We start from the raw sequence: 57,671 nt of genomic DNA, 5'->3' as shown, positions 1-57,671 counted from the left end.
GACGGCCATGCCACAGATCAGGAAATGATCCGCATCATGATGGAAGCACAGGAGACGTTGGCCTCAACTCTCGCGGGCTGCGGAGCCTTGGCCGCTGATCATGGGGACACACTGACCGAGGATCTTTGCATCGCGCGCGGTCAAACACATGAGAAATTCGCCTGGTTTCTGCGCTCGCATCTTGCGGGCTAAGCTACCAGCCTGGCAATACGAAGCCTCACCAGATCAGGTGTGGCGACACAGGATAGATCGCGGTCAGAGGATTTCCTCGGCCGCGATTTTTCGTTTCCCCAGCTTTTTGCGGTAGGCGATATCCCAATGGGTGTATTTGCCCAACTGCCCCTGCTGCGAGGTCAGCATGGTGACAAAGGCCCGCCGATGGCTGTCCTTCTTCAAGCCCTTGAAGAGTGACTTTTGCGCTTTGGTCATCGAACAGCCGATGCAGTGACCCTCACGTTTGAATTTGCAGACATCAATACAGGGGCTGGGCGTCTTGGGCATATCAGACCTTATGCGTTACCGGGCATCTCGGCCCACACATGGGATGACTCCGATGCCGCTGCAACCATAAAGACGAGTGTTTTTGTCGATTTTAAGAAATTCTGCTCCCAACCGTAGCGCAATTGGTCAGACGGCCAACGTAATCGCCTTGCTTCTGGTATAGGCATCCAGACCTTCCAGCCCCTTCTCTCGCCCGAACCCCGATTTACGGTTGCCGCCAAACGGCAGCTCAATCCCGCCTGCCCAATAGTCATTGACGGTCACCTGCCCGGCATCAACCCGCCGCGCCATACGCAGCGCGGTTGCGATATCCTTGGTATAGATACCCGCCGCCAGCGCAAATTCGGTGCCATTGGCCAATGCCAGCGCTTCAGCCTCGTCGTCAAAAACCTGGATTGCCAATACAGGGCCAAAAATCTCCTGCAGGACGGCATCATCAGTGGCCGCAAGGTTATCCAGGATGGTCGGCGCATAGAACCAGCCCGCGCCACTCTCAACATCGGAGAGAACCTCACCACCGGTGACAATCTCGACGCCGCGAGTCCGGGCGCGGCTGACATGATCGGCTATCTGCGCCAAATGCCGGGCGGAATTTACCGCACCGATATCCGGCCCGCGCAACCCATGGCCCATCCGCAACATCTGCGCCCGCGCCACCAGTTTGTCACGCACCTCGGCATGAAGACTGCGCTGGATCACCAACCGCGACCCAGCGGAACAGATCTGCCCCGCGTTTGAGAAAATTGCCCAGAGCGCGCCCTCAACCACGGCATCCACCTCCGCGTCACCAAAGGCAACAAGAGGGGACTTACCTCCCAGCTCCAATGTCAGCCCGGTCACATTGGGGGCGACGCTCTGCATCACACCAACGCCGGTGGCCACCGATCCAGTGAAGGTAACATGCCGCACACGCGGATCCCGAACCAGTGGCGCGCCTGCAGCAATTCCGGTGCCCGTCACCACATTGACCACGCCCGCAGGCAGCCCCGCGCGGATCAGCAGATCGGCAATCATCAGGGCCGTGAACGGCGTTGTCTCCGCCGGTTTAACAACCGCGGAACACCCCGCCGCCAGCGCCGGCGCAATACCACGAACCAAGGTTGAGGTCGGATAGTTCCATGGCACGATATGGGCGGTCACACCCACCGGTTCGCGCAGGGTGAACGCAGCATTGTCATTGCCAAGGTTCACGCTGCGCCCGTCCAATTTGTCCGCAGCGACGGCGTAATACTCCAGCAGCCGGGCAGACCCCGCGATATCACCACGTGCCTCTGCTAGGGTCTTGCCGCTATCGACGCATTCAACAACGGCAAAACGCTCCGCCTCCTGCCGCATCAGCCGGGCCGCTTCGTTCAGGATGGCGCATCGCTGCGCAGGCGGTGTGGCACTCCAGACCTCAAACCCGGCTACGGCGCTGGTGACCGCATGATCAACATCCGCCGCATCGCCCGCAGCAAAATCAGCAAAGGCCATGCCCCGCCCGGGGTCAAAACTCTCCATCCGCCCCCCAGCCTCAGATGCAACAGCGCGCCCATCAATGAAATGATCACGCGGCAGATCGGGCAGCGTCCCGGTCTCGAAATAGGCCGCACTCAACTGATCAGCGCTCATCGGGTATCCTCACTACAGGTGTATGTCGACGTGGCCAGCCACTCAGGATTGATCTCGACACCCCATCCGGGCTCATCGCGGACCACGGCCTGCCCATCACTGATCACAAACGGGTCGGTGACAAAGAGATCGCGCTGCCAAGGGTAGTAATCCGCGCCCTCAATTGAAAACTCCAGATAACGCCCGGGCAGATCAACGGCGCGCAGCATATGCATCGTGAACAGCGTCACCATCGACAGGTTTGCGCAATGGGGCGTGCATGGAAGCCCGGCCGCAGCGCCAAGCCGGGCCACCTCCATGCTCCGCGTCATCCCCCCGAGATAGAGAATATCAGGCTGAATGATATCGACCGCGCGCATCTCGATCATGCGGTGCCAGGTCTGCAAATCCCAATCCTGCTCACCGCCTGCCACATCTAAATCCAGCGCACGGGTCACCTCTGCGGTCTGCTCCAGCATCCAATAGGGGCAGGGTTCCTCAAAATGCTCATATCCGTGATCCTGCAGCAGCTGCCCCACCTCAATCGCGCGGTTGGGCGAGAACCCGGAGTTGCCATCAACCAAGAGCGCCACCCCGTCCCCCAGTGCGGCGCGGATCTGGGGAATAATTGCCTCTGTCCGCCCCGGCCATTCGTCGCGGTCTTCGCCGCATTCGGCGCCAACCCGCACCTTGAAGGCATCAAGCCCGAGATCATCGCGTAGCGCTTTCAGCCGCTCCGCCTCATCTTCAGGCGTGATGTCGCGACGCATCGACGACGCATAGGCACGGATTGGACCAGCTGATCCACCCAGCAATTCCGCAACAGGCTTCTGCGCCACCCGGCCCCGCCAATCCCAGACCGCGGTATCAAGCCCCGCCATTGCGCGCCGCAAATAGGTGCCGGGATATTTGTGCTCTCGCAGCGGGATCTCCGCGATCACCGCTTCCATCGCATCCATGCCCCGGCCCAACGCCCAGGGCGCCACTTGCCGATGGAGGATCTCACAGGTCAGATCGCTGTTGTAGGTCGAAACCTGCCCCCAGCCCTGCTGCCCGTTCTCAGATGTCACTCGGACAAAGCCGACAAGCGGGCTGCAGAAGGTTTCAATACGACGTATCCGGGGGCCGCTGTCGTCTTTGCCACGACCGGCCCCAACGGGGACGGCGCCAGATGCTGAATAGGGCGTGCTCATGCGGCCTCCAGAATAAGATCAGCGGCCCGATGGGCCAGCATCATGGTTGGGGCATTGGTATTGCCCGATGTGATATTGGGAAAGACTGAGGCGTCCACCACCCGAACACCATCAAACCCATGTAGTTTCAACTTCGGACAGACAACGCTTGTGCCGGCATCTGTGCCCATGCGGCAGGTGCCGATGGGATGAAACACCGTGCCACAGCGTTCGCGGAAATCAGCCAGGATATCCGCATCCTTCATCTGTCGCAGATCCGCCCCCATCGCCGCCTCGATCAGCCCGTCCAGCGCCGCGGTCGTGGCCAGCCGTTGACAGAGCCGCCCACCGGCAATGACCTGCGCGCGATCTTCCTCGGTTGCGAGCGAATTGGGCCGGATCAGCGGTGCTGCGGAAATATCAGCGCTACAAATATCGATCCGCCCCCGGCTTGTGGGACGGCTTGGCTGGAAGCCGAGAATAAACCCGGCAAAGGGATCGGGACGGATCACTTCGCGCTTGCCCTCCGGTGTCGTCGTATAGGTCACCGGGTTGAAGTAGAGTTGCTGATCAGGCCGCGTCAGCGATTGCCCACTGCGGAAATAGCCGCCACATTGGTTTACCGACAGTGACAGCGGCCCGCGTCGCCACATGGCATAGTGCAACGCCGCGCGGATCTTGCCCGTCAGCGGTGACAGAACATTGTTCAATGTTGGCTCAGTGGCGCGGAAATAGTAGTTGATCCCCAGATGGTCCTGCAGATTGCCACCGACCTGCGGCTGGTCATCAACGATCTCAATTCCATGCCGACGCAACAACTCTGCAGGGCCAATGCCGGATCTCTGCAACAGCCCGGGCGAGGCAACCGCCCCGGCAGAGAGAATAATCTCCCGCCCCGCCGTTATCGACATGGACCTCCCCCGCCGGCGCAGCTGAACCGAAACAGCGCGGCGCCCGTCAAAGGTGATCCGTTCGACCAGTGCGTCAGTCATCAAGGTGACGTTTTTGCGCTTCAACGCGGGGGTCAGAAACGCCCGCGCGGAATGCATGCGCCGTCCACCACTGGTATTGATCCGATAGGTCGTCGCGCCTTCACCGCTTGCATCATTGATATTATCGGTGCTGGGCAGGCCCAGTTCAGCCGCCGCCGCAAAGAAATGCCGGTTCGCCGGGTGGATCTGATCAGACACATCCTGCACATGCAGCGGGCCGGTTCCGTGACGTTGCCCATCCGGCGCCACTTGGGTTTCCATCGCCTCATAGCTCTGCTGGACGGACGTCCAGCCCCAGCCTGTGGCGCCAGCGGCCTCCCAATCGTCAAAATCCTGGGGCACTCCCCGCGCATAGACCAGCGCATTGATCGCACCGGAGCCGCCAACACCCTTGCCACGCGGCCAATACCCCGCGCGCCCGGCCAGCGCTTCCTCGCGCTCGCTCTCATATTTCCAGTTCACCGCCGGATCGAAGAACGTCTTGCCATACCCCAGCGGCAGGGCGATCCAGGGGGAACGTCCGCGCCCACCGGCCTCCAGGATCAGCACCTTATGCCGCCCGGATCGGCTCAGCCGATCCGCCAGCACACACCCCGCAGATCCCGCACCAACAATAATGTAATCAAATCCCGTCACTTGTCTGATCGCCCGCATATCTCCTGCCGTCAGATCGTTACAAAGCACGTGACAAATTCAGAAACGAAAAATAATTCGTCAGCACCTTAAAAAAATTCGCAGCAAAGGTATTCTGGCCGCATGTATCGCGATCTCCCCCCGATGACCTGGCTTCGCGCCTTTGATGCCAGCGCCCGCCACAGCAGTTTCACACAGGCTGCGGAGGAGCTGGGCCTCACCCCCTCTGCGGTCAGCTATCAGGTGCGCGGGCTGGAGGCGCAGTTGGGACACAAGCTGTTTCACCGCGACCATAAACTGCTCAACCTCACCCGTCTGGGACATGCCTATCTGCCAATCGTGGCCAAGGCATTTGCGGATATCGACGCCACCACCTGGAATCTCTTTGGCAATGGGGTCCAGCAGGAGGTGACGCTCCGCTGTTTGACCTCGCTGAACCTTTTGTGGCTGATGCCACTGCTTGAGGATTACAAAACACGTTATCCCGATAGTCGGCTGCGGGTGCTGTCCTCCTCGTGGAGCGAATTGTCCCAAGGGGAAGCCATCGATATCGACATTCGTTATGGCGATGGCAGCTGGCGCGATGGAGCCGTCCTACCCTTGATGCAGAACAAGGTGATCGCAGTTGCCGCACCCAGCCTGCTTGGCAGCGCACCCTATCCCGATCTGCACAAGCTGCCGCTGATCGAAATGACCGGTGTCGTCGACACTTGGCGTCATTTCTTTGCGCGCCACACCCCGGAGGCCGCAATTCCCGAACCCGCCTACAAGGTCGATCAGTCGCTGATCGCCCTTGAACTTGCCGATCGGGGTCTGGGGGTTGCGCTGGTCGCTGATGTGTTTGCCCGCCCCTATCTGGAGCGTGGCACGCTGCTGCGCGCCAGCCTAACGGAACTTTCGACCCAACATGGCCACCATCTGATCCTGCCATCTGATCGCAACAGCCACCGCCCGGAGGTCCGAACACTTGTTGGCTGGCTGCAATCTCAGGCCCGCATCAGTGCCGAGCTGGTCCGCGCCGCGATTGCCTCTGCCCCGGCGGGCAGCTAGGGTCAGCGACGAGCGGGCCAGATAGGCAAACCGACTCATATCCTGACAATAACGCACCTTGGGTCGGCATGCTCTCTGTTCTCGCAAATCGAACCTACCGCCATCTTCTCGCGGCCCAGATCATCGCGCTGCTGGGAACCGGGCTGGCAACAGTCGCGCTTGGCCTGCTGGCCTGGCAGATTGCGGGAGAGCAGGCAGGCGTCGTCCTTGGCACAGCCCTTGCGATCAAGATGCTGGCCTATGTCGGGTTGGCGCCTATCGCCTCCGCCCTCGCAGATCAGCTGCCGCGGCGCGTCATGTTGGTCATGCTTGATCTCATCCGCGCGGCTGTTGCGCTTGCCCTGCCCTTCGTCACCGAGATTTGGCAAATTTATAGCCTGATCTTTCTCATGCAGGCGGCCTCGGCCGGGTTCACGCCGACCTTTCAAGCCACCATTCCAGATGTGCTGCCTGACGAAGCCGAATATACCAGGGCGCTCTCGCTGTCGCGGCTGGCCTATGATCTGGAAAGCCTGCTGTCGCCGATGCTCGCAGCAGCGCTTCTCACCATCGTCAGTTTCCAGGTGCTGTTTGCCGGGACCGTGATCGGGTTTCTTGCCTCCGCGCTTCTGGTGGTTTCCGTGCCGATCCCGTCGCCGCAACCCAGCGCACCACGCAGCATCTGGACCCGGACAACACGCGGTATCCAGCTCTATTTCGCCACCCCAAGACTGCGCGGTCTCTTGGCATTGAACCTGGTGGTCGCAGCGGCCTCGGCGATGGTCATCGTCAACACCGTCGTGCTGGTGAAAGGTCGCTTTGCTCTCAATGAACCCCAAGTTGCCATCGCGCTGGCGGCCTTTGGCGGCGGCTCGATGGTGGCCGCGCTGCTGCTGCCGCGGATGCTGGACCATATGCCGGATCGCCCGCCGATGCTGGCAGGTGGCGCACTGTTGACCATTGGTCTGTGGATCGGCCCATGGGCCGACAGCTTCAGCCTTCTGGTGGCGCTTTGGGCCCTGCTCGGCTTTGGATTCAGCCTGGCCCAGACCCCAACCGGCCGATTGCTGCGCCGGTCCGCCCTGCCCGAAGATCGCCCCGCCCTGTTCGCGGCCCAATTTGCGCTTAGCCACGCTTGCTGGCTGCTGACCTACCCGCTCGCCGGACAGATTGGCGCACGCGCCGGGTTCGATGCCACGTTTCTGCTGCTGGGAACCCTTGCTGGCGGCGGGTTGCTGCTGGCCGCACGGCTCTGGCGCGGCGATGCCGGTCTCGCCCATCAGACTGAGGCGGCGACGCATGATCACCCCGACCTGCCCGCCGACCACCCACATCTGGCGGCCTATGGCCATGGGCCGCACCACCGGCACCCAGTCGTAGTTGACGATCTGCACCCTCGCACGTGACGGTGCTGGCCCGTCACCCCGCCGCGCAGGCGCTGGGGTCTGGACCCTAGATATCCAACGGCAGCTCCTGTGTGCTTTTCTCAGTCGACACCACAATTGAGGTGCGGAATTTGCGCACATTGCTGTCGGCAAAGAAAAACCGGTGGGTAAAAGATTCGTAGCCCGCAATGTCCGGGGCCACCACAACCATCACAAAATCGGCGTCACCCGCGATGCAGTAAAAATGCAGCACCTGCGGATCAATCCGTGCCTTTCGCTTGAACGCGTCAATCTGCTCAAGCCGGTCCCGTTCCAGCTCCACCGAAACAATCGCGGTAACGCCTAACCCCACCTTTTTCTGATCAACCAGCGCAACTTCCTTTTGCAGAACACCCGCTTCGCGCAACCGCCGCAGGCGGCGCTGCACTGAGGCGGTGGACAGACCGCCTTTCTCCGCCATCTGCTGCACCGTCGTGCGCGCGTCCCGCTGCAGCTGCGTCAACAGCATACGGTCCGCGGCATCTACCTGACTTTCCTGCGTCATATTTCCCACCAATGTGATCAAACACGATCACTATTCACAAAAATGGGCGATAGGGAACATCACGCACCGCTGATAGAACAATGTGATGACACATAACACACCACACATACCGACCGCAGCACTGGCCCAAGGCGCGCTGGCAATTCTGCCCTTGGCACTGGGCGCATCGCTTTATGGCTTTGCCTTTGGCGTTTTAGCAGCCCAGATCGGTTTCCCGTGGTGGGGGATCGCCACGATGAGCGGTCTGGTGCATGCCGGCTCCTCGCAGATTGTTGCGGTTGAACAATTCTCCAGCGGCTCGGCTCTTCTCGGCGCGGTGCTGGCCGGTGCCGCACTGAACCTGCGCTACATCGGGATCGTGGCCTCGCTGATACCGCTTTTGCACGGGCTGCCACTCTGGACAAAGCTGCTGACGATCCACATGACTGGTGATGAAAACTGGGCGCTTACAATGACGGAAAGGGCCAAAGATCCCCAGATCGGCGCCGGTTTCCTGATCGGATCCGGCTGCGTGATGATTTCGGTCTGGACCCTATCAACGGCCCTCGGCGCGCTGGTCGGGTCAAGTTTCGGCGATTTGGAGCGCTTTGGTCTCGGCTTTGCCTTTACGGCTGCCTTCATCGCGATGGCCCGAGGTCTGTGGAATGGCACCGGCGATCTCGCGCCTTGGACGGCAAGCTTCGTTGCAAGTTTCGCCTTGGTCACCGCACAGATGCCGACGGCCTACGCCATTTTACTCGGTACGCTGACCGGCGTTGCAGTCCTTGTCCTTAATCCACGCAGAAAGGTACCGGCGCAATGACATTGAATGAATGGGGATTGATCCTGAGCCTCGCAGCGATGGCGTTCGGGATCCGGGTTCTTGGGCTGGTCGCAGGCAATCGGGTGCAGCAATCCCGCTTTGCCCCCTTGCTGGGCCGCCTGCCGGGTCTGATCGTGATCTCGCTGGTTGCGACGTCCTTGGCAAACCAACCGCCCCAGACTTGGATCGCGGCGGCCGTTGCTCTGGGAACTGCCGCACTAACAAACAACGTCATCTGGACCATGATAGTAGGCGTCACAGCCTATGCGGCCCTCTCCCACGCTGCGCTGTTATGATGTGGACCGCCTCCGTTCAACAGCAAACACCCGCAGCGATATCAGCCGCTGCGGGTGTCAAAAGACCGAACAGGCTGACGATCAAGATCGTCACCCGGTCATCTGCCAGGCGTCGGGATCCTCATCCCATCCATCCTGCTGAGTCTCCACAGCAGCAGCCGAAGCATTGCCATCTGCCACGGTGAAGTTTGACACCAGCTCCGCCAGCTTGGTCGCATCACCGCGCAGCATATGGCTGGCCGCTGTCGACTCCTCAACCATCGCCGCGTTCTGCTGGGTCACCTGATCCAGCTGCGACATACCGATATTGATCTCATGCAGACCGGTGGACTGAGAGGCAGCACCATCGGCAATCTCCGAGACCTGCTGCGAAATTTGCCCGACCTGGGCCACGATATCACTCAGCGCAGTGCCGGCCTTGCCCACCAGTTCGACACCGTAATCGACCTTTTTCGAGCTTTCGCTGATCAGCGTCTTGATCTCCATCGCAGCCTCGGAGGTGCGTTGCGACAGCCCCCGCACTTCGGAGGCCACAACCGCAAAGCCGCGGCCGGCATCGCCGGCACGTGCCGCCTCAACCCCCGCGTTCAGCGCCAGAAGATTGGTCTGGAACGCGATATCGTCAATCACGCCGATGATCTGCGCGATATGTTTGGAGCTCTCCTCGATATCTGTCATGGCAGAAACCGCGCTGTTGACGACGCTGCCGTTCTTTACGGCTTCGCTCTTTGCATCTTGGGTTGTGGCCTCAACAGACCGCGCACCATCGGCCGCAGATTTCACGCTGGCGGTCAACTCATCCAAGGCGGCGGCGGTTTCTTCCAACGTTGCAGCCTGGCTTTCCGTGCGCCGCGACAGGTCATCAGAAGCCTGACTGATCTCATCCGCACCATTACGTATGGACGAAGCCACATCCACCATATCCACCACGGTGCTGCTCAGTGTTTCGACCGTCAGGTTGAAATCCGTCTGCAGCTGCGCATAGCCTTCTGTCAGCTCTTCGGTGATCCGGGCAGAGAGATCGCCCTGCGCCAGCCGCGCCAGACCGTTGCCGATAGCCGTGACGGCAGCGGTCTGCTGGGCCTGGTGAGCGGCCCGCTCCTCTTCTGTGGCTTTGGACAGCGCCTCTTTTTCAACCAGACCATCGCGAAACACCGTGAGAGCCTGTGCAATCCGGAAGATTTCATCACTGGTACGATCAAATCCATTGATCGGGCTCAGATCACCATCGGCGAGCCGTTCAGTGGTTCGGCTGATCGCATTCAGGGGGCGTTGAACCAGCCAATGGGTCAGCAGCAATGCCATCACCAACAAACCTGCGACCATTATCAGCAAACGTTCGATATTGGCGTGGGCCTCATCGACCGTGGTCGCAATATCCGCCGCCATATAAGCAATCTCGCCCCGGCTGCCTGACCCCAAAAGGGACGCACGGCTCGCAATTTGCAAGACTGCATTCGCGGTTGCATTGGCCTCCTTGGTGGCATCCGCATCCGCCGTGAGCGACGCAATACGGAAAATCGCCAACCCCTGATCCGGCTCCGCCATCGTGATGATCTCGTCGAGCTGGGTTGCAAGCCGCCCATTGTCAAACGTTCTATACTCGGCCAGAGCCGCCGCCGCTTGTTCCATGGGTTCCGCTGCCGCCCGGGTCTGCGCGATGCTCCGCGCAGTCACCACATCCAGTGCGGCGACCTGAAAATTACTGATCCAAGTGTTGATCTCCAGCAGAGTATTGAGGAAGCCAACTTCATTGGTCAGCAACCCCTGAATAGCCTTCTTGCTGTCGTCGCTGGCATCTTCAGCTGCCAATGTCACCTCAAACACCATATCATCGACCGCCGTCGACAATTCCGTATCACTGGACAGGCGCGCGCTCAGCACCTCCTGGCGGAGGGCATTGGACTGAAGGCGCCCACGCGACACCGCCTTCTGCAATACAGCGGCGGCATCCCGAATGGCAAAGATCGGCACCACACCGGGCGCTTCTACCTCCAGCGTATCGATGACATCGTTCAGGCGCCCATCCGATGCCTTCGCCAAATCCGTCAGGATCGACTGCATCGCGCGATCCTCGGTTTCGCCAATCGCCAGCGCAATCCCGGAGATCAGGTTGATCTCTGCCCGTGCCTGCAACAGGGATTGCAGAGTGGCGAATTTGACTTCGACCAGATCAACCAATGTTGCGTCCACCGCTGACATCGTCTGTTCGCCGCCTTTTGAGAGGTTCGAATAGGCGTCATCCGCCATCTCAGCGAGCGTGACCTGCATTGCGCTGCTTAGGCCCTGAAGCTGTTCCATCATAGCGATCACCGCTGCGGCATTCTTGAACGCGACGGTGCGCGCCGTAATCGAGGCTTCCAGCGCCTCTTCAACCATGACCACATCGGGTTTGAATTCATCGCGCAGCACCTGCGGCAGCTGCTCCACCACGCCATCCAGCGCGCGAACCGCTGCGGTAACATCGCTTTTTGCGAAGTCAAGCGCGCCCGGCGTGTCCGCCAGCATAACCGCGACCATTGCGTCTTTTGTCCGGGCAGCAGCTGCGGTCATCTGACCGCTAAGTTCCAGTTCCGGAAGCTTGTCCTCGGTCAGGACATGAACATCCGCAGACACGTGCTCAAACGCCTGTGTCACGGCATATCCAATCGCTGCCGAAGTGCCTGCCATAGCCAGCAGGATAAGAAACATCTTGGCGCGAATACTAGACAACGGGTTCCACCGCCGTGTCGCGCGTTTACGTGTCTGCGTTGTCATGGTTAATTCCGTAAGTCATTAAAACTACTAGGCTCTGTCCGAGAAATCGGACAGGTGCCGGGTAGTCGAGACACCAAGTGTGCCTCGACCAATTGCTGCGTTAGGATTCACCACCCGCGACGACGGGCTGAAACCCACCCTCTTTGGTGATATGGGTCAGGAACACATCGTCCATGCCCTGATTGTCATCCGGGCCAAAGCGCATGGTAACACCGCCAAAATCCACATCGCGCAGTCCCGCCATGGCTGAGAGATAGCTGCCACGGGTCAGATCCACGCCAGCGTCTTCCAAAGCACGGATCGCCAGACGGCCGGTCAGATATCCCTCCAGCGTCACAAACCCCGGCTCAGCGTCAGAATCGACCGCATTCAGCGCTGCCTGGTATTGCGCCACTACAGGCAACGAATGATCCCATGGGAACGGCACAACCTGGCTGATGATGACACCCTCGCCCGCATCCCCCAATTCTCTGGCTAAGGCATCGGAGCCGACGAAAGAAATGTTCACAAAGGTCGGGTTGAACTTCAGCTTGCGCGATAACTTGATGAACTCCGCAACCGGTTTGTAGGCCCCGACCATCACAACCGCGTCGGGTTTCGCCTTACGAATGGTCAGCAGCGCCTTTTTCACGGCGGTGGTGTTGCGCGTATAGGTCCCCTCGGCCACCAGCGCCATGCCGCGCTTTTCCAGGGCGGCGGTCACGCCGGCCAGACCAACACGGCCAAACCCATCATCCTGATAAAGGAGCGCGATTGATTTCATGTTCCGCTCATCAACAAGATGGGCAATCCAAGCCTCGGTTTCCGCCGCATATGTGGCCCGCACATTGAGGATATTCCCATGGCTGGCATCGCGCAGGAAACCGGCGCCGGTGAAGGGTCCGATGAAGGGTAGTCCCGCCTCGGTCGCAATCGGCTGTGTCGCCGAAGCGGTCGGCGTGCCGACAGCGCCAATCAGGCCGATATGCTGATCACCCTCAATCACCTGTTTGACCAGCGCCACAGATTTGTCCGGTTCGTAGCTGTCGTCCATGCTCTCCAAAACGATGCTGCGCCCGTGGATACCGCCTGCGGCATTTGCTTCGGCAAAAGCCGCCTTCAGCCCCAGCTGCATTCCCTGGCCCAGTGCTGCAGCCGGCCCATCAAGCGCGGCAACCTGCGCAAAGCGCACCTCGGTCGAAGAGACACCCTGCTCAGCCAGTCCAAGCGTCGGGACCGCCAGAGCCAGAACAGCCGCGGTTGTTAGTTTTCTTAGCAACATCGTTTACTCCACCTTCCAATACATCGCAGCAGCCTGTCGCCAAGCCGTTAACAAAGCGTCCCGCCGCCAGAAGAAAGCCCAAGACAATACGCCGCGCATTTTAACAATCTCTCAGAAGCAGCGGCCCCCTCGCCGCGCGCATAAACCGTCGACGTCGCCTGAGACCGCTGCTAGTTTGATTGCGCTTTACTCTCGGTTAGAACGCAGGACCCGCCATCGTGAAAATTCCTTTGTTTTTTGATGGCTACGACCTTAAGGCCTATGATTTTCCGGGCGGGCAGAACCTGTCGCAGCTGCGCGAACGTCTGCGCTATGGTTATCGCCTGATGAAGGGCGCGCAGCCCCGCACAGGGTTTTATGTTGCCTTCACGAACCTCGTCAAAAGCTTGCAAATGCTGGGCCACGACGTGGTCATAAATGACTTTGGCTTTGCGCGCAGGCACCCGGATCACCCCATAGGGTTGAGCGGCTACCTGCCGCCACTGGCTCGATTTGGACTACAAAACCCCGCTATTTACGGCCCCGGGCGTGTTCCCGACCCAAAGGAGCTTGCCGCGATTCGCAGCCAGCTGAACTTGAAGGTGGTGACCTATCCATCAAGCTGGCCCATCCAGCTCAATCCGATTGAGACCCGCGCCCAGTTTGCGCCGATGTTCGTCGGGATCGATACAGATGCCTGGCCCGATATGTCCGGCGCGACCAAATCCATTGATGTGCTGTTTTACAACAAGGTGCGCTGGCACCGGAAAACGGCGCGTGAAACCGATCTGATCCAGCCATTGCGCGATATTCTAAGCGCCCGCGGCCTCAGCTGGCGGGAGCTGGACTACGGAAACCACACCCCCGCGCAATACCGCGACCTGGTCGGTCGCAGCCGTGCGCTGTTGTTTTGCACCGAACATGAGACGCAGGGGTTGGCCTATCAGGAGGCTATGTCGGCCAATCTGCCGGTTTTTGCCTGGGATCAGGGAGAGCTGGTCGATCCCTCTCAGCGCGCGCTCGTACAGGGTGATGTGACCCCAAGTTCGGTGCCCTATTTCGACGACCGCTGCGGGCGGCGGTTTCAGATCAACAATATCGAAGAACAATTCGACCGTTTCTGGACCGCTCTGCCAGACTACCGGCCCCGCGACTATGTGCTCGACACCCTGTCCCTGCGCTGCGGCGGCGAGCGGTTCATGTCGCTTTATGCGCCGCTTTTCGACGGCGGCGCACCGGCGCTGCATGGCTCTACCCCCGCCGAGGCCAAAAGCGCCACCACATCTGCCGGGGTTTGACGGAACACTTTCTCCGGCAGCTCCCCAATCCGTTGGCGAACGGCGGCAATCTTCGGCGGGGTCAGATCCTGTAACAGCCCGATCAGCGCCTGTGCATTCGCGGTCCGCAGAGTCCAGCCCTGCCCACTCTCCTCAATCTTGCGGCCAGTTTCTGTCCCCGAAACCGCGATGACCGGGCAACCATGCCAGCCCGCCTCATAGATCCGGTTGGGCAGCAGCAAATCGGAATTGCCGCTCCGCGAGGGGTCGCCCATCTGCCAGAGATCTTGCGCCCAGACGACATCACAAGTGTCATAACAGGCGGCGAGACCATGGGGGTAGGCATAGGCCCCGTGGAACATCACATTGCCAAGGCCAGCGATCCGGGCGTGAAAATCCGGAAGCACATGGTCGTGGATCTTGCCGTGAATATGCACCTCAATTGCAGGACCCATCTGTTTTGCCACGCGCAGCAGCAGCTCAAAACTCGGGCGACAGCGGATGGCACCGATCCAGCCCAACCGCAGCGCCTCACCGCTGCGCACCCGGTTGGTTGGCACAGGGCGCGGCATGTCGTCGGGCACAACCACTTTGTTTTCGACCAGATGCCAGGGGCCCGCATAGCCCTGAACAGGCGCAAAATACCCGGTGTGAAATCCGGGCGATGACAGCCACAGAACCTCCGCCCCTGCCAACAGGCGCCGCTCGCCCCAGCGGGCTACTCGGGATTTGAGGCGCGCGCCCTCAAACAGCGAATGGATATCCAGCACCTCATAGGCGATGGGTGCGGTAGCGCCGCTGCGCAGCCGCAGGGCGGCGGCCAGCGCCAGCATATCGACATTGCGCGCCACCAGCAGATCGGCCTGCCGCACCAGTGGTGACAGCCGTGGATCGCGCAGTGCCGTGGACAGCGCCAGCCGTCCGCGTCGCAACAGCCCATGCTGGCCAATTTCGCCCAGATCAATATTTTGCCAATTCACCTCCGGCAAGGGTCCCTTGCGCGACGCGACCGAGATCACCTCATGCCCCAGCGCCTGAAATGACGCCAGCCGCCGCAGCTGGGCCACATCGGTCAAATCAGAGGCAAAGCAGACCAGTCGTGCCATGGCTCAGCCCTGCACCCGCTCGGACGCAGCATCATGATCCGCGCGGGCGCCGTAGATCTTGGGTTGTGGCAGGGCCAGGCATCCCGCAAGCACCCCCAGATGCAGCAATCCGCGCAACAGCCAGAAATTGCGGCGTGCTTCAGATGGCAAGGCTGGCAACGCGGCACCGGTGCAATAGACCACCTTCGCCAGCGCAACACCTGCCAGCCGTATCCGCGCCAGTGATCCGGGCGCGACGCTCGCATAGCTCTGCCCCATGCGAAACCGCCGTTTGGTCAGCCACCCCAGACGCAACCGCTCTGGTGCCACCTCTTCAAAAACCGGGGCCTCAGCGCAGACCGCAAACCGGGCGCCCATATGCGACAACGCAAAGAAATAGGCTGTATCTTCGCCGCCGCTTGTCCCGCGATCCAGATCGAACACCTGCCCCTCCCAGGGCTGACCTGCAAATCGCATCAGCGCATTGCAGCTATGGGCGGTCTGCGGTTGCTCTGCTCCGGTCTGCTTGGGGCTGCGCAGCTCTGGCCAATTGCTGTGCCAGTCCTGATCCACCATCCAATCCGGCGCATCCGCAGGGTAGCGCGCGATTGCCGGGCCTGAGATCACATCTGCACCGGTGTCCGCCGCCCGGCGCATCAGCTGTTCGATCCAATCGGCAGGTACCACCTCATCGTCATCGACAAAGGCAATCCACTCAGATTGCCGTTTGCGCGCCGCCGCCAGACATGCGTTGCGCGCAACCGAGATATTGCGCGCAGGCGCGTGGAGATAACTGACCGGCCAGGAGGAAGTCGTCCCCCGCACCCAATGTTCCGAGGAGGGGGCCTCGTCATTATCGGCAACGATAATATCAATCATGTATCCCGTCGGAGCGCGCAGCGCGGCCAGGCTCTCCAGCGTCGCCACAACGCTGCGGCGCCGATATGTACACAGCAGGACTGAGATCCGCTTGGTCATTCGCTCATCCTCCATCCCGCTGCATCCGGCGCATCCGACTAAAGGCAGATCGAAGGCCAAACCCAATCATCCTCCGCAACAGCCCAAGCGCCCAGGCCATATGCATCACCACGAGGGCCACCCCGGACCAAACCCCGATGGCCCCCAGTCGAAGACAGGCCACCGCAGTCACCGCCAGAACCGCTGCCAAATAGACCAACGGCCATAGCAGCGCGACTGGCCAGACAGGGGCGATCGCCAACGCCATGGCGCAAAGAATGAGGTTCAGCACCGGCACCATCTGCCGCAACCGTGGTCGCATCCCATGCTTGATCAGCGTCGCCGCGCGGCCGGCACCGTAATTCTGATATTGACGCCACAGGGCTGCGGGCGTGCTGCGCATCACATAGCCAAGCCGCACATCGCCCGCCAGCCAGATCCGACCGCCTGCAGCGCGCAATCGCCAGTCCAGCTCCGCATCCTCATTGTGGCTGAAGGCGGCATCATACCCGCCCACCTTGCGAAACCAGGTCAGATCCATCAGCGCGTGATGACCATGGTCAACATAGGCTGAGGCCCGCCCACCACGATGGGCTGCCCCGCCGGACCCGAGCGGCGTATCCACCACCCAGGCCGCCGCCCTGCCAAAGCTGCTGATCCCTTGGGAATCCATTGCGACCACAACCGACACCGCATCCTCCGCAGACCGAAATGCCGCAAGCAAAGCGGTCGCGTAGTCCGCCGGGTAGATCGCATGGGCATCACACCGCAGCAGCAGGTCAAAGCCATCGCCATGCTCTGCCACCGCGCGATTGATCCCCGTCGATTGGATCCGGTCGGGATTATGGAGAAGATGTAACCTGATCGGGCTGGTCTCAGCGTAGCCCCGAACGATGTCCTGTGTCCCATCGGTACTGCCGCCATCGGCCACCACCAAAGTGGCGCGTGCAGGATCGCGCAGCAGTGGGTCACGCAGCAGGCTTTCAAAACAGGGCAGAATGGCCTTCGCTTCGTTCAGGGTTGGGACCACAACCAGAATACGCGCATCCTTCGGCGCAGACACAGTGCTGGCGCTCATGGCGCCCTCTTTGCCGTTCTGCCCGCTGCTGCCCATGGTGTTTGTTCCATTCCGTGTTATGGACCTGTCTAGCGGATCTGATTATGCTGCGACAGATTGATTTTTGCGCGCAGTCTAATGAACTTGGACCTGCCACCTACTTGCCACCTCTGCGGCGTCGCGCAGCGCAGGGACGGCCGTGGGCAAACCAATAACGATGGGGTCAACCAACGTGTCCACGCCTAAGACGTCCTTTGCCGCTGATGACGGTCAGGAGGTGCTCGATCTCGGTGCCATTTTTGCAATCATCTGGCGCGGACGCTGGGTAATCGCAGCCTGTGTGCTGATCGGTCTGATCATTGGCGTCTGGCGCGCCTATATCGCCGCCACACCTCTGTATGGGGCTGAGGTGCAGCTGGTGCTCGACACCCGCGATGAGAAAGTGGTGGATATCGAAAGCGTGGTGAGCAGCCTCTCCGCCACGGATGAGGTGATCCGTACCGAAGTCCATATCCTTGGCGGGCGTGAGCTGGCCGGACAGGTTGTTGATCGGCTCAATCTGATCTCTGACCCGGAATTCAACATGATGCTGCGCGATCCCGGCTTCAATCCGGTGCAAGCGCTCAAGGACATGATCAAACGCATCCTCGGGATGCAGGTCTATGATACCACGCTTACCCCCGATCCTGCCTTCGTCCGTGAGAAAGTCATCCAGACACTTCTGGCCAATACGCGGGTCGTCAACATCCCGGACACCTATATCTTTTCAATCTGGGTGCTGAGCGAGAACCCCTTCAAGGCGGCGGATATCGCCAATGCCTTTGCCGATACCTATGTCGAAAATCAGGTGGCGGTGAAACTGAATGTCACCGAACAGGCCACAGGTTGGCTGGCGGAGCGGGTGACGGAACTGCGCAGCCAGCTGGAGGCGAACGAGCGCCGGGTCGCCGATATTCGTGCGCAGGCTGACGTCACCAGCCCGGCGCAGTTGATCGGTCTGGAAAACCGCCTGATATCGCTCCGCAGCGCCCTCGCTGAACGGGCCGCAGAGGTAGCAGAGCAACAGGCCCGACAGGCCGAATTCACCACTTTGCAGACAGTGGAGGACCAGCGTTTGGCGGCCCGGCGCAATGGCTATGGTGCCATTCTGGCGCGGGCGGATAATCCGCAGGACGGCTGGCGGAGCGTTCTGGCACAACTCACCCGTGACCTGCGAGAGGCCGAAGCCAAGGAGCAGGCGATCCGCCGGTCCATGGCCGATCTGGAGATCACAATCGCCACCCAGAGTGATGCGCTGACCGAGGTGGTGCAGGCCGAACGCGACGCCGAAGCAAGCCGCCTGTTGTTTGAGAATTTTCAGAACCGGCTGCGCGAAACCTCGATGCAAATCGGCCTGCAGCGGGCTGACAGCAGGGTGATCTCCCGCGCGTTTCCCCCTGACCGCCCTGCCCTGCCGAACAAGGGCCAGATCCTGATTTTGTCAGTCTTTCTTGGCGGGTTTCTCGGCACTGTGCTGGTGGTAGTCCTGCAACTCTCCCGCGCGCGTCTGCATTCCGCAGCGCAGATCGCAGGGCTTACATCGGTGCCGGTGATCGCCGTGCTGGATCAGTTTTCACAGAAAATCCGCCCTGAACAGGCCAGCGCCCTTGGCCCTCAGACCCGCGATGGCGAGGCCATCCGCAATCTGCGCACCACACTGCTGATGGCGCGGGGCGATGTCCCACCGCAAGTGGTTGTCTTCACCTCTGCCGAGAGCGGCGACGGCAAATCCACGCTGTCCGCTGCGATGGCGCATAATATGGCGCAGATCGGCAAATCCGTGCTGCTGGTCGACGGCGACCTGCGCCGACATTATCTCTCGGACCCATTGGCGGATGGCAACAGCAAACCGGGGTTGTTTGACGTGCTGTCCGGGCGCTGTGACTTGGCAGAAGCCGTGTTACCGGGTGTGCTGGGACAGGCTGATATCCTGCCTGCCGGCAGCGTCTCCGGCAGTGCGGCAGATCTGCTCAGCCAAGGCGGCCTGACCGAGCTGCTGTCAGTCGCCCGCAGCCACTGGGATATCATCATCTTCGACACCCCGCCGATTTCTGTGGTGCCGGATGCGCGGATCATCGGCCAGCACGCGGATCTGTTGATCCTTCTGGCGCAGTGGAACACCACCCGGCAGGCAGTCTTTATCGATGCGCTGCGCGCGCTGGAACAGGGCGGACGTAGCCCCGACGGCATTGTACTGACCAAGGTGAAAGCCGCCGCAAAACCGCTCTACGGGGCGACCAAACGGTCCCGCGACCGCTATTATCACGGGTAAGGACTGGATGCAGCTCACCTCCCTCCTGCGCAAGGCCCGCATCGCCAGTCGCCGCGGCCTTGGCCAACCGGTCCTGAACTATCAGGTTCTGGGCGAACGCTGTTCCGGCACCAATTTCCTTGACCAACTGATCCAGCAGAATTTCGCAGCAGCCCGCCCACGCTATGACATGTGGAAACACGCGTTCCCCAACCTCATCGCACTGCCTGCCGATGTGCTCTATGTGGTGATCTTCCGTGATCCGTTCCAATGGCTCGAAAGCATGTATGGCAAGCCCTGGCACAGCGTGCCTGAGCTGCGCGATCTCTCCTTCTCCGAATTCATCCGCACCGAATGGCGCAGCGAAGTCGACGTGCCTGCATGGTTCGATCTACCAAAGACCAGCCCCTGCAAGGGCCAGCCACTCAATCAGGATCTGCATCCGATCACCGGCGCGCCTTTTCCCAATCTGCTGGCCTTGCGGCGGGCCAAGGCCGAGGCACTCCTGTCCCTGCCACAGCGCGGCGCGCGCGTGCTCTACACCACCCATGCGGCCATCAGCCAAAACCCAGACGAGATCATTTCCCGTATCGCTACTGAAAGCCCGGTGCCCCGTAACACGCGGCTGGAGGTCCCGCAGGGGCATTATGGCTGGTCGTGGTCCAATCGCGATGTAAAACCAAAAACACCGGGCCACCTGATCACACCGGATGACCGCGCCTGGATCAGGGCTCAGCTTGATCCGGCACTTGAGGCGGCGATGCGCCTGCCGCTTGATGAGGCACCTACCACCGCCCCAAATGGCAACGCCACCCGCCCCTGATCAGATCCGTGGCGGTACATCCCGCCAGCGCCCCAGCGCCCGCCCGGCATAGATCCAAGCCATGGCGATCAGCATATGCCGGATCGAATGTTCGTTATAAATCACATTGTCCGACAGCGCCGCGACCAGATTGATCAGCACGTAAAACAGGTAGTACCCGGAGGTCACGCTACCGTCCTGCAGATACCAGCGGAAACAGCGGATCACGACCGCGATCAACAAACCGAAGAAGGTCACCGCCCCCAACAGGCCATTGCCGACCATCAGCTCAATATAACTGTTGTGGAACCAGTAAAGCCCCTCGTCGACATAGGCCTCAATATAAAGCCGCGCGTAAGACGGCACCGACCAGAAAGCCCCAAACCCAACGCCTCCAATCGGCGCTTTGGCGATTTCCTCCAGCCCAAAGGCCCAGATCACCGTGCGCCCGGTCAGGGTGCTGTCCTTGCCCAAACGCTCCAGCAGCAGCCCCAGCGCATCAATGCCTGAGATATAGATCGCGAGCGGCACGAGAAACAGCACCATCAGCGAAAACAGCAGCGCAACCCGCCGCGCAGTCCCGCCCCAGCGGCGGATCCACAACACCGGCACATAGATCGCCAAGATGGCAAAGGTCACATAAGCGCCAGCCGATTGTGCCATGCCCAGCACCGGGATCATCAGGGCCGCCGCCAGCATGCCCAATATAGACAGCCGCCAATAGAACCCCAGCGTCACCAGCCCATGCGCCGCATTCACCGTCGCCTTGGCGAGGGAATTTTTGTGCATATAAATGCCCTTCAACGCCCCATTGGGATGAAACGCTGGCGACAGAAACGTCACGATGGAATTCAGATAGGACAATGCCACCCCGACGGCCGAGGTCAGGCTGACCACAATCATGGTATGATGGGCTGGGATGGCGGAGGCAATGCGCACCGCGATCAGCGTCGTCATCGTCAGCTGAAAGCTGCGATAGGCGGTAACCGGCGGGTTGACGCTCCACAGGGTGGAAGCCATGGCGATGACACAGGGCATCAGCACCGGCCAGGCCTGCCACAGGATGGCAGCACTCTGCCGCCAGTCGCGCAGGTACCACAGGATCGTCAGCGCATAGAGCGCCATCCAGCCCGGCGATTGAAACCCCAGCCGATAGACCACCCCGGTGCCAGACATGGCCGCAAGGATCAGATAGGCCATATGCAGATGGCCCCGCGTCAGCCACCAACGCCCTGCCCCGCGCCGCAGCACAGACGCCGACACCGGCCCGGACTGCCGCTGGGGGTCCTGATGAGGCTCAACCGTCAGTGTCATCTGGTCCTGCGCTGTGCTGTTGATGTCCGCTGCTTTCCACCGCTACCCGCTCCGGGTCTGCCAATCCAGCCATAGCACATGCCGAGCTCTGCGCCCGCGTCCCATTGGCAACATCGGATGCCTCTGCTGCCAGTGCCCGGACAGTTGGCACCATCCAGAGCGCCGATTGTCTCAGCGCATCCGTCGCCTCGGCCTCCACCGGCCTGCGGGAGGCCTCACAACACATCCGCGCCCAGACCGGTGCCGCAGCAGTGCTGAGGTCCAGTGCGCCGTCCGCATCAATGGGCAATGTCAGATCCCCTGCTCCATTGCTGCTGCGCCCAAAACGCCAGTTCTGTGGGCGTCGCCACAGGCGCGAGGCAGCAGCCTGCATTTTCAGCTCCACCCGATTGCGCACTACCGATGCCAGCCAAGGCAGGTGATCAGGGCGCATCACAACGCGCCTCAGGGCCCGCATCAGGTGACCGGCCCGCACATCCCATGCCAGCTCCAACTGCGCATGGCGCCGCAACAGGGCGCGCCGACGGATATCCGCCAATGTCGCCAGATCCTCGTTGCCCGCCTGCGCCGCCAGATCGTCCAGCACATCAATCTGCGCCGCCAGATCCCCCGGCACATTGCGATAGGAGGTTGAGGCCGCATGGCGACGATAGAGATAGGCCGCCATTGGCAGCACCCACATCTTCGCGCCAGCCAGCACCAGCCGCAGATAGAGGTCGTGATCCTCTCCAATCCGTAGCCGTGGATCGTAGCGCAACTCGCTCAGAAAACGTTTTTTAATCAGGGGCTTGAGATATCCGATATGGCTGATACCTTCAGGATCTACACCACTCAGCACCAGATCTTTCAGATTGAGCATCCGGGCCACTTTCGGGGCGTGCTGACCCAATATCGTCGCGCCCCGCGCCATAGGCTGCTCAGAAAACAGGATCATATCGTCAGCGACCACATCCGCCGCCAGATCCTGCGCCGCGTTTAGCATCATTTCCAGCCGTCGCGGGTGCTGGCTGTCGTCGCTGTCGCAAACAGCAACCCATTCCCCGCGCGCCAGCGCCAGCGCATCATTGCGGGCGATGGCCGGGCCGCCACTATGTGACCGCCGCTGCGCCCGGATCCGCGGATCGGTGGCCGCTGCCGCGCAGATCAGCGCCCAGCTGTCATCCTCCGAGGCGTCATCGACAATAATCAGCTCCAGATCTGTCAGCGTCTGCGCCAACACCGCCCCAATGGCCAAGGGCAGATGCCCCACAGCATTGCGGCTGGCCATGATCACCGAAACCTGCGGCCGCCGGTCAGCCATCACACTGACCCTTGGGTGGCGGGAGATCAGACACCACAGGACAGCGCGCCCGGATATGCACCGCCGCGGGAACCCGCCAGGCCGCCGACACTCCCGCAGCGTCGCCATAGGTCAGTGTCAGCGCGCCCCGTGATGCGCGATGGCACAGATCAGCCCAAAACGCGCTGTGGCTGCCATCTTCCTCCGGCATCGGGACCGCGATCCGCGTGCCCGCACCCTCCCCCATCAGCGCAGTGTCAGCCCCATCAGGTCCGATCAGATGCACCACCTCCGCCGATGCGTCAGATGCCCGCTCAGCCTCTTGACCGGGCTTGAAACCGCGGGCCTTGGCCAAGGCCACCCGCGCCAATTGCGAGACCAGAGACGGATCCCGCAACAACTGTGCCGCAGCAGATGCCAATCGACGTTCCCTCAGGTCCTCTGCCAGCGTTTCAAAGGACAACCGCCGCTGTAAAGCCCGCCGCCGGTGGTTTAAAATACTTGTTATTTCAGTGTGTTGATCGAACTGCAATCGATCACTCAAACCCTCCAACGCCGCAAGCGACGCCTCGACATGGGCCCGACTGGAGCGATGAGACAAGGACTGCGGATGCCGCCGATAGAGATATAGCGCCTCTGGCAGCAACCACAGACGTCGCCCCTGCAGCAACAGCCGCAGATAGAGATCCTGATCCTCACCAATCGTCAGCGTTTCATCATAGCGCAGCGTCCCCAGCGTCTCGCGTCGGATCAACGGCTTGATATAGCCCAGCTGCGCGCCAGCCTCTCCCGGCTCAGGCACCCGCAGCATATCCGCCGGGCCGATCTGGCGCGGCAGGTCCTGCGGCTCCGGTCCGAAAACGCTGCGCGGCGCATCCATCGGCTCGGTTGCAAAATGGATCATATCATCGGCCACCGCATCGGCGCCCAGCCTCTTAGCCGCCAACAGAAGGCGCCGCAGCCGGTCCGGGTGCATGATGTCGTCGGAATCGCAGATGGCCACCCATGCCCCGCGCGCAGCAGCCAGTGCCCGATTACGCGCAGCGGCAGGTCCGCTTGAGGTCTCCCACAACAGCACCCGCACGCGGTCGTCCTGCGCAGCCGCGTCTTGCAGGATCTCAACCGATCCATCGCTGGAGCCGTCGTCCGCCACGATCAACTCCCAGTCATCGTGCGTTTGCGCCAGCACAGACGCCAGCGCAGGACGCAGGTAGCGCGCGCCCTGATGATTGGCCATGATGATCGAAATCAACCGCCCCTGCCCCGCCGGTTCCTGCATTAGCCTGCCCATTCTGCCCCGAACATGTCTAACACGCCGAGCCGCAACGAGACCAGATCCGAAGGCAGACCTGCCCGGATCATGGTTCGGCGGGCATTTCCCGTGGCACGGTGTCCTCAAACTGCTAAGACTGACGGCCAAGAGACGCCAAAGCGCAACTGCCGCCCCTTCGGAAAGACCCGCCATGACCGCCACACCCGCAGCGCCACAGGGCGACCACCAGACAAGTGCGGGAGATTCGCGGATCGGTCCAACCTTGGTGGGGATCGGCGCACAAAAATGTGCCTCCACCTTCATCCATGCCGCCCTTGGCGCCCATCCGGACGCCGCCGTGTCTGACCCGAAGGAACTGGATTTCTTCAGCGCCTATTTCGATCGCGGCTATCAATGGTATCGCAGCCATTTCGCCCATGGCGCCGACAAGCCCGTCAGGTTCGAGGCCTCTCCCTCCTATTTCTACGACCCACGCTGCCCCGGCCGGCTGAACGCTTTCGATCCCGAGATCAAGATTGTCTGCCTGCTGCGTGACCCGGTGGCCCGTGCCTATTCCAATCACCTGCATGAGGTGATCAATGGCCACATCCCTCCCCTCCCCTTTCATGAGGGGCTGGCCAACAATCCGGCCTATCTGGAACAGGGTCTCTACAGCCGTCATCTGGGCCGCTGGCTAGCCGCCCTTGGCCGCGACCGTGTCTTGGTGATGCTGGCAGAGGAGATCAGCGCGGACCCGGTTGCCGCCGCGCAGAAGGTCTATCGCTTTGCCGGGCTGGACGACAGCCATGTCTCACCGGTGTTGCACGAACGCCGGAACGAGAGTGACCGCCCCCGCCTGCCGACCCTGCGCCGCGCGCTTCGTGCGGGGGGGGATCAACTGCGCAAGGCGGGGCTTGAGGATGGTCTGGCACGGCTGAAATCCACCGGCCCGGTGTCGGCTCTGCTGCGCGCCAACAGCCAGAATATGCGCGAAGTGGTGCCGCCCCTCCGGGACAGCGACATCGCCACGCTGCGGACCTATTTCGCAGATGACCTGCGTCAGCTCCCAGCGCTGTTGGAACGTGACAGCCTGCCCTGGGAAAGCTGGCATGCCTTGCAACGCTAAACAGCAATGTACACACCTGTACATTGCGTCTTGATCAGAACAGGATAGCGTCCTGCGCAATAAGCAGATCCAGCGTCAGCGCCTCTCCCCTGTCATCAATCACCGCAACATTAATCCAGCCATCTTCTCCCTCGACTTGCAAAAGGTCGCGTGTCCCACGGCCGCGTTCCCCATCCAGCCAGCGCAGCTGTTCTGCGCCATCAAGGTCGAACCGGGTCAGATCCAAAGTGTCCCCGTGGGACAGGGTGAAATCATTGACCCGGTCGGCAGGGCCGCCCTGGCTGAAGATAAAAGTATCAGCACCACCCCCGCCCCGCAGCTGATCGCGACCGATACCGCCATCCAGAACATCCTCTCCACCGCCACCGGCCAGACGATCCTTGCCGCGCCCCCCAAATAGGAAATCATCGCCCCCTTTGCCGCGTAGAATATCACGGCCTTTATCCCCGTAGAGATGATCTGCGCCACTGTTGCCGACCAGTTGATCCGCTCCGGCGCCGCCGTGGATCAGGTCGGCGCCATCGCCGCCAAACAGATCCTCTGCCTGATCGGTCCCCTCCTGCTCGGTTGCGAAGTTGGGCGAACCGTCCCGTTCCTGTCCCGGCAGGGACACATCGGTAATCACGGCAACCAAGGGCGGCGCGTCCGGGTCTGGAGTCCCAGCCCATGCCGCCTGATTTTCCGACACAGCCCAGAGGTCCGCAAAGCTCTTGACCGCGCCGGAATACCACAGCCCCCCCGGCATATCGGCACCGCTCAGATCGGCAAGAACCTTGCCATCCACCCGGAAAATCGCGCCTGTACCTGTCAGCTCAATCTCGTAGGTGTGCAGCCCCGCCGCCGCGTCAAACCCAAGGTCGACAACCAGTGGCCCCGCAGGGGCGTCCGCGAGACGCACGCGGCTGCCATCCTCTGCTTCCATATGAATGCTCAGTTGCGCCTGACGGGTGTTAGCGCCGACAAATTCGAAATCGAACTCCAGCCAACGGTCATTGCGATAGTCCTCCTGATAGAGAAACATGCCAAAAACCGTACCGTCCTGCATCTGCGGCGCCTGCGCTGTCCAGCTCCAGGTGCCGGTCTCATGGGCGGCCTCGGATTGCATCTCCCCACCGGTGAAGGTCCGCTCATCCGCGCCATTCTCAGATGTCAGATGCAGCTCAACCGCGCCCTCAGCATTGATCTGCACATTGTCCTGCGACCACTTGGTGTCCCGTGATTGTCCTGCGTTCCAGGTCGACACCAGCCAGTCGTCGTCATCGCGGACCTGACCCGGAACCCGCAGATCCACCGTTGGGGTCACGTCTGCCTGCGCGCTATCGGTTGATGCCATATCGATCACTCCAAACCTTCGTGCCGCGTGTGGCGGCGTTGCCTTGGGTTTGGTTCTCGGGGCGAACGATGGCAGGATTGTGCCTTAATTATCGCGCATTAAGGCCCCATTCATACAGTTTAACGCAAACTCAAGAACAGTTTTAGAGGGTTGCTTTTTAGTCGAATTGCACAGCGCAGCGGGACCGCCCAATAGACAGCCCGGTAGTCCCGACACAGCGCATCCCCCGATGCACCACCGGTGATAGTCCGGCGGCACCCGTATCGCGACCTCTCTGTCCCCGTGGGGACACTCAACATGATTGACCCGTATCGGCAGCGAAACGGGTAAGGTTAATGTGTATTCATATCTTAACGGCTTGAAAAGAAAAAAGGCTGCCCCACTGGGACAGCCTCTGTTCCGCGCTTATCTGGGCGCAGCTTCTACCAATAAGTGGGCCTAACTATTCTCACCATCCAAAGCGTCAAAAAACGCGCTGATCGCAGTCTCTAAGCGGCGCTGGTCAACCGCTGAGAAATCACGCTCCATCGCCATTTCTATACGGCCATCCCGCGCAAGGCAGCGCACTGTCCCCGCAGGGACAGTGCAGCGCAGCGTCGTTTTGGCCATGCCAGCCCGCTGGCTGGTGGTGGCTTCCGTTACGTCGGAGGCCGGTGTCTTCAACGCTTGGCGGAGCAGCGACAGTTCTTCCTCGGCACTTGAGAAGCTCCGCTCGCGCAGGCGCTGTTTGAGCGCAGGCAAGGCGGATGGGGTTTCCACGAGGTGTTTTTTCAGATCCAGCCCCAGCGCCCGCGGGATGGCTTCGGCAAAAGACAGCTCTGCTCCAATCAGCTCCAGCAGCTCCGCGAAGTGACGAATATAGCTCCGCTTCTGTCTCCCTGCCGAGGCATAAAGCAGCGCAACAGACTCTTCTACAGAGTCTGAACCGGTCTCAGGATCCTGCGCATAAGACAGCGCCAACTGTGCCATCTCGGCAAAAGAGATATCCCGCCGCACGAGGTTTTCATCCACCATCCGGCGGTAGAGACCTTGCAGTGTCTCTCCCCGTGCAACTAGGCCTGCCGGGATCAACCTGAACTGCTCATCCCCGGTTTCCTCATAGAGCGCGCGATAGGCTGACAGGCGGCGAAACCCCTGAACCAGCTGATACCCATCGCCGTCTTCCTCAACCCGGATCGGATTGGAAAGGCCGAGATCGCGAATAGACTCTTTCAACTCTTGCAGATCAGGATCCCGGTTGACGGCCCGGTCGCGGATTAGCTTGCTGGTGGAAATCTGATCCAGCGGGATCCGGTCGACCACAAGGCCAAGCGTCTTGAGCCGCACAAACTCATGCGCCAGCCGGTCATTCTCGGCGCGGATATTCTGCTCCACCTCAGCCCGCGTCCGCAACGCATCGGCGTTTTCGCTGATCGCTGTAGCCATCGGCCCGCGCCGGGCCTCGCCTGAGCGGAAGGCGGATTTCGTCTCCGGCGCACCGGTTGCGGGTAGTGGGGCCGATGCGGCAGGGGAGGGGGCCTCTGGTTTTGCGACTGGGGGCTCCGACGGAAAATCGATGTCGAACATTCTGCGTTTGCTCATGCCTCATCCTCCAACTGGGCCCATGCGGTCAGGGCGTTATCCTTGAATTCCATGTAAGCCTGATCAAACGAGGCGCGCGCGCGCCGCCAGGTTTCCCGCGTCATATCCCGATAGTCGATCTCATAGATTGAGCTCAGGAAGCGTCCCGATTGCTCCACCGCGCGGGTCATCTCGATCGGGTGCTCCGTCATCCTGTCGCCAAACACCTTCACAAATGCGTCGCGCATTGCCCGGTGCAGATCATTGCCGGATTCATAGCGGGTGAGCAGAAAGCGCACCTCCTGAAACACCTTCGGCAGGCTGAACGTCCCCGCGGGGACAACGCCATTGAAGGCAGAGAGATCCTCCAGCGCCTCGGAGAGCTGACCGATGAAGGAGGTCGTGGAGTCATATTCCCAGTAACCAGGACCCGACGGGATATAGAGCATGTCTGCTGCAAAAACCGCATTCATTGACTGGTAGCCAATCGCGGGCGGGCAATCGAAGATCATCATGTCATAATCTTCTGACGGCAGCTGATCGAGATAGCGCGACACCGCCGCAAAAAAAGACCACTCAGGATTGAGGTGTCGGTACTGGGCAGAGGCAAATTCCACAAAGGCGGCATTGGCGCAGCTGGGGATCACATCAATCGTGGGCCAGCTGGTGGGTTTAACAAAGTCGCTGATCCGCAGATCCTGAAGCCCCATGCCGGTGATGGCCTCCGGCAGTCGGCGTTCGGGCAGGGCAGCCCCGGACTCCGCGCCACGGGTGCTGGCGTTCATACGCTCAGTCTCGCGCACCAGATCGCGCGCCATGATGCCCCAGACTGTATAATCCTCCGTCACATCACTCAGCCCCATGGAATGGGAGAGCGTGGCCTGCGGATCGAAATCAACACAGAGCACACGGTACCCGTCCAAGGCGGCGGCATGGGCGAAATGCAGCGCTACGGTGGATTTGCCGGCGCCCCCTTTGAAGTTGGAGATCGCCACCCGCAGCGCCCGCTTTCCGGCGGGACGTTCGGGCATCAACGACTTGCGGTTCACCTTCAAGCGGCGGCGCAGCTCATTGATCTCCTCCAGCGAATACCAGCGCTGGCGGCCGTCTTCCTCGACATGGCCCTGCGGCAGACTGGGGTCTGCTGCTAGACGGCCGCGCAAGGTGGACTGGTTCACCTTAAAGATCAGCTCGGCCACCTCCCAGCTGGAGAACCGCCGCAGCGTCTTTTCCATCTTGGGAGAGAAGGTCTGCTGTCGGATCCAACTCTGCATTTTCAGCGATTGTGCCTGCATGTCTGCCAGGTCTTGATGGGTAAACATCTCTGCTCCTCGATCTTTGTAGTGCGCCCTTTTTGATCTAGCGGACGCTTTTCCTACCTGAAAATCGGTTTACGCCGAATTTGCAAAAAACGCAAAAGCTATTATTGTCCGAATGAGCGTCCTGTCCCCGCGGGGACCGCCTGCGATGAAAGATAGGCAAACCCCTTGTTTTTCAGGGCGCATGCGATTCGGTGGTGGGTGCCGCGCATGGACGATAATTGGCGTTTCCTTCGCCGATATAGGGGGACGTGATATTGAGCACCGCTGCATATAGGGGGACATTTTCGCCCTAATAGGGGACGTCCAAGTTGTCACCCAATACCATGAATACCAATTTTTGACTCAAAAATGGGATTGGGATCGAGAGGCAAACAACAGCGCTCTTGACAGAATCGCATCTCTGGACGCAAATCAGGTACACCAACTTAAAAACGTTGAGTTCGGGTCAGGCTTCATCGATAATCGCTGCTAGCTGCACCACATGACCCCGACCAAGATCAACAGGATCTCATGGCAAACATGAGACGACAGAGGCAGCCATCCAAGAACGGATGGAGACAAGAGGGCAGCCATGCTTGCCAGTAAACCCGTCGGGCGACAGGCCGCGGCGTTAAAATATGATATCCTCACTGCGTTGGGGACCTATGCTCTCTCGCTGGAGAAGGGGCCCCAGCGTCTGGTTCTGCGTTTCATGACCCTGATGACTGCACGCTATAATTGGCAACGCAATGAACTGGCGGTCGGGCAACGCGAGATTGCCCGGATGTGGTCCGTCGATGAACGCACAGTGAAGCGGGAGATGGCCAAGTTACGCGCCCTTGGCTGGCTGGTGGTCAAACGGCAGGGCGCGCGCGGGCGGGTCACCGAATATGGGTTTGATCTAGAGTGTATCCTGACGGACACCCGCGGATGCTGGGCGGCAGTTGGCCCTGATTTTGATCACCGGATGCGTGGCAGCGACGCGCCCGAGAAAAACGTGGTTCCTTTGATGACAGGAACAGCGGCACCCGCGCCAGATATCAGCGATGGCAGTGAGTGGAGCCTGGCGAAGGCGGTTTTGCATCAGGAAGACCCGGCCACCTATTCGGCATGGATACAAGCACTCAGCAGGGAGAGCAGGGCAGGGGGTCGGCTGATCCTGCGCGCACCAAGCCGGTTTCACGGCAACTATGTCACCGCACATCTGCAAGAGCGGCTGCTGGCCGCCTGTCATGATATCGATGCGGATGTGGATCAGCTGACGATCCTATCCTAGTAATGTGGGCACGAGGCTCCGCGACGAAAAACAGCCCCCAAGCGGCGGCTCGGAGGCTGTGAGATTAACGGCGTGGGGGTTCTCAGCGGCGCTGTGGCACCCGATCCTCAAATCGTTTGAAGGCCAGTGTGATCACCCCTGCGATGGCCATATAGACCAACGCCAGCAGCAACAGCGGCTCATAGACGATGAATGTATCCGACCGCACCCGAGAGGAGACCGCGTAAATGTCCAGAACGGTGATGGTTGCCACCAGCGGCGTTGCCTTCAGCTGCAGGATGGTTTCACCGCCAAGCGTAGGCAGAACGTTGCGGACAGCCTGCGGCAGCCAGATCCGGCGGAACATGGTCAGACGAGGCATCCCGTAAGCCTTGGCTGCCTCCAGCTGCCCCTTGGCCACACCAGAGAAGGCGCCACGCATTACTTCGCCCTCGTAACCGGCGTAGGAGAGTGTGAGCGCCAGAACGGCATAAGGCCAGGCCTGTCGCAGGTAAGGCCACAGCTCGCTGGAGCGGATCCAGGGGAATTGTGGAAACAGCGAGCCTAGCCCGTAGTAAAGCAGCCAGATCTGCAACAACAACGGCGTGCCGCGGATGACCGTGCAGAAAATGCGCGCGGGCGTTGAGAGATACCACGGTCCAACGGCCTGGGCGAGGCCAAGAGGCACCGCCAGTGCAAAGCCAAGAATGCTGGTGACCACAAGGATCCAGATAGTGGTCCACAACCCTTCCAGTGCCAGCGGCGCATAGGCCGGAATCCAATCCCAGCGCAACGACATCGCACACCAGACCACCAAGGCAGCGATCAGGGCCATCAGAACCAGCCGATGAGGCTTCATCAGAGATTTCAAGGCGGTCATTGGCGACCCTCCCGGAGCGAGGGCTGGCCGCGCCTTGCCCAGCGTTCGATCCAGCCGAAAATCACGCCCGAACAGAGCGTTACCATCAGGTAGAGCGCTCCGGCCGCGAGGAAGAACGTGAAATAAGCGCGCGTACTGCTGGCGGCCTGTCGGGTTTCCAGGGTCAGCTCGGCAAAGCCGACGATGGCCAGCAGGGCGGTATCCTTGGTGGCGATTAGCCAAAGATTGGCCAATCCCGGCGTCGCAAAGCTCATCATTGCAGGGATGGTCACCCGGCGCATGGTCATGAACGGTGGCATCCCGTAAGACCGTGCCGCCTCAATTTGACCAGGAGGCACCGCCTTGATGGCGCCGCGCAGCACCTCAGTGGCATAGGCGCCCTGCACAATGCCAAGCACCCAGATGCCCGCCACAATCCCGCTGATTTCCACCCGACCGTAGCCGAAACTGCCGGCGATTTTGTTGATCAGATCGGTGCCGACGTAATAGAGGATCAGGATCAGCACCAGTTCAGGCACGGCGCGGATCACAGTGGTGTAAATGGCGAGCAGATCGCGAAGGATCGGCCCGCCATAAAGTTTTCCGTAGGCCCCGAAAAGCCCGATGATCAGCCCCATACCAAAAGCCCCAAGGGCGATCTGGAGCGAATTGGCGAGGCCCCGCAACAGGTTGCCCCCCCATCCCGGCGGCGAGAGCGACAACAGCTGCGCGCTCTCGGCCAGACCAAACAGGTCGAGGAGTCCGGTCACGTTATGTCCTTACTCGGAGTAGATGCTGGTCGTGAAATACTTCGAGGTGATCTCGGCATGGGTGCCGTCGGCCAGGATTGCCGCGATCCCCTTGTTGAGGGCTGCCAGAACATCGCTGTCGCCCTTGCGCACGCCGGCGCCGACACCTTTGCCGAGGATCGCTTCATCATTGGCGACGGGGCCCTTGATCTCGCAGCAGCCACCGGCATCGGAGCCGACAAAGTCCGCCATGGCGATACTGTCGGCCTGGGTGGCGTCGATGCGACCGGCAAAGAGATCCTGATTGGCCTCATCCTGGGTCTGATAGACGCGCAGCTCGGAATCTTTGAAGTATTCCTGTGCATAGGTCTGGTGAATGGTGGAGGCCTGAATGCCAACAACTTTGCCCGCCAGTGATTCCGGTGTCGGTTCGATGTCCATCGACTTATCCGCCACGATCACCGCCGGGGTGTTGTAGTAGGGATCCGAGAAGTCGATGGTTTTCAGCCGTTCTTCGGTGATCGACATGGAGGCCATGATGGCGTCGATCTGCTGGCCGGTGAGGGAGGGAATGATGCCGTCCCAGGCCACAGGAGTAATGACACACTCCATCTCAGCCGCGGCGCAGACTGCATTGATCACGTCGATCTCCCAGCCCACCCACTGACCGGAGGAATCCAGTGAGGCAAAGGGCGGATAGGGTTCTGCGGCCACACCGATCTTGACCGGCTCTGCCTGCGCAACGGCACAGGTTGCAGCCACGGTCGCAGCAGCGAGGACTGTGGATTTGAGATTTGATATCATGGACATAACTGTCTCCCTGTTTTGTTATTTGTACGTGTTGTTATGCGTTAGGCGACCGAACTGAGGAACTGTTTCAGACGCTCTGATTTCGGATTGCCAAAGACCTCAGACGGGGGGCCTTGCTCTTCGATCCGACCTTCGAAGAGATAGACGACATGGTTTGCGACCTCGCGCGCGAATTTCATCTCATGGGTGACCAGCAGCATGGTGCGCCCTTCCGCCGCCAGATCGCGGATCACCGTCAGGACCTCCCCTACAAGTTCAGGATCAAGCGCCGATGTCGGTTCGTCAAACAGCATGACATTGGGATCCACAGCCAGCGCCCGGGCAATTGCGGCCCTCTGTTGCTGACCGCCAGAGAGGAAGGCCGGAAAGGCATCGGCCTTGTCGCCGAGGCCCACGCGGGCCAGGAGTTCATGCGCACGGTGGATCGCCTCGGAACGGGGCATCTTCAGCACATGAACCGGCACTTCGATCACATTTTCCAACAGGGTACGGTGGGTCCAGAGGTTGAACTGTTGAAACACCATCGCGAGACGGGTGCGAATGCGTTCGATCTGGCGGCGGTCGGCGGGGCTGCCATCCGGGCGCATCGCCACGGTTTCACCTGCGATGACGATTTCGCCTGAGTTGGGTGTCTCCAGAAAATTGATGCAGCGCAACATGGTCGATTTGCCGGAGCCGCTGCCGCCGATGATTGCCACCACATCGCCCTGTTTCGCGGTGAGGGATACGCCCTTCAACACCTCCAGCGACCCGAAGGATTTGTGCAGATCGCTAACACGGATCGCCTCGGTCTGCGTGTGGGGTTCCACCGGCGTCTCAGCACGCGCCTGTGCAGGGGCAGATGCTGTCGAAAGCGGAGCAGGGTCTGCGGCAGCCGGATCGGGCATTTTCTGATGTCCTCATATTTCGGCTTGTAGTAAGGCTGACTTGGAGTAATTATGCAAGTGTATAATTACTGACAGCGTGACTGCGCAGCACATTGGAGAGCCCCGTGTCAGGTGAACGCCGGAAATTTAAGCGCGCGACCGCACAGGAGCGGAAAGAGGCGCTGATCCTCGCAACTTTGGAGTTGGTGGCCGAGAAAGGTGTGCGCGGCGCAACCGTGCGCGATATTGCTGAGCGGGCGGATGTGACTCAGGGGCTGATCCGGCATTATTTTTCCTCCAAGGAAGACCTGATGACCGCCGCCTATGAGCATCACATGGTCTTTATCAGTGATCTGACCTTTGCCCCGGTTGCCGGGATGGAAGGAACCGCCCGCGCCCGTCTGGCGGGGTTTGTCGAGGCGTCTTTGCTGCCACCGGTGGTGGAGCCGACGGCGGTGGCGCTTTGGGCCGGGTTTTTGAACAAAGTGCAGCAGGATCCGCAGATGCGGCAGATCCACCAACGCACCTATGACTATTTTCGCGACAAGCTGGGCGAGTTGATCGCTGCCGCGCTGGACGAGGCGGGGACCCCCGTCGACGCGGCGCGGCTGCATCATTTGGCGGTGGCCTGTAACGCGGTGATCGACGGGCTCTGGATGGAAGGCGGTGCCTTGCCGGAGGCGTTTGAAGAGGGCGAATTGCCGATGATCGGATTGGAATCCGTGGGCGCAATTCTGGGATTGAACTTGCAGCATAAGGCAGAACAGCCATGAGAATGACCGATGTGACCAGGCGGCTGGCGGGGCTTGGCGGGGCCAAGTGGGAGGTGCATCTGACCGCGCGCGAGATGATCGCCGCCGGCGCGGATATCATCGAGATGACCATTGGTGAACCGGATGTGCCCACACCTGAGGCGCTGATGCAGACTGCCGGTGCCGCGATGATGGCCGGGCGCACCGGCTATTCGGACGGGCGCGGCGAGGCCAACCTGCGCCAGGCCCTTGCAACACGCTACAGCGCCAGCACCGGGCGGGCTTTGGGGCCGAACAACGTGCTGTGCTTTCCGGGCACACAGACCGCGCTTTATGCGGTCCTGATGGGGGTCGCCGAGCACGGGGACGAGGTTCTGGTGGGCGATCCCATGTACGCCACCTATGAAGGCGTGATCCGGGCAAGTGGCGCCAACATGGTGCCGGTGCCGTTGCGGCCCGAGCATGGGTTTCGGATGCAGGCCGATGATATCGCAGAAAAAATCACCCCCCGCAGCCGCGCCATTCTGCTGACCACACCGCACAATCCTACGGGGTCCATTCTGACGGTTGAGGATCTCGACGCCATTGGACGGCTGGCGGAGGTGCACGACCTGTGGATCATCTCGGATGAGGTTTACGAGCAGCTGGTGTTTGACGCGGCGGAATTTGTGTCGCCGCTGGCGCGCGCGGCCTTTGCCGAGCGGGTGATTGTGGTGTCGTCGATCTCCAAATCACATGCGGCGCCGGGGTTCCGCAGTGGCTGGTGTATTGCCAGCACGGCCTTCTGTGACGGGTTGCTGCCGCTGTCGGAGACGATGCTGTTCGGCAATCAGCCTTTCATCGCGGATATGACGGAGCAGGCGGTGCGCGAAGGTTCGCCCGTGGCGGAGGGGATGCGCAGACGATTTGCAGCGCGTGCGGCAAAGCTGGCAGAGCGGTTGCACCGCGACACGGCTTTGCGGGTGCACCGCGCGAAGGCTGGCATGTTTGCCATGATTGATGTGGCAGCAACCGGTCTGGACGGTGACGCCTATGCGCAGGACCTGTTGCACAGCGCCGGGGTTGCCGTGATGCCGGGATCATCCTTCGGTGAGAGCTTGCGGGGCTGGGTGCGGGTGGCACTCACGATTGAGGATGACGCATTTGATCGCGCGCTGACGCGTATCGTGGATCATGCCAGCCGCACATCAGCGGAGGTCGCATGACCATGGGGGATCACAAAACCGCAACACCCACAGTTGGTGAGGCGCTGGTTGAGGAACTGGCCGCACGCGGTGTGCAACATGTCTTTGGCATACCGGGGGTGCATACGGTCGAGCTTTACCGTGGGCTCGGGAAATCTGATCTTCGCCATATCACGCCGCGCCATGAACAGGGCGCCGGGTTTATGGCGGATGGATATGCACGGGTGTCCGGTCGGCCTGGCGTTGCCTTTGTCATCACGGGGCCGGGGCTGACCAACACGCTGACCCCAATGGCGCAGGCGCGGGCGGATTCGGTGCCGATGCTGGTGGTGTCGGGTGTGAACGAGAGCGGCTCTCTGGGGCAAGGAATGGGCCATCTGCATGAGTTGCCGGATCAGCATGCCCTTGCGAAGATGGTTGCGCTGAGGTCAGAGCATGTTGCGGCACCGCAGCAGCTGACGCCCGCTTTGGATCAGGCATTTGCACCAATTGCGGGCGCTGCGCTGTCTCGGCCCGGTCCCACCCATGTGCAGATCCCGCTGGATATCGCAGGGGTTGCCGCCGAGGAGGACACTGGGCAAGAAACTATCCCAACTGATGAGCAGGGCAGGGGGCGTGTATCCCCGGCAGATCTGGCGGCGCTGATGCAGCGCCTAACCGCAGCGGAACGTCCCGTGATCCTGGCCGGGGGCGGCGCGCGGTTCTGTGCGGATCAAGTGCGTCAGCTGGCAGAATATCTGGGCGCGCCCGTGGTCCAGACCGTTAACGCGCGCGGCGTGATGTTTGACCACCCGTTGTCGGTGCCTGCCAGCCCCAGCCTCGGCTCGGTACGCAAATTGATCGAGGCGGCGGATCTGGTGTTGGCACTTGGCACTGAGCTGGGACCGACAGATTACGATATGTATGCCACCGGAACCATGCCGCAGATGCCAGGGTTGATCCGGGTCGACCTTTGTTCGGATCAGCTGGCGCGCCACAGGGCGGAGCTAGCGATCCAGGATGATGTTGCGGCTGTTTTGTCGGCGGTGCTGGCTGAATGGAAACCGGATGTGCATAGCCCAACCGATTGGGGCATCGGATTGGCTGAACAGACCCGGACGGCTGCCTGGGACGAAATCGGCGAGAGCTATCGCGCTCAGGTTACGGTGCTGAAAGCGCTGCGCGCGGCGGTGCCGGGGGCAATTGTCGTCGGAGATTCCGCCCAGCCGATCTATGCGGGAAACCTTTACTATGACCACGACCGCCCCGGCGGCTGGTTCAATGCGGCGACCGGCTATGGCGCGCTTGGCTATGGAATCCCCGCTGCCATTGGTGCGGCCGTTGCCGCGCCTGAGGCGCCGGTTATCTGTATCACCGGCGATGGTGGCGCGCAGTTTTCGCTGCCCGAGATTATGACGGCCGTTGATGAGGCTTTGCCGATCACGTTCATCGTCTGGAACAACCACGGTTATCAGGAAATTGCCCGGTCGATGCAGGATGTCGGCGTGCCGGTGGTCGGCTGCGATCCGACACCACCGGATTTTGCAGCAACGGCACGCTCCTTCGGGATCTCGCATCGTGCGGTTTCGGCGGATCCGCAGGAGGTTGCCGCCGCAGTGAAGAGCGCGGCGACGGAAACCGGCCCCCGCATGATCGAAATCACCACCCCCAAATTCCTGCCAACACTGGCGACAAAGGACTGAGATATGACCAACCCTACCTATGAATTCACCCGCGCCATCACCCGCCGCCCGGCCTCCAGCATCACGGATGGGCTGCGCGCGGAGGACATCGGCACCCCCGATCTGGACAAGATGCTGGCCGCCCATGCCGATTATGTCGCCGCCCTGAAAAGCACGGGTGCCGAGGTGATCGAACTGCCGCCGCTGGAAGCCTTCCCGGATGCGGTTTTTGTGGAGGACACAGCGCTTTGCCTGCCGAAAGGCGCGGTGCTGATGCGTCCCGGCGCGCCGTCGCGACTGGGAGAGGTGGCCGAAATGGCGCCAACCCTGCGCCAGTGCTATGATGAGGTGCGCGAGATCAAAGGCCCTGGATTTATCGAAGGCGGCGATATTCTGGTCACGGAGCGCGAAATCCTTGTCGGTCGCTCGGCTAGGACTGATGCGGCGGGCGTTGCGGAGCTGGCGGAGATTGTCGCCGACTGGGGCCACAGCCTGCGCGAAGTTTTCACACCAGAGGGGGTGCTGCACTTCAAGACAGATTGTTCGTTGATGGACGGTGAGACCATTTTGTCCACCAAACGGCTGGATGCGTCCGGTTGTTTTGAGGGCTACCGGGTGCTGCATGTGGCTGAGGGTGAAGAAGCAGCTGCCAACGCCATCCGCTACAACAATCTGGTGCTGATGGCGGCGGATTTCCCACGCACGGCAGAGATGCTGGACCGGGAGGGGTTTGAGGTCGTTCAGATCAGCAACACGGAATGTGCCAAGCTTGACGGCGGCATGTCCTGCCTGTCGCTGCGCTTCTGAAGCAGCCCAAACGTGGATCTCTCCCGGTTTCGGGAGGGATCTGCCCGCATATGGTTGAAACTTGGCGCTGAGGCCCCTTATGAAAGGCAATCGGGCGGACAAAGACCATTGAGGCAGCGGCATGAGCGGGACAGAACGGATTTGCGTGATCGGGCTTGGCTATGTCGGGCTGCCGCTGGCGGTTGAGTTTGGCAAATCCCGTCCGGTGGTCGGGTTTGATATCAGCGCCGAGCGTATTGACGCGTTGCGGGCCGGTCAGGACAGCACCCGCGAGATCAGTGCCGAGGCCTTGTCCAGCGCTGAGCATCTGACACTGACCGCTGACCCGGCGGAGATCGCCGACTGTACGATCTTCATTGTGACCGTCCCGACCCCAATCGACGACAGCCGCCGACCGGATCTGACGCCGCTGCTGCGCGCGTCTGAAACGGTTGGGCAGGTTCTGAAACCCGGCGATCTGGTGATCTATGAATCGACGGTCTACCCCGGCGCCACCGAAGAGGACTGCGTGCCCGTTTTGGAACACTTGTCCGGACTGACATTCAACCGCGATTTCTATGCGGGCTATAGCCCGGAACGGATCAATCCCGGTGACAAGACGCGCCGCCTGCCGGATATCGTCAAAGTCACCTCCGGTTCGACCCCGGAGACAGCGGATCGGGTGGACGCGCTATACCGTGAGATTGTGACGGCGGGCACCCACAAGGCTGAGAGCATTCGCGTGGCCGAGGCCGCCAAAGTGATCGAGAACAGCCAACGTGATATCAACATCGCGCTGATCAATGAGCTGGCCAAGATCTTCAATCGCATGGATATCGATACCGAAGCGGTTCTGCGCGCGGCGGGGACGAAGTGGAATTTTCTTAATTTTCGCCCGGGTCTGGTGGGCGGACATTGCATCGGCGTTGACCCCTATTACCTGACCCACAAGGCAGAACAGCTGGGCTATCACCCCGAAATCCTGTTGGCAGGGCGGCGTCTGAATGACGGAATGGGGTCCTATGTTGCCAGCCAGATGGTCAAGTCCATGCTGAAACGCAAGATGGCGGTTGCCGATGCACGGGTGTTGGTGATGGGGCTGACCTTCAAGGAGAACTGCCCTGATTTGCGCAATACACGGGTGATCGACGTCGTGCGTTGCCTTGAGGAGTTTGGCCTGACAGTGGATGTCCATGATCCCCACGCGGACCCTGATGAAGCACGGGCTGAATACGGTGTGGATCTTGTCGCGGAGCCGCAGGCGGGCGGTTATGATGGCATGGTCCTGGCGGTGGCCCATCAGGAGTTTCGCGACATGGGCGCTGCGCAGATCCGGGCCTTGGGCCGGGCTGATGCGCTGCTCTATGATCTGAAGTATGTGCTGAGGCCGGATCAGTCAGACCTGCGGCTCTGAGCGGCGGCATAGTCTCTAGTACAAGTTATTTTGGAACCTTCGGCAGCTTGCCCCCGCGCCAATAGGCGCCGGTGTCTTCGCGCAAGGCCTCATAGGTGCGGATTCTGTCCTGTGCATCCTGGCCTCCGGCGTCGACGAGATGGGTCAGCAGACAATCCAGAACAGCCATCGCGCCGGCGTAGCCGCCAAAGGGGTGCAACGCGTTATCCGCGACCAGTAACAGGTGGTCCGGCTGTAGTCCCGGCGCGATAACTTCGCTGTCGGAGATCAGGATCAGCGTCGCCCCCTTGCTGCGGGCCAGCCGCAGGGCTTGCAACGTTTCAGAGGAATAGGGGGCGAAGGTCATGGCGATCAGGCAATCCTCTGCGTCGATCTCCATCAGTTCGTCAACCGTAGCACCCATGTGACGGGGCACCAGATCCAGACTGGGCAAGGCCATGCGCCCGACGTAGTGAAAATAATAGGCCAGGGCGTAGCTGGCGCGGGTTGCGGTCACATAGCAGCGCCGCGTGGAACTGAGTGCGGTGACAATGGCGGCGGTCCGGTCCGGGGTCATCAGCCGCAGGGACCTGGCCACGATGTTCACCTCATTGCGGGTAATGCGACCGTGACGGGCGGTGTCGGCGGCCTGTTCCAACCGATCCAGCCAACCAAGACCCAGACCGCCCTCGCGTACGGTGGTCAGTGCGGCACGAAAGGGCGCGCGCAGGGCTTCGAAACTGTCAAACCCAAGATGTGCGGCCAGCCGGACCAGTGAATTGGCACTGACGCCGGCCTTGGTCGCGGAGACACGGATCGGATCAAGCCCGAAGTCTCCGGGCGTGTCGATGATATATTTCGCCGCCGCCGAGAGGGCCGGGGGCAGGCTGTCGATCTGGGTTTTTAGCTGATCGAGCAGGCGATGGGTCTGTCGGGGATCAAGGTGCGGGTCCATACCGGCAGTTCAGACCATTTGTGTGATAGAGTGCAAGGCGGAACATATGTTTTGCCCCCGCCGGGGGATCGTTGGTCGGTCCGGCGGGGGCAGATGCGTTGATCTGTCAGGCGGATGCCGCCTGCAGGTCTGATGCGTTGCTTTGCGTGATTGATCCATCGTCTGCCACGGTGATCCGTTCACCATGGGCCAGCTGGTCGAGCCCCTTGCAGGCCACCAACATCAGAATGTCCTTCTCACGCGCGACAATCGCCATATGGCTCAGCCAGCCGCCAACCTCGCTGAGGACGGCTCCCGACCGCTGCACATAGGGCAGCCAAGCGGGGTTGATCATGCGGCAGGCGAGGATATCGCCATCCTGAAAACCGTCAAAGACATCAGGGCCAATGGCGGTTTCATCCTCGATCCAGAACACGCGGGCCTCAACACTGCCGCTGCCCGCGACACAGGTGCCTCCGAGGCTGCCATCACCGGATCCCGCCTGCGCCCCAAGTGACAGCAGTTCACAGTCGCGCAGCGTGAGACTGACTGCGGTCGGCGCGGATGGCTTGCGCAGCTCCTCACGGTGCTTGCGGGCTGTGGCCTGATCTTTCAGCGCTGTGGGCTGGTCCCAGTTGCCGGTCATGATCTCGTCCATGTCCAGATAAAATACCAAGTCACCCAGACCGGAGCGGCTACCAAGTGCCAGCAACGCCCGGCGCAACTCTGCCAGAACCCGCAGGGCCTCGTGCTTGGCCTGCTCCTTCAGATCCTGATAGGCAATCGCCAGATCCAGCGTGTCACGCAGATCCTCGGGCAGGTTTGCCGGGGGAGTGACGGTGCCACTGATTGGCTCTACCGAACTGTCGAGCAGCGACGCGAGCAGGCTGGGGGCTTCCTTGTAGCGTGGTGCCGACAGCTCATAGTCAAAGATTGACCGATGCCCCATCAGAACCTGTGCGCGGCTTTCGGCCATCGGCCCGGTGCAGGATGCCAGCAGGCTGGACGGTGCATTGGGCAGTTCGGCATGCATCAGATGGGCACGCAGCGCAGAGTCACCTGATGCGGCGGCGCTGGCCTCGCCCATGGTGAAGCCTGCAAGAATATTCACCTTCTCAGCTTCGACATAGATGTCCGTGACAAAGAGGTCGCGCAGAGTCGTAATCGCCTCCAGTTGCTTGGGCAGCGGCAGGGCGGCGTAGTCCACGGCCTGCCAGAACGCCAGCTGATCGCTGAGCCGGGGCAGAACCTCCGCGTGGAAGCGGTCGATCATCGGACGGGCCTGTTTGCGCAGCTGCTTGGCCTTGGTTGCGGTCAACTTCAGCGTCATTTGCTCCTTCAGGTCGACATCGACGTAAGTCTTCCCAAAGAGGTTCACCAGATGACCGGCGCGGCCTTCGGGCAGGTTGTAGGGCACCGACAGGGCGCGGCAAGCCAGATCAACACTGCCCCCCGGTGACCAGAGACTGCCCATCAGCGAGAATGACAAGGGTGTCGGGCGCGGCAGAACCTCCGACATTTCGTCCTGTTCCAGAATGGTTTGGTCCGGATCAGCGTCCGCGTAGTGGTCCAGCAGATCACGCCATTCGGCCAGACGGGTTTGCTCCTGTTCGGTGCCGAGCGATAGCGTGGTGATGTCGCGGCTTTGCACAATCTGAAACTGACCGTTGGCATAGGCCCATTCGACATCCTGCGGGGCGCCGAAGGTCTCTTCGATGTGTTGCCCAAGCGCCAGAAGCGGTGCCATGTTTAGCGTCTGGTCCTGATCCTCGGATGCAGGCAATCCTGTGTAGCGGCCAAACCGCAGGCTGGTGGGGGTGACGCGGCCGGAGACCAGATCCTCTCCGCAGCCTTCGACCCATTCGATCATGCACATGCCCGGCGCCATGGGATCCTGTGTGAACAGGACACCGGCATATTCAGCCTGCACCATTTCCTGAACCACGATATTACCCTGATCGGTGCTGTCGCCATCTCCTGCGTAGCTGGCGGCGCGGTCTGAGGAGAAGCTGGTCACCACCTCATCAAGGGCTGCGCGCATGGTCTCTGCGGTCACATCGAGGACGGATTCGAAAACCCCGGCAAAACTCTGATCGGCGCCGTCCTCATTGCTGGCAGAGGAGCGCACAGCGACCGGTTTGCCGCCAGCTAGGCCGAAGACCTTGGCCGCAAAGGCGTCTTTCTGGGCGTCGGACATGTCGCGGTAGTCGTGGATCGCATCAGAGCGCACGATCACGCCGCCGGGCACCGGCAGGCCTGCGTTGCGCAGAATCGACAGGCGCAGGGCCTTGTTGCCGGCGTGTTCCAGCTCCTCTGTGCAACCCATCGGGATCACGCCGCGCGGCAGTTTGGCGAGGCGGCGTTTGTGGGCGCGCAAGGCGATGGCGTCGCCAAGCTGGCGGTGCATGCCTGTCACATAGGCGCGCTGCACCAGCAACAGCGTCAGACTGAAGCAGAGATAGGTATTGGCCGCACCCGACAGGCTGAACACCATGGCAAAGAGCGCAGGCATGCCCAGCACCATCCACAGCAGTTTCTGGCGCTTGGTTTTGGCGACGGCCCACAACAGGTAAACCGCAGCAAGCGCGCAGAACAGCACCGGCAAGATGAACAGCGGATCGGGCAGGCCGAGGTCTGCCATCCAAAGGAATGGCGTCTGCAGGCTGGCGCTGGCCTCTTGTGCGGCGGAGACGCCCAGCATCATCACCGGCAGGAACAACAACGCGCTGAGGTTTTTCATCGGTGTCAGGCCTTTGTCGGCATAAAACGCCTGCACTGCACGGGCCTTGCGTACGGGATCATCGGCCAGTCGTTCTTTCAGCGCCTTCATCTCATCCGCGGTTTCGGCAGTGGTGATCTGGTCACGCTCGGATTTCAGCGCGACCGGCAGGATCATGATCCGGGTGATCAGCGACAACGCCAGAAGGCCCAGCAGAATGTGACTGCGTTCATGCACCCAGAGGAGGGCGGTCACGAGGCCGGAGATCGCCTTGTCCCATAGGCCGCTCTGCTGGTCGGCAAGCCAGGCCTGAACATGCGGTTTGGGCGCCGGTGCGATAAAATACTCCCATGGCAACGTGTACCGTCCCCGGAAATCAAAGCCCTTTTGCGCCAATTCCAGACCCAGAACCTGGCTCATGAAACAACTGCGTCGATCATAGCAGGCGGCCAGCGTTGGTTTGCTGGGATCCAGCTCACTGATCCGTTGCATCAGATCGGCGGTGGTCATCTTGCGGATCGGAATGTTGACCGCTCCTGGCAGATGGCCCGCGTCAAAATCTCCGGGATAGCGGGTATCGACGATTTGCAGATCTTCGGTGGTCATCAAGGTGGTGAAATCGGCTGTGCTGAGGAGCACATCGCGGCCGGGATAGTCCGGGATCGCACGCAGATCGGAAAGGGTTTTCACATCCTTGTCGGAGAAATCCCGCCCTTCGACGATCCATTTTTCGATACCACCCGCGATAAAGCTGCAATCAATGCCCATCGCCGCCAGTTTGGCGCAGGTTTCGGAACTGCGGTTGCCATTGTGACAAAACAACACGACCTTCTGACCTGGCTGCACCGGGCGCGACTGCAGGAAGTCGGGGAAGCGGATATGGGTTGCGCCAGGCAGGGTGCCCATGGCGTTCTCACCGGTTTCACGGATGTCGTAGAACAGTGTTTGACCATCGTCGAGCGCGGTAGCGGCATCAGCGGTGGACATAGCCAACCGGTGATCTGATTGGCGCGAGAAACTGGTTTCCTTGAGTGTCGCATCCTTGATCTTGGTGCCGTCGAATTGCGCAGGTCGCACCAGGGTGGCCTGCAAACGGGCCTGTTCAACGGCGCGTTGGGTCGTGAACTGCCAGTAGTTCAGCATCGCCAGGGCCAGCGCTGCCAGCACCAAGCCGGTGATCAGTTTGACCGGGTATTGCTTCGATTCGGTCTTGCCCTTTGGTTGCAGGCCGAGTTTGGCTGCGACCACCGCACCAAGACCGGACACCATTGCGACCCCCACCGCCAACACCTGCGACAGAGAAGAGACCGAGCCAATCACCAGCTCCGGTGAGGGAATGGCCCAAGCCGCTGCGGGCGCCAGCGCCGACGAGAAAAGCACCGCCAGTAACAGGCGAGAAACGGGTGAGCGGGTGTGAATGCATTGTGGTATCACGGGAGGTCCTGCCGAGCTTGTGCCCGATCTTCAAATTTGTGACGAATTTTATACAAGAGCGCTGAAATCGTTACTGAAACGTTAATATCTATGACACACGTCGGAGTGAGCCGGAAAATTATTTATACAATTTCAGGGTCACTTAACCAAATTTTCTCACTATTCAGGGTAAACAGATGTGCGAATTCACCGATCCGGCGAAACCCGGGTTCAGTCTGGAGACGATGATGCGAACCGCTTCTAAAAATCATAGTGAGACCGGGGGCGTCCTGCGCCTGTATACGATTTTTTGCGTCTGTCTGTTGATGTTGATGACGTCAATGCCGGCGCGCGCCGATATCACGCTGACATTTGGCACCTATGCTGCAGATAAACCCACGGTGACGGTGAAGAAATACCGCCCGTTTTTGACGTTTCTGTCCAATCGTTTGGGGGAGGCTTTAGGCGAAAAAGTTATCATTCGGATGACGGTTGCCAAGGAATATCAAGAGGGTATCGATCAACTTGCCAGCGGGGAGGTTGATTTCGCGCGCTTTGGCCCAGCCTCCTATGTCCATGTCATGAAGCAGAACCCCGACATTCAGATTGTGGCCATGGAATCGAAAAAAGGACGTAAGCGTTTCAAAGGCGTGATTGTTGTCCACCGTGACAGCGCTATCAACGAATTGTCGGATCTGGCGGGCCTGAGCTTTGCCTTTGGTGATGAGCTGTCGACGATTGGCCGCTACTTGGCGCAAAGCCATCTTCTGGAGGCCGGCATCGACAGCGGTGATCTGCATACCTACGATTACCTTGGTCGTCACGATTTGGTGGGGGAAGCGGTCGGAGCTGGCAAGTTTACTGCAGGTGCATTGAAAGAGAGTACTTATAAAAAGCTAATCGCTAAAGGTGTGCCGATTCGGGTGCTGACCAGTTTTGACAACGTGACCAAACCCTGGCTTGCCGCATCGGATCTGCCGGAGGATGTGCTGCTGGCCATGCGTGAGGTCATGTTATCCTCGGAAAACGAGGAGATCGTTCGACGGGTGTCCAAAAACGGCTTTCTTCAGGGTTCTGATTCCGATTACGACCTGATCCGCGATGCGATGGAGCAGAGCCAGGCATTTTAGTGCCTTCACCGGGGATCCTTATGAAACGCACGGGCATACTCTTTCAGATCGTGTTGTCTTTGTCGCTGGCGGCGTTGCTGGTCGCGGCTGCAATCGGTGATGTCGCGCGCCGCTACGAGACCGGAAATCTCCAGGCACAATTAAAAGAACAGGCTGAACTGACGATTTCGCTGCTGAGCGGGCTGATGCTAGAGTCGATCATCGTTGAAGATGTGCCGGTTCTTGAAACCGGATTGTTCGAGGCGATTGCTCGTAACCCCAAACTCTTGAAGATCCAGATTCAGAATAGTGCGGGTACTCCGATTGCCGAGGCGGGCCAGGTTGATCAGGTCGGGGTGGGGGACTTTGTTATGTATGACCGCCCCATTACCTTGGATGGATTCGACTTCGGCCGCATGGTTGTCCATTGGTCTACACGTGAAGGCCAGGCGATGGTTCAGCACAAGGTCAGTCAGACCATCATGTGGACAGTGGTTGCGGTGGCGGTGCTGTCGCTGCTGGTGTTGCTTCTGGTAAGCGTCCTGGCATTGCGCCCTTTGCATATCATCCATCAGCGGATGTCGGATGCAATTTCCGGCGTTTCGAGACAGCCGACCCGCCTGCCGTGGTTTGGTTCGCGCGAGTTTCGGGCGCTGAATTTCTCCGTTGGCGTGCTCGAAGACACATTCTTCGAGCGGGATGAACGCGAATACGCATTGGATGAGGCCCGCAAGGCCGCCGATATCGCGAACCGGGCGAAGTCTGAATTCCTAGCAAATATGTCTCATGAGATCCGGACGCCGATGAACGGGGTTATCGGCATGGCTGAGCTGATCCTTGAAACCGATCTGGATGAAGATCAGACAATGTATGCCGAGACGATCTCAAAATCGGGATCGGCGCTGCTGACCATTATCAACGATATCCTGAACTTCTCCAAAATCGAAGCTGGAAAGATGGAGTTGGAGCGCGCGCCCTTCAATTTGCAGACCGCGATTGAGGATGTGGTGACGCTGCTTTCACCGAAAGCAGCCGAGAAAAACGTCGAGGTGACTCTTCGCTATGATCCCAGTTTGCCAGAGTGCTACGAAGGCGATGTTGGGCGTATTCGCCAGATTTTGACCAATGTTGCAGGCAATGCGGTCAAATTTACCGGCAAGGGGTATGTTTATATCGAGGTTTCCGGAGAGACTGACGATGATCGGACAGCTCTGCGCATCTCGGTGACCGATACCGGCGCTGGCATACCGGGTGACCGTCTGGATCGAATTTTCAACGCGTTTGAGCAAGCTGATGGCGCCGCCACGCGTAACTACGAAGGCACCGGTTTGGGCCTGGCGATCTCGACCCGGTTGTTGGAGTTGATGGGAGGGCGGATCTCTGTTCAGTCGGTTCTTGGAAAGGGGTCTGTGTTCACCATTGAACTGCCGCTTCGGATTCGGCCGAGCCAGCCGAAACGGGCGCAGGATGTCCGCGATTTCAACGGTCTCAGAGCCTTGGTGGTTGATGATCTTGAGCTCAACCGAATTATTCTGACTGAACGGCTGGCAACATGGGGCGTGCAAAGCGTCACCGCCGGCTCAGCCCATCAGGCGCTGGAGTTGCTGCTGGATTCACGTCACGATGGCACTCACTACGACGTTATTTTGCAAGACTTCCAGATGCCGGATATGGACGGCAAGGAGCTGGCGGAACGCATACGGGAGATCCCGGAATACTGCGATTTGCCAATCGTGATCCTATCCTCCGTTGAAAATACCATTGACCGGGAGGCCCGCGAACATCTGGGGCGCTGTGAGGTCGCCCTGAAACCATTGCGGGCTGCGCAGCTGCGATCGGTTATGGCCCGCGTGCTGGAGACGTCCTCTGAAAGTCCTGTCCAAACCATGCCGACGCGGAGCGTCGACTCCCCCGCAGCTCCAGAGGTGAAATTGCTGCTCGCAGAGGACAACAGAACCAATCAGCTGGTTGTCTCGCGCATGTTGAAGGCCGCTCCGATCGAAGTTTTGATCGCAGCCAACGGGGAAGAGGCGGTGACGATGTTTCAGGAACACCATCCGGATATCGTGCTGATGGATATGATGATGCCGGTGAAGGACGGGCTCGACGCCACAGCTGAGATACGTCAGCTGGAGAAGGACAACGGTCTAGGTCGCTGCCCCGTGGTTGCGTTGACGGCAAACGCGCTGCAATCGCATCGTGAGGAATGTCTTGCGGCGGGCATGGATGATTTTCTGAGCAAGCCGATTAACAAGAAGGCGCTGCTTGGGGCGGTCGGCAAATGGGTTGATTGCGGACCTTTGCTGAAAACCGGAACCTGACACCCCCAGGCTGGCGGAGAGATCAGGCAGCTCGCCATTCTCAATCTTCTGCGCGCGATCTAAGGTCCCTCTGGTGGCTATAGTATCCTGCCAGCCATAGGGATGTGATTTCGTGATGCGTCAGCCTTGGCTCATGTCTTGCTCAGCAGCTGCTTGAGGCTCGACAGGGCGAAGAGACCGGCCGCCAGACAGACAATCGTTGGTCCGGTTGGTGTGTCGAACATGAAGGCCAGATGCAAACCTCCCAGCGCAGAGGCTGCACCGGTGACGGCTGCGATGATGGTCATGCGTTCGGGCGTTGCAGCAAAGGGCCGAGCGGTTGCCGCCGGTATGATCAGCAGGGCCGCGATCAGCAACACGCCGACAACCTTGATCGCAACGGCCACCACAACCGCCAGCGCCAGGGTCAGGACCAGCTGTTCACGTCGGGGATCGATCCCCGCGGCATGCGCAAGGTCAGGGTTCAGCGTCGCGGTCAAAAGTGCTGACCATCGCCACCACAGCAGCCCCACAACCAAGACGGCGCCGCCCCAGATCACCATAAGATCGTTGGCATTTACCGCGAGGATATCACCAAACAGATAGGCCATCAGGTCAAGCCGCACGCCTTGCAGAAAGGACACCGCCACGAGGCCGAACGCCAGAGACGAATGGGCCAGTACGCCCAGAAGCGTGTCGACCGCGTAGCCTCTGCCGCTGAGTGTTGAGACAACCGTGGCCATGATCAGGGCCATCGCCAGCACACCGACGAAAATCGAGGTATCGAAACTAAGCGCGAGCGCGATCCCCAGGATCGACGCATGTGCGGTTGCATCGCCGAAATAGGCCATCCGGCGCCAGACCACAAAACACCCAAGGGGGGCCGCGGCAATTGCGACGCCGACGCCGGCAAGCGCGGCGCGGATCAGAAAGCTGTCCAAAATCATCATCAGTGGGGTCCGGTCATATCGGCATTGGCGGTCTGCGGATCATGCGCGTGGTCGTGACCGCAGCGATGATCGTGCGAATGGTTGTGTTCGTGCCGATAGAGAGCCAGAGCGCCCTGCGTCCCGGTTCCGAAAAGGGCGCGATACTCCGGGGCGGAGGCCACATGTTCAGGGGCGCCTTCGCAACAGATGTGACCATTGAGGCAAATCACACGGTCGGAGGCGGCCATAACCACGTGCAATTCATGGCTGACCATCAAAATGGCACAGCCCAAATCGCGGCGCAGCTGTTCGATCTGCTGATAGAAAGCGGCGGACCCGGGCTGGTCCAGCCCCTGCGTGGCCTCATCCAAAATCAGCAGCTGCGGATTACAAAGCAGCGCGCGCGCCAGCAGAACACGCTGGAACTGGCCCCCTGACAATTTGGTCATCTGGCGTTTCATCAACTGTCCGGCGCCAGCTTGCTCCAGCGCCTTCTGCGCAGCGGCATCCGACACGGAATGCGGCAGGCTCAGGAACCGGCGCACATTGAGAGGCAAGGTTGGATCGATATGCAGCTTCTGCGGAACATAGCCGATGCGCAGCCCCTGCGCCCGGGACACAGCGCCAAGCGTTGGCCGCAACGCGCCGATGATCGTCCGCAGAAAGGTGGATTTCCCCGAGCCATTGGGGCCGACGATGGTCACGATTTCTCCGCGATCAATCGCAAAATTAACATTGTGCAGCACGGGGTTGGCGTTGTGCCTTACGCTGACACCGGTAAGTTTGACCAAGCTCATGACGCGTCGTCCGCCTGACATTTGGGACAAAGACCCTCCGCCTCCATGACCGTGCGTTCAATCAGAAACCCCGCTTCACGGGCGGCGGCCCCAAGGCGGCCGTTTGAGGTTTGGGACGGTGCCTCTGCAACCGCATTGCAGGTGCGGCAGATCATAAAGACCGGGGCGTGATCGTCACCGGGGTGGCTGCAGGCCACAAAGGCATTCAGCCGTTCAATCTTGTGCGCGAAGCCGTTTTTCACCAGAAAATCCAGCGCCCGATAGGCAATCGGAGGCTGCGATCCCAAACCTTCGCTGCGCAGAATGTCCAGCAGATCATAAGCGCCCATAGCGCGATGGGCCTGCAGCAAGATTTCCAGCACACGGCGCCGCACTGGCGTAAATTGCAGGCCATTCGCACGACAATGTGCATCTGCGACGGCGATCCCATCGCTGATACAGTGGCTGTGGTCGTGTGCGTGAAATCCGATGGGGTCCATCTGTGGCTCCGTTGGGCGATCTCTTTCGGGGTTGATATGTTATGTTATGACGTTTATCAACCGCTGCAATGTTATACAATTACATGGGGCCGTCATGGGACAAATCCGCTTTTTAGCAACTGCCGCAACAGTTTGGACCGCAGCGACGGCTGCCTTTGCCGAGGTGCCTGCCGTCGCTGCTGACATCACCCCGGTCCACGGCCTCGTATCGCGTGTGATGCAGGGTGTTGGCACGCCCGACCTTGTGGTTCCGCCCGGCGCGTCGCCGCACAGCCATTCGATGCGCCCTTCGGAAGCGCGGGCGCTGGATCAGGCGGATTTTGTCTTCTGGGTTGGGCCGATGCTGACACCGTGGCTGGAGGGGCCTATTGCGACGCTTGCGTCTGATGCCACGGTGATTGCTCTGCTCGACGCCGAGGCGACACAGCAGCTGATGGTGCGGGAGAGCGTTCAGTTCGGGCTGGGGCATGATGACGATCACAGCGATGACCATCATGACGGTCATGATGAGGAGCATCACGATGATGATCACGACGGAGATCACGCAGGCGAACATGATAAGGATCACGACGCCGAAACAGCGCATGCAGATGAGCATGGGCACAGCCACGAGGTCGGTAGTCTTGATCCCCACGCGTGGTTGATGGCGAAAAACGGCAGCGCCTGGCTGCAGGTCATAGCCGAGGCCCTGGCGGCTGCTGATCCGGAGAATGCCGCGCTCTACATGCGCAACGCCGCAGAGGGGCAGGCCGAGATTGCGACAGCCGCTGCCGAGATTGCAACCAAACTGGATGTTGTAGCAGGCAAGCCCTTTGTCGTTTTTCACGATGCGTATCAGTATTTTGAAACCGGGTTCGGGATTGAGGCTGCAGCGGCAATTTCGCTGAGTGATGCATCGGATCCCAGCCCGGCCCGCATCGCTGAGGTCCGCGCAATCGTTCAGGAGATGAAGGTGCGTTGTGTTCTGTCCGAGCCACAGTTCAACTCCGGTCTGGTTGCAACGGTACTGGATGGAACCGATGCAGGCACGGCGGTTGTTGATCCGCTTGGCGTCAAGCTGGAGCCGGGACCACAGTTCTATCCGCAGCTTCTGACCTCAGTCGGTGAGGCGATCGCGGGCTGTTACTGATCGGTGGTGGTCGGCGTCTTGCCGACCCGTTCCGACAGGAGATGAACCAGTGTGGCGCCGGTCTCATAATAGGCGCCGCGCACCCCGGCAAAGGGCAACCTGTGGTCGTCGCTCACCGGAATGGGAAGGAGCGATCTGTCTCCATGGATCAGGGCCTCGGCCATGCGTCGGCCGAAAACCGTGCCGGGGCCGATACCGCGCCCTGAGTATCCAAAACAGGCAAATCCCTGACCCAAATCAATAATTTTTGGGATGTGTTGGGTTGTCATCGCGATCTTACCGGCCCACTCGGCTTCAAACGGATGATCTGCGAGGGCAGGGAACATGACTGCCAGCTTCCGCCGCAGCCAGTTTCTATGAATGCTGCGTGCCGGGTGGGACAGGGCGCCCATACCGCCGATGATCAACCGTCCGGCGCGGTCGCGTCGCCAGGACGACATGATCAGGCCTGTATCCCAGCAGCCTTCTGCCTGAGGCAGGATCTGCCCCGCGAGATCGGCAGGAAGCGGCGCGGTTGCAGCCTGAAAATAGCTGACGGGGATGGTGGCGGGGGTGGCATATCCCGTGATGGGCAGCGTGTAGGCGTTTGTGGCCATGATCAAATGACGGGCGCGGACTGTGCCACCGGGTGTGCTGACCCGCCAGCCATCTGTTTCGCGTGTGATCCCGACAACGGGTGAGTTTGCATGCAGTTTGGCGCCTTGCGCAGCTGCGGCGCGCGCCAGTCCGATGGCATAGGCCAGCGGCTGGATGGTTCCGGCGCGGGGGTCGAACAGGGCGCCATGAACGGCATCGCTGCCAACACGCGCGATGGCATCGCCACGAGACAGGAGCGCGACCGGGGCACCTATCGCCGTCAGCTGGCGGTACCGCTTTTGCAGATCTTTCAGTCCCGAACGCGCATGGGCGCAATGCAGGGTTCCGGTCTGCACCGGTTCGCAATCGATCTGATGGGTCTTGATCACTTCAAAGACCGCTGCGGGCGCGGCTGCAAGGAGAGTGGACAGCCGGGCGCCGTTGACCTCTCCGAGGGTGGCGTTGATCTCCTCAGGCGGCAACCACAGCCCTGCATTGACCAATCCGACATTCCGGCCGGATCCGCCCGCGCCAAAGGTCTCCGCCTCCAGCAAGCGCACATCAGCCCCAAGCTCCGCCGCGCGCAAAGCCGCCGAACAACCGGTATACCCGCCGCCGACAACAACCAAATCTGCTGAAACATCATCTTGCTGGGCCGTAGCGGAGAGGCCCTCACGGCAGGTCGCCTGCCAGAGGCTGCGGTTCCGGTCAGGCGTCATATCCCAGTGTCCTCTGTGAAGGGAGCACATCGCCTCAAAATCTGGTGTTGCCGCATATGCCCCTCCGCAGTTCGCTGGTTCTCATCCGGACCTGTGGTGCTGTGATCCGCCTGATGATTGATTTTGGCATACCGCAGAGGGCCGCAGTTGCCGAGAAAAATCAGCGGTTTGATGGTGGTTTCTAGTACGATACGGGGTGCAGCGGCTCAGCCTGTGCGGGTTCCGCCCACATCTTCTGGCGCGATCGATACGGATTTCACAATCGCATGGCAGTCCGTGCCAATGGCCAGATCCAACGCGGCGGCAGATCGCCGGGTGACACGCGCCAGCAAAGCTCCTGCAGGGGTCTGCAAAGAGATCATAATGCCCGGCCCCTCGCCGCTGCGCAGTGCGGTGACGCGACCCGGCAGAATGTTCAATGCAGAGAGGCCAACGGGGCGCTGGCGTGACAGGATCACCTCATGGGCGGAGATGCGGACACGCACGGCATGGCCCGGCGGATGGGGCACCCGGGGAAGGAACAGGGCGAGGCCACCGGCGTTCAATTCACTCAGCCCATCTGCGTGATGCTGCTGTACTGTTGCCTGCAAAATAGCACCGGCACCACGCACGCCAGTTGGCATGACGGTCGGATCGGCCAGCACCAGATCAGCAGGGCCGCTGCGGATACAGCGCCCGTCTTGCAGAACAACCACGGTGGTTGCCAGCCGGGCGACCTCAGCAACTGAATGGGTGACATAGAGAATAGGAAGCGTGATTTCGTCGCGCAGCCGTTCCAGATAGGGCAGAATTTCGGTCTTCCGTGCCTCGTCCAGGGCGGCCAGTGGTTCGTCCGCCAGGATCATATCCGGTGCCGACAGCAAGGCGCGGCCAATTGCGACACGCTGTTTTTCACCACCCGAAAGATTGGCAGGGTGGCGGTTCAGCAAGGTGCCCAATCCGAGCATCTCGACCACGGTGTCAAATGTCGCTGCTTCTCGGTTTCTGTGCATAAACCTTTGGCCATACATAAGATTTTTAGAAACGCTCATATGGGGAAAAAGCCGGGCATCTTGAAAGATGTAGCCAATGCGACGACGGTGCGGGGGGGTATCTACCCCGGCTTCTGTGTCCAGAACAACGCGGTTTCTGAGGCTGATTTTGCCGGTTCCGGGTTTCAGCAGACCTGCCACAGCATTGACGACAGTGGTTTTGCCGGCACCGGAACGGCCGAACAAAACGGTCACTCCGGCAGGGGCCGAAAAATCCACATCCAAGGCCAACTGCCCCAGCTGATGCGTTAGCCTGACGTCTAACATCTGGCGCCCCGAACCCGGTCTGCGACCCGGCGTGCCAGCCATTCTGACGCCAGCAGCGCCGCCATGGCGAGGGCAACGGAGATGATCACCAACCGAAACGCCGCGGTTTCACCACCGGGCACCTGAAGAAAAGCATAGATTGCTGAGGGGAGCGTCCGCGTCTGGCCCGGAATATTGGAAACAAAGGTGATGGTTGCGCCAAACTCACCCATTGCCTTGGCGAAGCCAAGGACGGCTCCAGCCAGAACGCCGGGCAGGATCAGGGGCAGGGTGATGGTCACGAACACCCAGATCCCCGAGGCACCCAGCGTTGCGGCGGCCTGTTCCAGCCTGGGGTCTACCGCCTCCAGCGATAGACGTATGGCCCGGACCATCAAGGGAAACCCCATGATTGCAGCAGCGAGGGCCGCGCCGGTCCAGCGAAAGGCAAAGACGATACCGACCGCGTTCAGTGCAGTCCCAACCGGGCTGGGACCGCTGAAGACGATGAGCAGGATGTAGCCAGTAACCACCGGCGGAAGGATCAATGGCAGATGAACCACCCCGTTCAGCAACGCCTTGCCCCGAAACCGCCCGCGCGCCAGCGCCAGCGCCACCAACAGCGCCAGCGGCAGCGACAGAAGGGTTGCCCAGAACGATACCTTCAGGGACAAGGCCACCGCCTGCCATTCTTCGGGGCCAAGCCACTGCATTCTGTTGGGTCACTCCACTAGCACGGTGAAACCTTGCCCGACAAAGATCTCTTTCGCAATCGGACTGCTGAGGAAGTTCAGGAAATCAATGGCCTCCTGCCCGTCATGGGTTGCGGCGGCGGGGTAGATGATTGGTGCGTGGCTGTCCGGCGGGAACCGGTCCACAACGGTGACAGTGGGGTTGCCGATCACATCGGATCCGTAGACCACACCCAGACCAGCGGCCCCGCGGGCAACCAGTGCAAGAGCAGCGCGCACATTGTCGGTCTGCGCAACATATGGCTGCAGTTGATCCCAAAGGCCGATATCTTGCAGCGCAGACTTGCCATAAATCCCAGCGGGAACCGCCTCCACCAGGGCCATCGCCAGTGGGCGATTCTGTACCTGAGCATGCAGTGCGGAGGCATTTTGCAAGGAGAGGGAGGGCACGGTTGCTGGGGCTACGGTTGGCGCGATCAGGACGAGGGAATTGCCGAGGAGATCAATGCGTGTCTCGGCTGCAATCAGGTTTCGCGACTGGGCCCAATCCATCCAGTCGGCGTTGGCAGAGATGAAAACATCCGCTGGCGCGCCGTACTGCAACTGCCGCGCCAATAGGGAAGACCCGGCAAGAGACAAGTCAATGGTGGTATCGGTTTCGGCTTTATAGACGTCGGCGATCTCCTCAAGCGAGTTTTTGAGACTTGCTGCTGCAAAAACGGTGAGGCGGTCGGCGAGTGCGGATCCCGGCAGGAACAGGGCCAGAACCACAGCGAGGCATGCGAGATGCCGGCTTATCCGCGGTCCCGGTCCTATGGGGCAATCCGTTTGGTGTTGGCTCTGCACGCTACGTCCTGTCGTCACATGAAATCAGGATGATAACGGGTCAAGTGAAGAGGCGGCAAGGTGCAACTCGGCGGCTATGCCGAGACGTCTGTATCGTAAGAAGGGTCCGACTGCGCCGGACCCTTCTCAAAAAAACCTGATTTCGTATCTGTACCTATGTTTCAGGCAGAGATTCTGGTGACAGCGTGCTTAGAACAGAGTAACCGCGCCAACATCTGCTGCTGGTTTGGCCGCGGGTGCCGGCCGCGCAGCAACACGCTCCTGCTCACCCAAACGTCGGTCATCTTTGACCTGCGTTTGCTGCGCAGCCCCTGAAGCTGCGTGAAAACGGACACGCCGCGCAGAGGTGCCACCAACGCTGGATGATACCACCGAGATTCCCTCGTCCCGCAGGAAGCGCTGGACAAAATCGGCGTTCGAAGCGCCGATATCTGAGAGGTTAGCCGACATTTTGGCCCCACCGAAAACCTTGGCTTTCAGGTTTTCGCGCTGCGCCCCTTTTTTCATGATCCCGTTGATCAGCAGTTCCATGGCATGGATGCCGTAGCGTGCATTCACACTGTCGCTGGCGGTTGAGGACGCCAGCAGAAAGTGGTTCATGCCGCCGACACCTACTTTGTCATCGTAGATGCATGCGGCAATACAGGATCCAAGGACGGTGGAGAAGACCACTGTCGGGGATGTCGATACGCGATACTCGCCCTGTAGAACGGTCACCGTGGTGGAGTTAGCAAATACGCTCAAGGTGATTTCCTTCCCAGTTATCTGTCAGGTCTTGCAAGCCTGAATCAATGTTCCGGCCATTCGCGCAAGCGAGACCTGTTGCTGCGCGGCGCCCATTTCCCAGGCAACCCGTGGCATCCCGTAGACGACGCTGCTTTTCTCGTCCTGCGCAAAGGTTTTTGCCCCGGCCTTGCGCAGTTCCAGCAGCCCTTGCGCCCCATCTTGTCCCATACCTGTTAAAATTGTGGCAACAACGCTTTTCGCAATGGGCACGGCGGACATAAACAGTGCATCGACGGATGGCATGTGCCCCGAAATTGGCGGGCCTTCCTTGAACCGTGTGCGATAGGGCTTTCGGGGCGTCATGCCCATGTGGCGTGGCTGACCGGCCGCAACATATACATGGCCTGGAGACAGCGTCATGTTGTCATCCGCAGTTAGCACCTTGGCCGGGCAGATGCGGTCCAGAAGAGAGACCAGTCCGCGACCAAAGTTCTTGCCGGTGTGCTGAACGATCAGGGTTGGCGGACAGTTCAGCGGAAATCCAACCAGTACATTTCTCAGAGCTTCGACGCCGCCGGTGGAGGAACCGATTAGGATGATTTTGTCGCTGCCGGGACCTGAGGCGGCGCCTGCGGTTTGCTTTTGCAAGGGGGAGCGCTGATCTCTGCGTGGTGCCTTGACCATCATGTCGAAGTAGCTTGCAAAATCACGAGGGTTATCGGATTTCGTCAGCTCGAAGATGCCGGCACCAACATCCAGCAAGGGCGAGGAGCTCCGTGCCGGTGTTGAACTATGGTTGTCCATCACAGACACCCAGCGGATATCGAGCGCTGAGAAAAGAGCCAGCATCATTTCGAATTCGGGCAGTTTGGTAAACCCATCCTCGACGAAAGCAAAAGTGGGCTGACCCGCCTCCGCCTGATTGTAGGCCATCATCAGATTGTTGGCCAAAAGCACTTGAAGGCCCGGGTAAGTGGCCTCCATATGTTGTTGTAGGTTCTGCGCAAAACGCCGGTCCGTGGTGATGATCAATAGGCTCTGTGACAATGCTCATTCCGCTTGTTGCGTTCGGACAAAGGCCGAAGTGTTTCAGATGTACGACCCCCAACCCTGGAATGGGGCTGGGGGCGTTTGGCG

General features: G+C 60.4%; 49 protein-coding genes (1 of these 49 running past the window's edge). 18 read left to right on the top strand and 31 right to left on the bottom strand.

All coding sequences use genetic code 11. The features are described from left to right. Positions 1 to 192, top strand: the end of a protein-coding gene (locus OO25_RS19935; protein WP_014881656.1) for a Dps family protein. The gene continues 282 nt to the left of window position 1, outside the view; only the last 192 of its 474 coding nucleotides appear in the window; the start codon falls outside the window, past its left edge; it ends in the stop codon at positions 190 to 192. A 63-nt stretch (positions 193 to 255) separates the two neighbouring features. On the opposite strand, the gene OO25_RS19930 is transcribed toward OO25_RS19935, so the two are convergent. The 4 genes from OO25_RS19930 to OO25_RS19915 all read right to left on the bottom strand — a co-directional run bounded on the left by OO25_RS19930 (position 256) and on the right by OO25_RS19915 (position 4,909). Then, the gene (locus tag OO25_RS19930; RefSeq protein ID WP_040182367.1) at positions 256 to 501 is read right to left on the bottom strand and encodes a DUF1289 domain-containing protein; all 246 of its coding nucleotides are present in this window, start codon (positions 499 to 501) and stop codon (positions 256 to 258) included. A 126-nt stretch (positions 502 to 627) separates the two neighbouring features. Next, a complete protein-coding gene (locus OO25_RS19925; RefSeq protein ID WP_040182365.1) occupies positions 628 to 2,112 on the bottom strand; it encodes an aldehyde dehydrogenase family protein in 1,485 nt (494 codons plus the stop codon). Next, the gene (locus OO25_RS19920; RefSeq protein WP_040182363.1) at positions 2,109 to 3,284 is read right to left on the bottom strand and encodes a mandelate racemase/muconate lactonizing enzyme family protein; all 1,176 of its coding nucleotides are present in this window, start codon (positions 3,282 to 3,284) and stop codon (positions 2,109 to 2,111) included. The genes OO25_RS19925 and OO25_RS19920 overlap by 4 nt, the downstream gene beginning before the upstream one ends. Then, on the bottom strand, positions 3,281 to 4,909 hold the full coding sequence (locus tag OO25_RS19915; RefSeq protein WP_040182362.1) for a GMC family oxidoreductase: 1,629 nt from the start codon (positions 4,907 to 4,909) through the stop codon (positions 3,281 to 3,283). Before OO25_RS19915 ends, OO25_RS19920 begins: the two co-directional genes overlap by 4 nt. Before the next feature lie 102 nt (positions 4,910 to 5,011). On the opposite strand from OO25_RS19915, the gene OO25_RS19910 reads away from it, so the two are divergent. Together OO25_RS19910 and OO25_RS19905 are read left to right on the top strand one after the other, a co-directional pair. Next, entirely contained in the window at positions 5,012 to 5,938 is a 927-nt protein-coding gene (locus OO25_RS19910; protein WP_040182358.1) for a LysR substrate-binding domain-containing protein, read from the top strand. Between the two features lie 68 nt (positions 5,939 to 6,006). Continuing rightward, positions 6,007 to 7,323 carry an MFS transporter gene (locus OO25_RS19905; protein ID WP_040182355.1) on the top strand — a complete coding sequence of 439 codons (1,317 nt, stop codon included), beginning with the start codon at positions 6,007 to 6,009 and terminating at the stop codon, positions 7,321 to 7,323. 46 nt (positions 7,324 to 7,369) lie between these two features. On the opposite strand, the gene OO25_RS19900 is transcribed toward OO25_RS19905, so the two are convergent. After that, positions 7,370 to 7,846, bottom strand: coding sequence for an Lrp/AsnC family transcriptional regulator (locus OO25_RS19900; RefSeq protein WP_040182353.1), 477 nt, complete (start codon positions 7,844 to 7,846; stop codon positions 7,370 to 7,372). Between the two features lie 85 nt (positions 7,847 to 7,931). Here OO25_RS19900 and OO25_RS19895 point away from each other — a divergent pair, with 85 nt between their 5' ends. Continuing rightward, entirely contained in the window at positions 7,932 to 8,648 is a 717-nt protein-coding gene (locus OO25_RS19895; protein ID WP_040182351.1) for an AzlC family ABC transporter permease, read from the top strand. Continuing rightward, positions 8,645 to 8,944, top strand: a complete 300-nt coding sequence (locus tag OO25_RS19890) for an AzlD domain-containing protein (protein WP_040182349.1) — start codon at positions 8,645 to 8,647, stop codon at positions 8,942 to 8,944. Before OO25_RS19895 ends, OO25_RS19890 begins: the two co-directional genes overlap by 4 nt. 90 nt (positions 8,945 to 9,034) lie before the next feature. On the opposite strand, the gene OO25_RS19885 is transcribed toward OO25_RS19890, so the two are convergent. Together OO25_RS19885 and OO25_RS19880 are read right to left on the bottom strand one after the other, a co-directional pair. Beyond that, positions 9,035 to 11,701, bottom strand: coding sequence for a methyl-accepting chemotaxis protein (locus OO25_RS19885; protein ID WP_040169725.1), 2,667 nt, complete (start codon positions 11,699 to 11,701; stop codon positions 9,035 to 9,037). Positions 11,702 to 11,801: 100 nt separating this feature from the next. Continuing rightward, complete coding sequence (locus OO25_RS19880) at positions 11,802 to 12,962, bottom strand: ABC transporter substrate-binding protein (RefSeq protein WP_040182347.1); 1,161 nt, start codon at positions 12,960 to 12,962, stop codon at positions 11,802 to 11,804. 218 nt (positions 12,963 to 13,180) lie between these two features. Here OO25_RS19880 and OO25_RS19875 point away from each other — a divergent pair, with 218 nt between their 5' ends. Then, positions 13,181 to 14,239 carry a glycosyltransferase gene (locus OO25_RS19875; RefSeq protein ID WP_040182345.1) on the top strand — a complete coding sequence of 353 codons (1,059 nt, stop codon included), beginning with the start codon at positions 13,181 to 13,183 and terminating at the stop codon, positions 14,237 to 14,239. Here the strand turns inward: OO25_RS19875 and OO25_RS19870 are convergent. The 3 genes from OO25_RS19870 to OO25_RS19860 are packed head-to-tail and all read right to left on the bottom strand — an operon-like array spanning position 14,149 to position 17,338. Then, entirely contained in the window at positions 14,149 to 15,324 is a 1,176-nt protein-coding gene (locus OO25_RS19870) for a glycosyltransferase family 1 protein (RefSeq protein ID WP_040182343.1), read from the bottom strand. The genes OO25_RS19875 and OO25_RS19870 overlap by 91 nt on opposite strands. A 3-nt stretch (positions 15,325 to 15,327) precedes the next feature. Further along, the gene (locus tag OO25_RS19865) at positions 15,328 to 16,281 is read right to left on the bottom strand and encodes a glycosyltransferase family 2 protein (RefSeq protein WP_040182340.1); all 954 of its coding nucleotides are present in this window, start codon (positions 16,279 to 16,281) and stop codon (positions 15,328 to 15,330) included. Positions 16,282 to 16,285: 4 nt separating this feature from the next. After that, positions 16,286 to 17,338 carry a glycosyltransferase family 2 protein gene (locus tag OO25_RS19860; protein WP_242407083.1) on the bottom strand — a complete coding sequence of 351 codons (1,053 nt, stop codon included), beginning with the start codon at positions 17,336 to 17,338 and terminating at the stop codon, positions 16,286 to 16,288. Positions 17,339 to 17,549: 211 nt separating this feature from the next. Here OO25_RS19860 and OO25_RS19855 point away from each other — a divergent pair, with 211 nt between their 5' ends. After that, positions 17,550 to 19,628 (top strand): polysaccharide biosynthesis tyrosine autokinase, encoded by a 2,079-nt coding sequence (locus OO25_RS19855; RefSeq protein ID WP_242407082.1) that lies wholly within the window; start codon positions 17,550 to 17,552, stop codon positions 19,626 to 19,628. Between the two features lie 7 nt (positions 19,629 to 19,635). Beyond that, complete coding sequence (locus OO25_RS19850; protein WP_040182335.1) at positions 19,636 to 20,430, top strand: hypothetical protein; 795 nt, start codon at positions 19,636 to 19,638, stop codon at positions 20,428 to 20,430. Here OO25_RS19850 and OO25_RS19845 read toward each other — a convergent pair whose 3' ends face one another. From OO25_RS19845 to OO25_RS19835, 3 genes are read right to left on the bottom strand one after another with little or no spacing between them, the layout of a single operon-like run. Continuing rightward, positions 20,431 to 21,723: an O-antigen ligase gene (locus tag OO25_RS19845; protein WP_040182334.1), complete on the bottom strand. Its 1,293-nt coding sequence runs from the start codon at positions 21,721 to 21,723 to the stop codon at positions 20,431 to 20,433. It abuts the gene before it with no gap. After that, complete coding sequence (locus OO25_RS19840; protein ID WP_040182332.1) at positions 21,707 to 23,023, bottom strand: glycosyltransferase; 1,317 nt, start codon at positions 23,021 to 23,023, stop codon at positions 21,707 to 21,709. Before OO25_RS19840 ends, OO25_RS19845 begins: the two co-directional genes overlap by 17 nt. Next, a complete protein-coding gene (locus OO25_RS19835) occupies positions 23,016 to 24,281 on the bottom strand; it encodes a glycosyltransferase family 2 protein (protein ID WP_242407081.1) in 1,266 nt (421 codons plus the stop codon). Before OO25_RS19835 ends, OO25_RS19840 begins: the two co-directional genes overlap by 8 nt. Before the next feature lie 184 nt (positions 24,282 to 24,465). Here OO25_RS19835 and OO25_RS19830 point away from each other — a divergent pair, with 184 nt between their 5' ends. After that, positions 24,466 to 25,380, top strand: coding sequence for a sulfotransferase domain-containing protein (locus OO25_RS19830; RefSeq protein WP_040182330.1), 915 nt, complete (start codon positions 24,466 to 24,468; stop codon positions 25,378 to 25,380). Positions 25,381 to 25,414: 34 nt separating this feature from the next. Here OO25_RS19830 and OO25_RS19825 read toward each other — a convergent pair whose 3' ends face one another. From OO25_RS19825 to OO25_RS19815, 3 genes are all read right to left on the bottom strand, one after another. Continuing rightward, positions 25,415 to 26,713 (bottom strand): family 16 glycosylhydrolase, encoded by a 1,299-nt coding sequence (locus tag OO25_RS19825; protein ID WP_040182500.1) that lies wholly within the window; start codon positions 26,711 to 26,713, stop codon positions 25,415 to 25,417. Between the two features lie 438 nt (positions 26,714 to 27,151). Continuing rightward, positions 27,152 to 28,294 carry a ParB N-terminal domain-containing protein gene (locus OO25_RS19820; RefSeq protein WP_040182329.1) on the bottom strand — a complete coding sequence of 381 codons (1,143 nt, stop codon included), beginning with the start codon at positions 28,292 to 28,294 and terminating at the stop codon, positions 27,152 to 27,154. Next, a complete protein-coding gene (locus OO25_RS19815) occupies positions 28,291 to 29,595 on the bottom strand; it encodes an AAA family ATPase (RefSeq protein ID WP_040169701.1) in 1,305 nt (434 codons plus the stop codon). The genes OO25_RS19820 and OO25_RS19815 overlap by 4 nt, the downstream gene beginning before the upstream one ends. A gap of 571 nt (positions 29,596 to 30,166) precedes the next feature. Between OO25_RS19815 and OO25_RS19810 the strand changes: the two genes are divergently transcribed. Then, positions 30,167 to 30,850: a DnaA N-terminal domain-containing protein gene (locus OO25_RS19810; protein ID WP_040169699.1), complete on the top strand. Its 684-nt coding sequence runs from the start codon at positions 30,167 to 30,169 to the stop codon at positions 30,848 to 30,850. Positions 30,851 to 30,932: 82 nt separating this feature from the next. On the opposite strand, the gene OO25_RS19805 is transcribed toward OO25_RS19810, so the two are convergent. Genes OO25_RS19805 through OO25_RS19790 form a run of 4 tightly spaced genes read right to left on the bottom strand, consistent with a single transcriptional unit; the run spans position 30,933 to position 34,134 of the window. Beyond that, positions 30,933 to 31,709, bottom strand: coding sequence for an ABC transporter permease (locus tag OO25_RS19805; protein WP_040182328.1), 777 nt, complete (start codon positions 31,707 to 31,709; stop codon positions 30,933 to 30,935). Next, the gene (locus OO25_RS19800) at positions 31,706 to 32,458 is read right to left on the bottom strand and encodes an ABC transporter permease (RefSeq protein WP_040169695.1); all 753 of its coding nucleotides are present in this window, start codon (positions 32,456 to 32,458) and stop codon (positions 31,706 to 31,708) included. Before OO25_RS19800 ends, OO25_RS19805 begins: the two co-directional genes overlap by 4 nt. A gap of 9 nt (positions 32,459 to 32,467) precedes the next feature. After that, on the bottom strand, positions 32,468 to 33,247 hold the full coding sequence (locus OO25_RS19795; RefSeq protein ID WP_082035375.1) for a transporter substrate-binding domain-containing protein: 780 nt from the start codon (positions 33,245 to 33,247) through the stop codon (positions 32,468 to 32,470). Between the two features lie 41 nt (positions 33,248 to 33,288). Continuing rightward, the gene (locus OO25_RS19790) at positions 33,289 to 34,134 is read right to left on the bottom strand and encodes an ABC transporter ATP-binding protein (RefSeq protein WP_242407080.1); all 846 of its coding nucleotides are present in this window, start codon (positions 34,132 to 34,134) and stop codon (positions 33,289 to 33,291) included. Between the two features lie 104 nt (positions 34,135 to 34,238). On the opposite strand from OO25_RS19790, the gene OO25_RS19785 reads away from it, so the two are divergent. The 5 genes from OO25_RS19785 (at position 34,239) to tviB (ending at position 39,910) form a co-directional block, all read left to right on the top strand. Then, positions 34,239 to 34,886, top strand: coding sequence for a TetR/AcrR family transcriptional regulator (locus OO25_RS19785; protein WP_040169694.1), 648 nt, complete (start codon positions 34,239 to 34,241; stop codon positions 34,884 to 34,886). After that, positions 34,883 to 36,070 carry a pyridoxal phosphate-dependent aminotransferase gene (locus tag OO25_RS19780; RefSeq protein ID WP_040182327.1) on the top strand — a complete coding sequence of 396 codons (1,188 nt, stop codon included), beginning with the start codon at positions 34,883 to 34,885 and terminating at the stop codon, positions 36,068 to 36,070. The genes OO25_RS19785 and OO25_RS19780 overlap by 4 nt, the downstream gene beginning before the upstream one ends. Positions 36,071 to 36,072: 2 nt before the next feature. Further along, the gene (locus tag OO25_RS19775; RefSeq protein ID WP_040182497.1) at positions 36,073 to 37,731 is read left to right on the top strand and encodes a 5-guanidino-2-oxopentanoate decarboxylase; all 1,659 of its coding nucleotides are present in this window, start codon (positions 36,073 to 36,075) and stop codon (positions 37,729 to 37,731) included. Between the two features lie 3 nt (positions 37,732 to 37,734). Further along, complete coding sequence (locus OO25_RS19770) at positions 37,735 to 38,517, top strand: dimethylarginine dimethylaminohydrolase family protein (RefSeq protein ID WP_040182325.1); 783 nt, start codon at positions 37,735 to 37,737, stop codon at positions 38,515 to 38,517. A 121-nt stretch (positions 38,518 to 38,638) separates the two neighbouring features. Next, complete coding sequence (tviB, locus tag OO25_RS19765) at positions 38,639 to 39,910, top strand: Vi polysaccharide biosynthesis UDP-N-acetylglucosamine C-6 dehydrogenase TviB (RefSeq protein ID WP_040182322.1); 1,272 nt, start codon at positions 38,639 to 38,641, stop codon at positions 39,908 to 39,910. A gap of 25 nt (positions 39,911 to 39,935) precedes the next feature. On the opposite strand, the gene OO25_RS19760 is transcribed toward tviB, so the two are convergent. Further along, positions 39,936 to 40,844, bottom strand: coding sequence for a MurR/RpiR family transcriptional regulator (locus tag OO25_RS19760; RefSeq protein ID WP_040182320.1), 909 nt, complete (start codon positions 40,842 to 40,844; stop codon positions 39,936 to 39,938). 106 nt (positions 40,845 to 40,950) lie between these two features. Then, positions 40,951 to 44,811: a PEP/pyruvate-binding domain-containing protein gene (locus OO25_RS19755; protein WP_369808878.1), complete on the bottom strand. Its 3,861-nt coding sequence runs from the start codon at positions 44,809 to 44,811 to the stop codon at positions 40,951 to 40,953. Positions 44,812 to 45,152: 341 nt separating this feature from the next. Here OO25_RS19755 and OO25_RS19750 point away from each other — a divergent pair, with 341 nt between their 5' ends. Continuing rightward, positions 45,153 to 46,085: a PhnD/SsuA/transferrin family substrate-binding protein gene (locus OO25_RS19750; protein ID WP_369808877.1), complete on the top strand. Its 933-nt coding sequence runs from the start codon at positions 45,153 to 45,155 to the stop codon at positions 46,083 to 46,085. Positions 46,086 to 46,105: 20 nt separating this feature from the next. After that, positions 46,106 to 48,385, top strand: coding sequence for a response regulator (locus OO25_RS19745; RefSeq protein WP_040182315.1), 2,280 nt, complete (start codon positions 46,106 to 46,108; stop codon positions 48,383 to 48,385). A 131-nt stretch (positions 48,386 to 48,516) separates the two neighbouring features. Here the strand turns inward: OO25_RS19745 and OO25_RS19740 are convergent, their stop codons facing one another. The 3 genes from OO25_RS19740 to OO25_RS19730 are packed head-to-tail and all read right to left on the bottom strand — an operon-like array spanning position 48,517 to position 50,569. Beyond that, positions 48,517 to 49,314 carry an iron chelate uptake ABC transporter family permease subunit gene (locus OO25_RS19740; RefSeq protein ID WP_040169681.1) on the bottom strand — a complete coding sequence of 266 codons (798 nt, stop codon included), beginning with the start codon at positions 49,312 to 49,314 and terminating at the stop codon, positions 48,517 to 48,519. Further along, the gene (locus OO25_RS19735) at positions 49,314 to 50,090 is read right to left on the bottom strand and encodes a metal ABC transporter ATP-binding protein (protein ID WP_040169679.1); all 777 of its coding nucleotides are present in this window, start codon (positions 50,088 to 50,090) and stop codon (positions 49,314 to 49,316) included. Before OO25_RS19735 ends, OO25_RS19740 begins: the two co-directional genes overlap by 1 nt. Continuing rightward, entirely contained in the window at positions 50,087 to 50,569 is a 483-nt protein-coding gene (locus OO25_RS19730) for a Fur family transcriptional regulator (protein ID WP_040169677.1), read from the bottom strand. The genes OO25_RS19735 and OO25_RS19730 overlap by 4 nt, the downstream gene beginning before the upstream one ends. A 94-nt stretch (positions 50,570 to 50,663) precedes the next feature. Here OO25_RS19730 and OO25_RS19725 point away from each other — a divergent pair, with 94 nt between their 5' ends. Continuing rightward, on the top strand, positions 50,664 to 51,698 hold the full coding sequence (locus tag OO25_RS19725; RefSeq protein ID WP_040182313.1) for a zinc ABC transporter substrate-binding protein: 1,035 nt from the start codon (positions 50,664 to 50,666) through the stop codon (positions 51,696 to 51,698). On the opposite strand, the gene OO25_RS19720 is transcribed toward OO25_RS19725, so the two are convergent. The 6 genes from OO25_RS19720 to OO25_RS19695 all read right to left on the bottom strand — a co-directional run bounded on the left by OO25_RS19720 (position 51,692) and on the right by OO25_RS19695 (position 57,518). Beyond that, positions 51,692 to 52,993 carry an FAD-binding oxidoreductase gene (locus OO25_RS19720; protein WP_040182311.1) on the bottom strand — a complete coding sequence of 434 codons (1,302 nt, stop codon included), beginning with the start codon at positions 52,991 to 52,993 and terminating at the stop codon, positions 51,692 to 51,694. The genes OO25_RS19725 and OO25_RS19720 overlap by 7 nt on opposite strands. Positions 52,994 to 53,199: 206 nt before the next feature. Then, entirely contained in the window at positions 53,200 to 54,291 is a 1,092-nt protein-coding gene (gene modC / locus OO25_RS19715) for a molybdenum ABC transporter ATP-binding protein (protein WP_040182308.1), read from the bottom strand. Beyond that, positions 54,285 to 54,983: a molybdate ABC transporter permease subunit gene (gene modB, locus OO25_RS19710; RefSeq protein ID WP_040182306.1), complete on the bottom strand. Its 699-nt coding sequence runs from the start codon at positions 54,981 to 54,983 to the stop codon at positions 54,285 to 54,287. Before modB ends, modC begins: the two co-directional genes overlap by 7 nt. 9 nt (positions 54,984 to 54,992) lie before the next feature. Beyond that, a complete protein-coding gene (gene modA, locus OO25_RS19705; RefSeq protein WP_082035374.1) occupies positions 54,993 to 55,808 on the bottom strand; it encodes a molybdate ABC transporter substrate-binding protein in 816 nt (271 codons plus the stop codon). A gap of 189 nt (positions 55,809 to 55,997) precedes the next feature. Next, positions 55,998 to 56,552 (bottom strand): chemotaxis protein CheD, encoded by a 555-nt coding sequence (locus OO25_RS19700; RefSeq protein ID WP_040182304.1) that lies wholly within the window; start codon positions 56,550 to 56,552, stop codon positions 55,998 to 56,000. Between the two features lie 24 nt (positions 56,553 to 56,576). Next, entirely contained in the window at positions 56,577 to 57,518 is a 942-nt protein-coding gene (locus tag OO25_RS19695) for a CheB methylesterase domain-containing protein (RefSeq protein WP_052463820.1), read from the bottom strand. Between the last annotated feature and the right edge of the window lie 153 nt (positions 57,519 to 57,671).

This window comes from Phaeobacter sp. S60, assembly GCF_000826845.1.
Taxonomy (GTDB): domain Bacteria; phylum Pseudomonadota; class Alphaproteobacteria; order Rhodobacterales; family Rhodobacteraceae; genus Phaeobacter; species Phaeobacter piscinae.
Note: the sequence above shows the minus strand (reverse complement) of the source record. Positions and strands in the feature narration are given on the sequence as shown.

Coding starts and splice junctions, on each gene's coding strand:
- OO25_RS19780 (WP_040182327.1), top strand. CDS start 34,883: ATGAGAATGACCGATGTGACCAGGCGGCTGGCGGGGCTTGGCGGGGCC.
- OO25_RS19915 (WP_040182362.1), bottom strand. CDS start 4,909: ATGCGGGCGATCAGACAAGTGACGGGATTTGATTACATTATTGTTGGT.
- OO25_RS19910 (WP_040182358.1), top strand. CDS start 5,012: ATGTATCGCGATCTCCCCCCGATGACCTGGCTTCGCGCCTTTGATGCC.
- tviB (WP_040182322.1), top strand. CDS start 38,639: ATGAGCGGGACAGAACGGATTTGCGTGATCGGGCTTGGCTATGTCGGG.
- OO25_RS19695 (WP_052463820.1), bottom strand. CDS start 57,518: ATGGAGGCCACTTACCCGGGCCTTCAAGTGCTTTTGGCCAACAATCTG.
- OO25_RS19830 (WP_040182330.1), top strand. CDS start 24,466: ATGACCGCCACACCCGCAGCGCCACAGGGCGACCACCAGACAAGTGCG.
- OO25_RS19815 (WP_040169701.1), bottom strand. CDS start 29,595: ATGTTTACCCATCAAGACCTGGCAGACATGCAGGCACAATCGCTGAAA.
- OO25_RS19930 (WP_040182367.1), bottom strand. CDS start 501: ATGCCCAAGACGCCCAGCCCCTGTATTGATGTCTGCAAATTCAAACGT.
- OO25_RS19920 (WP_040182363.1), bottom strand. CDS start 3,284: ATGAGCACGCCCTATTCAGCATCTGGCGCCGTCCCCGTTGGGGCCGGT.
- OO25_RS19865 (WP_040182340.1), bottom strand. CDS start 16,281: ATGACCAAGCGGATCTCAGTCCTGCTGTGTACATATCGGCGCCGCAGC.
- OO25_RS19750 (WP_369808877.1), top strand. CDS start 45,153: ATGTGCGAATTCACCGATCCGGCGAAACCCGGGTTCAGTCTGGAGACG.
- OO25_RS19775 (WP_040182497.1), top strand. CDS start 36,073: ATGGGGGATCACAAAACCGCAACACCCACAGTTGGTGAGGCGCTGGTT.
- OO25_RS19885 (WP_040169725.1), bottom strand. CDS start 11,701: ATGACAACGCAGACACGTAAACGCGCGACACGGCGGTGGAACCCGTTG.
- OO25_RS19840 (WP_040182332.1), bottom strand. CDS start 23,023: ATGGCTGACCGGCGGCCGCAGGTTTCGGTGATCATGGCCAGCCGCAAT.
- OO25_RS19880 (WP_040182347.1), bottom strand. CDS start 12,962: ATGTTGCTAAGAAAACTAACAACCGCGGCTGTTCTGGCTCTGGCGGTC.
- OO25_RS19900 (WP_040182353.1), bottom strand. CDS start 7,846: ATGACGCAGGAAAGTCAGGTAGATGCCGCGGACCGTATGCTGTTGACG.
- OO25_RS19725 (WP_040182313.1), top strand. CDS start 50,664: ATGGGACAAATCCGCTTTTTAGCAACTGCCGCAACAGTTTGGACCGCA.
- OO25_RS19835 (WP_242407081.1), bottom strand. CDS start 24,281: ATGCAGGAACCGGCGGGGCAGGGGCGGTTGATTTCGATCATCATGGCC.
- OO25_RS19730 (WP_040169677.1), bottom strand. CDS start 50,569: ATGGACCCCATCGGATTTCACGCACACGACCACAGCCACTGTATCAGC.
- modC (WP_040182308.1), bottom strand. CDS start 54,291: ATGTTAGACGTCAGGCTAACGCATCAGCTGGGGCAGTTGGCCTTGGAT.
- OO25_RS19805 (WP_040182328.1), bottom strand. CDS start 31,709: ATGACCGCCTTGAAATCTCTGATGAAGCCTCATCGGCTGGTTCTGATG.
- OO25_RS19745 (WP_040182315.1), top strand. CDS start 46,106: ATGAAACGCACGGGCATACTCTTTCAGATCGTGTTGTCTTTGTCGCTG.
- OO25_RS19740 (WP_040169681.1), bottom strand. CDS start 49,314: ATGATGATTTTGGACAGCTTTCTGATCCGCGCCGCGCTTGCCGGCGTC.
- OO25_RS19820 (WP_040182329.1), bottom strand. CDS start 28,294: ATGAGCAAACGCAGAATGTTCGACATCGATTTTCCGTCGGAGCCCCCA.
- OO25_RS19790 (WP_242407080.1), bottom strand. CDS start 34,134: ATGCCCGATCCGGCTGCCGCAGACCCTGCTCCGCTTTCGACAGCATCT.
- OO25_RS19770 (WP_040182325.1), top strand. CDS start 37,735: ATGACCAACCCTACCTATGAATTCACCCGCGCCATCACCCGCCGCCCG.
- OO25_RS19810 (WP_040169699.1), top strand. CDS start 30,167: ATGCTTGCCAGTAAACCCGTCGGGCGACAGGCCGCGGCGTTAAAATAT.
- OO25_RS19850 (WP_040182335.1), top strand. CDS start 19,636: ATGCAGCTCACCTCCCTCCTGCGCAAGGCCCGCATCGCCAGTCGCCGC.
- OO25_RS19905 (WP_040182355.1), top strand. CDS start 6,007: ATGCTCTCTGTTCTCGCAAATCGAACCTACCGCCATCTTCTCGCGGCC.
- OO25_RS19760 (WP_040182320.1), bottom strand. CDS start 40,844: ATGGACCCGCACCTTGATCCCCGACAGACCCATCGCCTGCTCGATCAG.
- OO25_RS19755 (WP_369808878.1), bottom strand. CDS start 44,811: ATGGTGTCCGGTCTTGGTGCGGTGGTCGCAGCCAAACTCGGCCTGCAA.
- OO25_RS19890 (WP_040182349.1), top strand. CDS start 8,645: ATGACATTGAATGAATGGGGATTGATCCTGAGCCTCGCAGCGATGGCG.
- OO25_RS19795 (WP_082035375.1), bottom strand. CDS start 33,247: ATGTCCATGATATCAAATCTCAAATCCACAGTCCTCGCTGCTGCGACC.
- OO25_RS19720 (WP_040182311.1), bottom strand. CDS start 52,993: ATGACGCCTGACCGGAACCGCAGCCTCTGGCAGGCGACCTGCCGTGAG.
- OO25_RS19925 (WP_040182365.1), bottom strand. CDS start 2,112: ATGAGCGCTGATCAGTTGAGTGCGGCCTATTTCGAGACCGGGACGCTG.
- modB (WP_040182306.1), bottom strand. CDS start 54,983: ATGCAGTGGCTTGGCCCCGAAGAATGGCAGGCGGTGGCCTTGTCCCTG.
- OO25_RS19895 (WP_040182351.1), top strand. CDS start 7,932: ATGACACATAACACACCACACATACCGACCGCAGCACTGGCCCAAGGC.
- OO25_RS19845 (WP_040182334.1), bottom strand. CDS start 21,723: ATGACACTGACGGTTGAGCCTCATCAGGACCCCCAGCGGCAGTCCGGG.
- OO25_RS19735 (WP_040169679.1), bottom strand. CDS start 50,090: ATGAGCTTGGTCAAACTTACCGGTGTCAGCGTAAGGCACAACGCCAAC.
- OO25_RS19825 (WP_040182500.1), bottom strand. CDS start 26,713: ATGGCATCAACCGATAGCGCGCAGGCAGACGTGACCCCAACGGTGGAT.
- OO25_RS19870 (WP_040182343.1), bottom strand. CDS start 15,324: ATGGCACGACTGGTCTGCTTTGCCTCTGATTTGACCGATGTGGCCCAG.
- OO25_RS19860 (WP_242407083.1), bottom strand. CDS start 17,338: ATGAGCGCCAGCACTGTGTCTGCGCCGAAGGATGCGCGTATTCTGGTT.